Origin of the sequence: Streptomyces sp. NPDC058637, from assembly GCF_042717325.1 — a bacterium.
Taxonomy (GTDB): Bacteria; Actinomycetota; Actinomycetes; order Streptomycetales; family Streptomycetaceae; genus Streptomyces.
In genome coordinates this window covers 1-47,636 of sequence record NZ_JBHXRD010000048.1, presented here as the reverse complement: position 1 = coordinate 47,636, position 47,636 = coordinate 1, and the positions used below count along the sequence as shown (strand labels likewise).

General features: G+C 71.2%; 31 protein-coding genes and 1 pseudogene. 16 read left to right on the top strand and 16 right to left on the bottom strand.

The window, feature by feature from the left end; all coding sequences use genetic code 11:
- Nucleotides 1–119: 119 nt before the first annotated feature.
- Nucleotides 120–1,106, bottom strand: a complete 987-nt coding sequence (locus ACFWVP_RS32540) for a DUF5937 family protein (RefSeq protein WP_384501585.1) — start codon at nucleotides 1,104–1,106, stop codon at nucleotides 120–122.
- 68 nt (nucleotides 1,107–1,174) lie between these two features.
- On the opposite strand from ACFWVP_RS32540, the pseudogene ACFWVP_RS32535 reads away from it, so the two are divergent.
- The 4 genes and pseudogenes from ACFWVP_RS32535 to ACFWVP_RS32520 all read left to right on the top strand — a co-directional run bounded on the left by ACFWVP_RS32535 (nucleotide 1,175) and on the right by ACFWVP_RS32520 (nucleotide 5,249).
- Nucleotides 1,175–2,546 (top strand): annotated as a pseudogene (locus ACFWVP_RS32535) (MFS transporter).
- Nucleotides 2,547–2,555: 9 nt separating this feature from the next.
- On the top strand, nucleotides 2,556–3,065 hold the full coding sequence (locus ACFWVP_RS32530) for a MarR family winged helix-turn-helix transcriptional regulator (RefSeq protein WP_384501584.1): 510 nt from the start codon (nucleotides 2,556–2,558) through the stop codon (nucleotides 3,063–3,065).
- 55 nt (nucleotides 3,066–3,120) lie between these two features.
- A complete protein-coding gene (locus tag ACFWVP_RS32525; protein ID WP_384501583.1) occupies nucleotides 3,121–3,453 on the top strand; it encodes a DUF3817 domain-containing protein in 333 nt (110 codons plus the stop codon).
- A 95-nt stretch (nucleotides 3,454–3,548) separates the two neighbouring features.
- On the top strand, nucleotides 3,549–5,249 hold the full coding sequence (locus tag ACFWVP_RS32520) for a methylmalonyl-CoA mutase (protein ID WP_384501582.1): 1,701 nt from the start codon (nucleotides 3,549–3,551) through the stop codon (nucleotides 5,247–5,249).
- Here ACFWVP_RS32520 and ACFWVP_RS32515 read toward each other — a convergent pair.
- On the bottom strand, nucleotides 5,225–5,890 hold the full coding sequence (locus ACFWVP_RS32515; RefSeq protein ID WP_384501581.1) for a TetR/AcrR family transcriptional regulator: 666 nt from the start codon (nucleotides 5,888–5,890) through the stop codon (nucleotides 5,225–5,227). The genes ACFWVP_RS32520 and ACFWVP_RS32515 overlap by 25 nt on opposite strands.
- Before the next feature lie 315 nt (nucleotides 5,891–6,205).
- Between ACFWVP_RS32515 and ACFWVP_RS32510 the strand changes: the two genes are divergently transcribed.
- The 4 genes from ACFWVP_RS32510 to ACFWVP_RS32495 all read left to right on the top strand — a co-directional run bounded on the left by ACFWVP_RS32510 (nucleotide 6,206) and on the right by ACFWVP_RS32495 (nucleotide 10,358).
- Entirely contained in the window at nucleotides 6,206–7,183 is a 978-nt protein-coding gene (locus tag ACFWVP_RS32510) for a tetratricopeptide repeat protein (RefSeq protein WP_384501580.1), read from the top strand.
- Between the two features lie 599 nt (nucleotides 7,184–7,782).
- On the top strand, nucleotides 7,783–8,427 hold the full coding sequence (locus tag ACFWVP_RS32505; RefSeq protein ID WP_384501579.1) for a DUF6230 family protein: 645 nt from the start codon (nucleotides 7,783–7,785) through the stop codon (nucleotides 8,425–8,427).
- A gap of 94 nt (nucleotides 8,428–8,521) precedes the next feature.
- A complete protein-coding gene (locus tag ACFWVP_RS32500) occupies nucleotides 8,522–9,085 on the top strand; it encodes a DUF6114 domain-containing protein (RefSeq protein WP_384501578.1) in 564 nt (187 codons plus the stop codon).
- Nucleotides 9,075–10,358: a hypothetical protein gene (locus tag ACFWVP_RS32495; protein ID WP_384501577.1), complete on the top strand. Its 1,284-nt coding sequence runs from the start codon at nucleotides 9,075–9,077 to the stop codon at nucleotides 10,356–10,358. Before ACFWVP_RS32500 ends, ACFWVP_RS32495 begins: the two co-directional genes overlap by 11 nt.
- A gap of 88 nt (nucleotides 10,359–10,446) precedes the next feature.
- On the opposite strand, the gene pyk is transcribed toward ACFWVP_RS32495, so the two are convergent.
- From pyk to pta, 3 genes are all read right to left on the bottom strand, one after another.
- Nucleotides 10,447–11,877 (bottom strand): pyruvate kinase, encoded by a 1,431-nt coding sequence (gene pyk / locus ACFWVP_RS32490; protein WP_384501576.1) that lies wholly within the window; start codon nucleotides 11,875–11,877, stop codon nucleotides 10,447–10,449.
- 74 nt (nucleotides 11,878–11,951) lie between these two features.
- Entirely contained in the window at nucleotides 11,952–13,172 is a 1,221-nt protein-coding gene (locus ACFWVP_RS32485; RefSeq protein WP_384501575.1) for an acetate kinase, read from the bottom strand.
- On the bottom strand, nucleotides 13,169–15,250 hold the full coding sequence (gene pta, locus ACFWVP_RS32480) for a phosphate acetyltransferase (RefSeq protein WP_384501574.1): 2,082 nt from the start codon (nucleotides 15,248–15,250) through the stop codon (nucleotides 13,169–13,171). The genes ACFWVP_RS32485 and pta overlap by 4 nt, the downstream gene beginning before the upstream one ends.
- A 231-nt stretch (nucleotides 15,251–15,481) precedes the next feature.
- Here pta and ACFWVP_RS32475 point away from each other — a divergent pair, with 231 nt between their 5' ends.
- Entirely contained in the window at nucleotides 15,482–16,507 is a 1,026-nt protein-coding gene (locus ACFWVP_RS32475; protein WP_384501573.1) for an ATP-dependent 6-phosphofructokinase, read from the top strand.
- A 131-nt stretch (nucleotides 16,508–16,638) separates the two neighbouring features.
- Here ACFWVP_RS32475 and ACFWVP_RS32470 read toward each other — a convergent pair whose 3' ends face one another.
- The 3 genes from ACFWVP_RS32470 to ACFWVP_RS32460 form a co-directional block, all read right to left on the bottom strand.
- On the bottom strand, nucleotides 16,639–17,259 hold the full coding sequence (locus ACFWVP_RS32470) for a helix-turn-helix domain-containing protein (protein WP_384501586.1): 621 nt from the start codon (nucleotides 17,257–17,259) through the stop codon (nucleotides 16,639–16,641).
- A gap of 162 nt (nucleotides 17,260–17,421) precedes the next feature.
- Nucleotides 17,422–18,099 (bottom strand): response regulator, encoded by a 678-nt coding sequence (locus ACFWVP_RS32465; RefSeq protein ID WP_384501572.1) that lies wholly within the window; start codon nucleotides 18,097–18,099, stop codon nucleotides 17,422–17,424.
- A 101-nt stretch (nucleotides 18,100–18,200) separates the two neighbouring features.
- Entirely contained in the window at nucleotides 18,201–19,853 is a 1,653-nt protein-coding gene (locus ACFWVP_RS32460) for an ATP-binding protein (RefSeq protein ID WP_384501571.1), read from the bottom strand.
- A gap of 155 nt (nucleotides 19,854–20,008) precedes the next feature.
- On the opposite strand from ACFWVP_RS32460, the gene ACFWVP_RS32455 reads away from it, so the two are divergent.
- The 3 genes from ACFWVP_RS32455 (at nucleotide 20,009) to trxA (ending at nucleotide 22,265) form a co-directional block, all read left to right on the top strand.
- Nucleotides 20,009–21,388, top strand: coding sequence for a cation:dicarboxylate symporter family transporter (locus tag ACFWVP_RS32455; RefSeq protein WP_384501570.1), 1,380 nt, complete (start codon nucleotides 20,009–20,011; stop codon nucleotides 21,386–21,388).
- 127 nt (nucleotides 21,389–21,515) lie between these two features.
- Nucleotides 21,516–21,920, top strand: a complete 405-nt coding sequence (locus ACFWVP_RS32450) for a MerR family transcriptional regulator (protein ID WP_384501569.1) — start codon at nucleotides 21,516–21,518, stop codon at nucleotides 21,918–21,920.
- A 3-nt stretch (nucleotides 21,921–21,923) separates the two neighbouring features.
- Nucleotides 21,924–22,265 (top strand): thioredoxin, encoded by a 342-nt coding sequence (gene trxA, locus ACFWVP_RS32445; protein WP_384501568.1) that lies wholly within the window; start codon nucleotides 21,924–21,926, stop codon nucleotides 22,263–22,265.
- 151 nt (nucleotides 22,266–22,416) lie between these two features.
- On the opposite strand, the gene glgB is transcribed toward trxA, so the two are convergent.
- From glgB to ACFWVP_RS32425, 4 genes are all read right to left on the bottom strand, one after another.
- Nucleotides 22,417–24,783 (bottom strand): 1,4-alpha-glucan branching enzyme, encoded by a 2,367-nt coding sequence (gene glgB / locus ACFWVP_RS32440; RefSeq protein WP_384501567.1) that lies wholly within the window; start codon nucleotides 24,781–24,783, stop codon nucleotides 22,417–22,419.
- A gap of 71 nt (nucleotides 24,784–24,854) precedes the next feature.
- Nucleotides 24,855–26,291, bottom strand: a complete 1,437-nt coding sequence (locus ACFWVP_RS32435) for a maltokinase (protein WP_384501566.1) — start codon at nucleotides 26,289–26,291, stop codon at nucleotides 24,855–24,857.
- Between the two features lie 283 nt (nucleotides 26,292–26,574).
- Nucleotides 26,575–28,293 (bottom strand): maltose alpha-D-glucosyltransferase, encoded by a 1,719-nt coding sequence (gene treS, locus ACFWVP_RS32430; RefSeq protein ID WP_384501565.1) that lies wholly within the window; start codon nucleotides 28,291–28,293, stop codon nucleotides 26,575–26,577.
- A complete protein-coding gene (locus tag ACFWVP_RS32425; protein WP_384501564.1) occupies nucleotides 28,290–30,419 on the bottom strand; it encodes an alpha-1,4-glucan--maltose-1-phosphate maltosyltransferase in 2,130 nt (709 codons plus the stop codon). Before ACFWVP_RS32425 ends, treS begins: the two co-directional genes overlap by 4 nt.
- Nucleotides 30,420–31,132: 713 nt before the next feature.
- Here ACFWVP_RS32425 and glgP point away from each other — a divergent pair.
- Both glgP and ACFWVP_RS32415 read left to right on the top strand, forming a co-directional pair.
- Nucleotides 31,133–33,820, top strand: coding sequence for an alpha-glucan family phosphorylase (gene glgP / locus ACFWVP_RS32420; RefSeq protein WP_384501563.1), 2,688 nt, complete (start codon nucleotides 31,133–31,135; stop codon nucleotides 33,818–33,820).
- 200 nt (nucleotides 33,821–34,020) lie between these two features.
- The gene (locus ACFWVP_RS32415) at nucleotides 34,021–35,811 is read left to right on the top strand and encodes a SpoIIE family protein phosphatase (RefSeq protein WP_384501562.1); all 1,791 of its coding nucleotides are present in this window, start codon (nucleotides 34,021–34,023) and stop codon (nucleotides 35,809–35,811) included.
- Nucleotides 35,812–36,061: 250 nt separating this feature from the next.
- On the opposite strand, the gene ACFWVP_RS32410 is transcribed toward ACFWVP_RS32415, so the two are convergent.
- The 4 genes from ACFWVP_RS32410 to glgX all read right to left on the bottom strand — a co-directional run bounded on the left by ACFWVP_RS32410 (nucleotide 36,062) and on the right by glgX (nucleotide 44,667).
- A complete protein-coding gene (locus ACFWVP_RS32410; RefSeq protein ID WP_384501561.1) occupies nucleotides 36,062–38,095 on the bottom strand; it encodes a M4 family metallopeptidase in 2,034 nt (677 codons plus the stop codon).
- Nucleotides 38,096–38,650: 555 nt separating this feature from the next.
- Entirely contained in the window at nucleotides 38,651–40,519 is a 1,869-nt protein-coding gene (locus ACFWVP_RS32405; RefSeq protein WP_384501560.1) for an ABC transporter ATP-binding protein, read from the bottom strand.
- Nucleotides 40,516–42,330 carry an ABC transporter ATP-binding protein gene (locus ACFWVP_RS32400; protein ID WP_384501559.1) on the bottom strand — a complete coding sequence of 605 codons (1,815 nt, stop codon included), beginning with the start codon at nucleotides 42,328–42,330 and terminating at the stop codon, nucleotides 40,516–40,518. The genes ACFWVP_RS32405 and ACFWVP_RS32400 overlap by 4 nt, the downstream gene beginning before the upstream one ends.
- A 102-nt stretch (nucleotides 42,331–42,432) precedes the next feature.
- Nucleotides 42,433–44,667, bottom strand: a complete 2,235-nt coding sequence (gene glgX, locus ACFWVP_RS32395; RefSeq protein ID WP_384501558.1) for a glycogen debranching protein GlgX — start codon at nucleotides 44,665–44,667, stop codon at nucleotides 42,433–42,435.
- A 154-nt stretch (nucleotides 44,668–44,821) separates the two neighbouring features.
- On the opposite strand from glgX, the gene ACFWVP_RS32390 reads away from it, so the two are divergent.
- Together ACFWVP_RS32390 and ACFWVP_RS32385 are read left to right on the top strand one after the other, a co-directional pair.
- Nucleotides 44,822–46,045, top strand: a complete 1,224-nt coding sequence (locus ACFWVP_RS32390) for an Ig-like domain-containing protein (RefSeq protein ID WP_384501557.1) — start codon at nucleotides 44,822–44,824, stop codon at nucleotides 46,043–46,045.
- A gap of 239 nt (nucleotides 46,046–46,284) precedes the next feature.
- A complete protein-coding gene (locus tag ACFWVP_RS32385) occupies nucleotides 46,285–47,538 on the top strand; it encodes an Ig-like domain-containing protein (protein WP_384501556.1) in 1,254 nt (417 codons plus the stop codon).
- The last annotated feature ends 98 nt before the right edge of the window (nucleotides 47,539–47,636 follow it).

Sequence of the window (47,636 nt, the reverse complement as noted above, 5' to 3'; positions counted from 1 at the left end):
GAGCCGATCGGCTCCGGGGGCCCGGTACGTACGGGGGAGGCCGGCACACGCTTCCTCTCCTCATGGAGACGGCGGGGACGCCGTCCGTGGCGGAGTGGGTCGAGGCCGGTCGAGGCCGCTCACGGGTCCTGCGCCGAGAGGGCGATGCCGAGCGGTGTGCGCTCGTACAGCACCTGATGGCCGTAGCGCCGCGAGGTGAGCAGGCCCGCGGCGCGCAGCACCGACAGATGCGCGGACACGGAGGACGGGGCGAGCGCGAGGCGGTGGGCCAGCGCGCTCGTCCCCGCCGGTTCGCCGAGGGCGCACAGCACGTCGGCGCGGGCCCTGCCGAGCAGCCGGGCGAGCGTGTCCGGGGTGCGTTCGGAGGCCTCCGTCCACAGCCCGCCGATGCCACGCGCGGGGTAGACCACGGCGGGCAGCCAGGGCGGCTCGTAGCCGCCGACCACATCCGGCCACACGAAGACACTGGGCATCAGGACGAGCCCCTGGCCGCCCAGGACCCGGCTGTGGTTCCCCCGGGTGCCGACCACCGTCAGGGTCGAGTCCGTCCAGCGCAGCTGCGGGCTGACCTCGCCGAGCAGCCGCTCGAACCCGACCTCGGCGAGGCGCCGCGAGTGGAAGGCGATGTCCGCCTCCAGCAGGGCGCGCAGCCGGGGCCAGTGCGGCTCGATCATCACCTGCCACGCGCGCTCCAGCAGGTCCGCGAGCTCCTGGACCGTTCGGGCCGGATCGGCCAGCATCCGTCGCGCGGCCGGGGAGTGCGGGCCGTGCGGGGTGTCGGCGAGCGCCAGTGCCATGTCGTCGCGGGCGGTGCGCGGATCCGTCGCGCGTACCGCGGCCACCTCCTCGGCGAAGGTGGCGAGCGGTCCGAGCGGCGGCGGGCAGATGAAGTCCGGGTTGTGGCCGTGCTCCGGCATCAGCAGCCACAGCGGCGTGAGGTCCAGCCCCGCGGCACCCTCCTCGATCCGCCGGAGCCACGGCAGGTGGTAGCCGTGCCGGGCGGGGCGGCGCAGCGTGCGCACGGCCTCCTGCGTCTCCCAGAGCGGTGAGAGCGCGAAGCGGCAGCGGAGCAGATCGCTCTCGTCGAAGTACAGATGGAACGGCATGGCCCACTCAAGTTTCGGTGTGAGCCGAAAGTCTACGGAGGGCCGGATCGTTCCTCCAGGCTGCGTCCATGCCGAGTGACACCACCACCCCGGCGGGTACACCCCGCGAAGAGCCCGTCGTGAAGGCGCTGTCCCCGGCCCTGCCTCCGGAGCGCGCCGCCTCACCCGACCCGGGCCCCGCCCCGGAGGCAGGCCCCGACACCGGGGGTTACCGCGCCGTGTTCGCCGTGCGGGAGTTCCGGGCCGTGTTCGCCGCCCATCTGCTCTCCCTCCTCGGGGTCGTCGTCAGCGAGCTCGCCCTCACCGTGCTCGTCTACGACCTCACCGGCTCGCCCCTGCTCTCCGCCCTCGCCTTCGCGCTCGGCTTCCTCCCGTACATCGTCGGCGGAACCCTGTTCGCCGGGGTCGCCGACCGCTACCCGGCCCGCCGGGTCCTCGTCACCTGCGACCTGATCTGCGCCGGCTGCGTCGCCGTGATGGTGCTGCCCGGCACCCCCGTCGGCGGACTCCTCGCCCTGCGCTGCCTCGTGGCCGCCGTGGCGCCCGTCTTCACCGGGACCCGGATGGCGGCCCTCACCGACATCCTCGGCGAGGGCGACCTCTACGTCCTGGGGCGTTCGCTGCTGCGGCTCGTCTCGCAGAGCGCCCTGCTCGCCGGCTTCGGTGCCGGCGGTGTGCTGCTCGCCGTGCTGTCCCCGCGCGGGGCGATCACCGTCACCGTCGTCACGTTCCTCTGCTCGGCCGCGCTGCTGCGCCTGGGCACCCGCGCCCGGCCCGCCCGCATGTCCGGGGACGGCGGCGGCGCGCTGCTCAAGGATTCGCTCGCCGGGGCCCGCACGGTCCTCGCCGACCGCCGGATCCGGGCCCTGATGCTGCTCTTCTGGGTGCCCGCCCTCTTCGTGGTCGCCCCGGAGGCCCTCGCCGCTCCTTACGCGGACGCCATCGGCGTCGGCCCGGCGGCGCTGGGCCTGCTGATGTGCGCGATGGCCGTCGGCCACATCGGCGCCGAGCTGTACGCGGGTTCCGTCCTGCGCCCCCGTACCCGCTCGCGGATCGTGCTGCCGGTCGCCGCGCTCGGGCTGCTGCCCCTGGTGCTGTACGCGTTCCGGCCGGGCCTGGCCCTGACCGTGGCCGCACTCGTCCTGGCCGGGGCGGGGGCCGCGTACATCATCGGGCTCGACCAGTGGTTCGTCGACGCGGTGCCCGAGCATCTGCGGGGCCGGGCCATGACGCTGCTCACCGCGGGTCTGATGACGGTCCAGGGCATCGGCATGGCCCTCGCCGGACTGGCCGCGGAGTTCTTCCCGGTGCACCAGGTGGTCGCCGCCTCCGGCGCCGTGGGCACCGTGTGCACGCTCCTGCTCGTCGTCGAGGTCCGTAGAACAGACGTCCGGTACCGAAGTGCGAGACACGGCTGACCAGTATGTGACCAGTGGGTAAGGTCGTCCCGTGCCGAAGCCGCTCAGCCTTCCCTTCGATCCCATCGCCCGCGCCGAGGAACTCTGGCACCGGCGCTGGGGACCGGTGCCCTCCATGGGCGCGATCACCTCGATCATGCGGGCGCAGCAGATCCTGCTCGCCGAGGTGGACGCGGTGGTCAAACCGTACGGGCTGACCTTCGCCCGCTACGAGGCACTGGTCCTGCTCACCTTCTCGCAGGCCGGTGAGCTGCCGATGTCCAAGATCGGCGAGCGCCTCATGGTGCACCCCACCTCCGTCACCAACACCGTCGACCGGCTGGTGCGGTCCGGGCTGGTCGCCAAGCGGCCCAACCCCAACGACGGGCGCGGGACCCTCGCCTCCATCACCCCCAAGGGCCGTGAGGTCGTCGAGGCGGCCACCCGGGACCTGATGGCGATGGACTTCGGGCTCGGGGTCTACGACGCCGAGGAGTGCGCCGAGATCTTCGCGATGCTGCGCCCGCTGCGGGTGGCCGCCCAGGACTTCGAGGGCGAGTAGCGCGGTGGGCAGGGCGCCGAAAGATCGCCCTGAGCCTCCGGCTACGCTCGATGTCATGAAACGCAGCGTGCTGACCCGCTATCGGGTGATGGCCTACGTCACCGCCGTCATGTTGATGATCCTGTGCGTGTGCATGGTCTTCAAGTACGGCTTCGACACCGGCGAGAGCCTGACCTTCGCGGTCTCGCAGCTCCACGGCGTCCTGTTCATCATCTACCTGGTCTTCGCCTTCGACCTGGGCTCCAAGGCGAAGTGGCCGGTCGGCAAGCTGCTGTGGGTGCTGGTCTCCGGAACCATCCCGACGGCCGCCTTCTTCGTGGAGCGCAAGGTCGTCCGCGAGGTCGAGCCGCTGATCACGGACGGTGCCGCGCAGCCCGTCAAGGCCTGACCGCCCGGCGTACCGGCCGGACCGAACCGCCCCGCGTGAAAGCGCCGGGCGGTTTGCCATCGACATTTACTAGGACGTCCTAGTAAATTCGTCCCATGGACGCTCACGCGATCGAGGAAGGCCGCCGCCGCTGGCAGGCCCGTTACGACAAGGCCCGCAAGCGCGACGCGGACTTCACCACGCTCTCCGGGGACCCGGTGGAGCCCGCGTACGGGCCCCGCCCCGGTGACACCTACGAGGGCTTCGAGCGGATCGGCTGGCCCGGCGAGTACCCCTTCACCCGCGGGCTCCACCCGACCGGCTACCGCGGCCGGACCTGGACCATCCGCCAGTTCGCCGGCTTCGGCAACGCCGAGCAGACCAACGAGCGCTACAAGATGATCCTGGCCGCGGGCGGCGGCGGGCTCAGTGTCGCCTTCGACATGCCGACCCTGATGGGCCGCGACTCCGACGACCCCCGCGCCCTCGGCGAGGTCGGGCACTGCGGGGTCGCCATCGACTCCGCCGCCGACATGGAGACGCTCTTCAAGGACATCCCGCTCGGCGACGTCACCACCTCGATGACCATCAGCGGGCCCGCCGTCCCCGTCTTCTGCATGTACCTGGTCGCCGCCGAGCGCCAGGGCGTCGACCCGGGCGTGCTCAACGGCACGCTGCAGACCGACATCTTCAAGGAGTACATCGCGCAGAAGGAGTGGCTCTTCCAGCCCGAGCCGCACCTGCGCCTCATCGGCGACCTGATGGAGCACTGCGCGCGGGACATCCCCGCCTACAAGCCGCTCTCGGTCTCCGGCTACCACATCCGCGAGGCCGGGGCGACGGCCGCGCAGGAGCTGGCGTACACCCTGGCCGACGGCTTCGGCTACGTGGAGCTCGGCCTCTCCCGCGGCCTGGAGGTCGACACCTTCGCCCCGGGGCTCTCCTTCTTCTTCGACGCGCACCTCGACTTCTTCGAGGAGATCGCCAAGTTCCGCGCCGCCCGCCGCATCTGGGCCCGCTGGATGAAGGAGACGTACGGCGCACGGACCGACAAGGCGCAGTGGCTCCGCTTCCACACCCAGACCGCCGGTGTCTCGCTGACCGCCCAGCAGCCGTACAACAACGTCGTCCGCACCGCGGTCGAGGCGCTCTCCGCCGTCCTCGGCGGCACCAACTCGCTGCACACCAACGCCCTGGACGAGACGCTCGCCCTCCCCTCCGCGCAGGCGGCCGAGATCGCGCTGCGCACCCAGCAGGTGCTCATGGAGGAGACCGGCGTCGCCAACGTCGCCGACCCGCTGGGCGGTTCCTGGTACGTCGAGCAGCTCACCGACCGTATCGAGGCCGAGGCCGAGAAGATCTTCGACCAGATCAAGGAGCGCGGCACCCGGGCCCACCCGGACGGCAAGCACCCGATCGGCCCGATGACCTCCGGCATCCTGCGCGGCATCGAGGACGGCTGGTTCACCGGTGAGATCGCCGAATCGGCCTTCCAGTACCAGCAGTCGCTGGAGAAGGGCGACAAGCGGGTCGTCGGCGTCAACGTCCACCACGGCTCCGTCACCGGCGACCTGGAGATCCTCCGCGTCAGCCACGAGGTCGAGCGCGACCAGGTGCGCGATCTCGCCGGACGCAAGGAGGGCCGCGACGGCGCCCGGGTGAGCGCCGCACTCGACGCGATGCTGGCCTCCGCGCGCGACGGCTCGAACATGATCGGGCCGATGCTGGAGGCCGTACGGGCCGAGGCGACCCTCGGTGAGATCTGCGGCGTCCTGCGCGACGAGTGGGGCATCTACACGGAGCCGCCCGGCTTCTGACCCGCCGCCCCCGCCGGCCGGGCCGCGGCTCCCAGCCCCGAGAGCAGCAGGAGGGTGAAGCGCCGGGCCCAGTCGGTGTCGACGGGTTCGGCGCTCACCAGTGCCCGGTGCACCACCGCGCCGGCGATCACGTCGAAGACCAGATCGGCGGTCCGGGCGGCCATCGCGGGATCCGGCTCGGAGGGCAGCTCGCCGCGGTCCTGCGCGCGCTCGCGCCCCCGCAGGACCAGCCGCTTCTGCCGGGTCACGATCGAATCCCTGATCCGGCCCCGCAGCGCCTCGTCACGCGTCGACTCCGCGACCACCGCCATCAGTGAGGTCTTGGTCTCCGGCCGCTCCAGCAGCGCCGCGAACTGCAGCACCACGGCCTCCACATCGGCCGCGAGGCTGCCGAGGTCGGGCAGCTCCAGCTCGTCGAAGAGGACCGCGACCGCGTCCACGACCAGCTCGTTCTTGCCGGCCCAGCGGCGGTAGAGAGTCGTCTTGGCGACCCCCGCCCGTGTCGCCACGTCACCCATCGTCAGCTTCGACCAGCCGAGGTCGACCAGCGACGCGCGGGTCGCCTCCAGGATCGCGGCGTCGGCCGCGGCGCTGCGGGGACGTCCGGATCGGGTGGGTTCGGCAGGGGGGCGGCTCGGCATGCGGCGACCATACCGGCCGGTAAGTACCGCTGACCGGCCCCGGGGCCCGTGAGACAGATCACCGGACGCTCTTGCCCTGGAGGGGGTCCGGCCAGTTACGCTACGGGTCGTAGCGTAAGGAGGACGGTTCGCCCGTCGCCTCGCTGCGACCGATCGACAGCCATGTGCCGGGTGGGGACCCGGTGTCGAGTACGGGGTTTTTCAGGGCCCTGTGACCGTGTCCGTCCGTCCGCCCCGCACACCGGCGTGGCTGTGGACGGAGGCGGTTCGCGGATCGCTTTCCGGAACAGTGGGCCCAGGGGGGAGGATGTACGTATGCAGCCTAGGAACATGTCCATGAGCGGCGTCGTCGACCTCGCCGCTGTCAAGGCGGCCGGCGAGGCCAAGACGAAGGCGGAGCAGGCACGCGCGGAGTCCGCCCGGCAGGGTGGCGGCGGTGCCGTCGCCCCCTCCTCCCTGGTGATCGACGTCGACGAGGCCGGCTTCGAGCACGACGTCCTCCAGCGCTCCACCGAAGTCCCCGTAGTCATCGACTTCTGGGCCGAGTGGTGTGAGCCGTGCAAACAGCTCGGCCCGCTCCTGGAGCGTCTCGCCGCCGAGTACAACGGCCGCTTCGTGCTGGCCAAGGTCGATGTCGACGCCAACCAGATGCTGATGCAGCAGTTCGGGATCCAGGGCATCCCCGCGGTCTTCGCCGTGGTGGCCGGGCAGGCCCTGCCGCTCTTCCAGGGGGCCGCCCCCGAGAGCCAGATCCGTCAGACGCTGGACCAGCTGATCCAGGTCGGCGAGGAGCGCTTCGGTCTCACCGGGATCGTGGTCGACCAGGACGCCGCCGGGGGAGCCGAGGACGCGGCCCCGGCCGAGGTGCCCGCGGGGCCGTACGACGCGCTTCTGGAGACGGCCGTGACGGCCCTGGACGCCAACGACTTCGACGGTGCCGTGCGGGCGTACAAGAGCGTCCTCGCCGACGATCCGGTCAACACCGAGGCCAAGCTGGGCCTGGCCCAGGCCGAACTGCTGGGCAGGGTCGCGGCCCTGGACCCGCAGCAGGTCCGCAAGGACGCCGCGGAGAGTCCGGCCGATCCGGCGGCGCAGATGGCCGCCGCGGACCTGGATCTCGTGGGCGGTCACGTGGAGGACGCCTTCGGCCGGCTCGTCGAGACGGTCCGCCGCAATTTCGGTGACGAGCGGGACGCGGTGCGGCTGCGGCTGCTGGAGCTCTTCGAGGTGATCGGCCCCGAGGACCCCCGGGTCACCGCCGCCCGGACGGCCCTCGCGCGGGTCTTGTTCTGAAGTGACAACACGGCCGTGGTGCCCCCCGGGGCGCCCCGGCCGTTTTCGCGGGCGAACGACAACGTACGCCTTCGCTTTACCAAATCTTGACAGAAGTACGTGCTGTTACTGGCAGTAAATCATCCCCAGGAATCTGTCCGATTTCGGGCGTCAATCTCCGCATTCGAGCGTCCCTCCGGTGCCACCCTGTGTGGCCGGGCGGTATCCCCCTGTCGTGCCCCGGTTATCGGGTCGTTACTAGCGAGTAACGACACCCCTTGTGCCGCGCCCCGGAATGCACCACGATCGGCCACGCCCGCTCCAATGCCCGCCATCCCGACAGCCAGTCGGCACCGGCGGCCTGTTGGGTCCCCACCGGGTGGTCGGCGGCAGTGGCGCCGATCGCGGACAGGGGGGTTCCTGCCCTCGGCAGGGCCTGTCCGAACCGGTCGCGCAGACGCGCGGCCAGTGGTTGTCGCTCGGGGGTGATCGCCGGTGATTCGGATGCGGTACGCGCCTCCGGTCCGGGCGCTCTCCTTCCCGAGGACGTAGCACTTCTCCCATCCCAGGACGGGCACGATGCCCGTACCGGAGATGTACGTCCGAGAAGGAGGAAATTTATGAGTTCCCAGGTTCGCGGTGGTACCAGATGGAAGCGTTTCGCTCTGGTCATGGTGCCGAGCGTCGTCGCGACCGCCGCGGTCGGCGTCGGCCTCGCGCAGGGTGCGCTGGCAGCGTCGTTCAGCGTCTCCGGACAGAGCTTCAAGGTCAGCACCGACAAGCTCGTCGGTGAGGACTTCGTCCAGTACGGCAGCGTCGCTGTCGGAACGGACATCGAGGGCGAGAAGGCCCAGGCGCACCCGGTGGCGGTGTCGGGCTTCAGCAAGGCCACGATCACCAACATGTGCCAGTCGGTCGTGACGCCGAACCTGCCCTTCGGTCTCGGCAGCGTCAGCCTCAACCTGACGGCCGGCACCGACCCGAAGAAGCCGGTCGAGGCGACCAACCTCTACCTCGACATCGCTCAGCTCGACGCGGACGCGTACTTCGAGCAGATCGACATCGGCGTCGGAGCCGGTTCCGTCGGTGCACCTGGCATCCAGCCGGGTACGGAGAAGGCCGTCAAGGCGGGCGGCTTCGCCCAGCGTGCCAAGAGGGCCACGCTCACCGACGTGGAGCAGACGGCGTGGGCAACCACCGCCGGCACCTTCAAGCTCAGCAACCTGAGCCTGAAGCTGCACAAGGGCGTCAAGGAGTGCTTCTAGCACTCGCCCGGGTGGCCGGAACGCTCCCTGAGGGCCTCCGGCCGCCCACCCTTTCTCTTCTCACGGCAGTACCGGTTCCAGGGAGCTGTTTTCCATGAGCCCCGAGTCCACAGGGCAGAACGAGCACTACCTCACCGTCTTCCGGCGGGGATTCCGCACCTGGCGGGGTAACCGGCCGTTCTGGGCGGGCCTGTTCACCATCCTGGGTGGTGTACCCATCGCGTACTTCCCGTACGCGAACATGCACCTCGGCAACATGACGATCGCGATGTCCACGACCGCCGGCGCGGGTTCGCTGATCATCGGGATCCTGCTCATCACGCTGGGCCTGACCATGTGGTTCCACCACATCGTGAGGGTCTTCGCCGGTGTCGCGGCGATCCTGCTGGCACTGATCTCGATACCTGTCGCCAACATCGGCGGATTCCTGATCGGTTTCGTCTTCTCCCTTCTCGGCGGAGCTCTCTCCGTCTCCTGGGCCCCCGCCGATCCGGAGGCCGGCACCACGGCTCCCGAGCCGAAGGCGCGGGCCTTCGAGGACGCACCGGAGGCGGAGAGGACCGCACCGCAGTACTACGACCCCACCGCGGCCCCGCAGCAGCCGTCGCCGTACGAGAAGTCGGCCGAGGTCGAAAGCGGGGGACATCGTGCGGGGTGACGAGACGCGGACGGGCGACGCCGGTCCGGAGGGTCTCCGCGAGCGCACAGGACCCCGGCACGCGGCGCCCAGGAAGTCGCTGCTGACGAAGCTGAACATGCCTTCGGGCAAGAAGGCGTTCGCGCTCGCCGCGATGCCCACGGCCGTCTTCGTCGGCATGGGACTCACCCCCAGGCTCGCGCTGGCCGACGACAACGACATCCCGTTCGCCCCCGGCCCCTGTGTGACGCGCTCCGACGAACCGGGCGAATCCGAGGAACCGAAGGCGACGCCGACCCCGAGCGCCACGTCCACCGGTGAGGCCGAGGGCGGCACGGACACGGACGAGAAGCCGGACACGGGCGAGAAGCCGGACACGGGCGAGACCGAGGCCCCGGAGCCCTCCGCGAGCGCGAGTGCTCCCGCGGAGACCGCACCGTCCGAGAACAAGGCCCCGACGGCGCCCGGCGCGACGCCCACGCCCACCAAGCCGGTGAACCCGCTCGACCCGCTGGGTGTCGGTGACGCCATCAAGGACCTCCTCGACGGCGACAAGGAGACGGCGAGCCCGTCCCCGAGCGCCACCACACCGGCCCCGGAGCCGGAGCCGACGAGGAGCGCGACCACCGATCCGGTCGAGGAAGCCACCGAGGAGGCGAAGGACGAGGCCGACGGCACCGCCGACGCCATCCGGGAGGCGGCCGACGAGGCCGGCCAGGACGTCGAGGAGCTCGACGAGGACCTCAAGGGCCTCGACCCCGTCAAGGACGAGGACGTGCCGGACGGCGCCAAGGAGCGCTTCCCGTGCCCGACCGCCGACCCCGAGGCGCTCGCCGCGGCCGACCTGGAGCAGGGCCTGCCGCTGCTCCCGGACGACCCGTGGATCCTGGAGTCGTCGCTGCTCACCCTCACCGGGCTGGACTACGCGGGCATCGTCGAGGTGAAGACGTACAACGGCACGGTCAAGAAGGTGCTGAAGTTCACCGCGAGCACCGTCGACATCAAGGACCTGCACCAGCTGACGACGGGTCCGACGGCCGGCACCACCGGCCACGTCAAGGCGGCGTCGGGTTCCACGTCGACCATCCGCAACGGCACGGTGACGATGTACACGGAGGAGCTGAAGGGCAACCTCTTCGGCCTCATCCCGATCACCTTCAGCCCTGGGACCCCGCCGCCGCTGAACGTTCCGTTCGCCTTCTTCACCGACGTGAAGGTGACCCAGGCCGGCCAGTTCGGCGGCTCGCTCAAGGTCCCCGGCCTGCAGAACTACTTCACCGGCGGCAACAGCTGACCCGGAGACCCGTTCGGGAGCCGCACAAGAACTGTGGCCCGCACCCCTGTTGTCCAGGGGCGCGGGCCACAGTCACGGGCACGGCGCGTCAGTCGCGCTTCTCCCCGCCCAGGTGGTGGACCCGGACCATGTTCGTGGTGCCGGCGACACCGGGGGGCGAGCCGGCGGTCATCACCATGATGTCGCCGGTGGTGTAGCGGTTCAGCTTCAGAAGCTCCTCGTCGACCAGGTCGACCATGGCGTCCGTGTTGTTCACGTGCGGGACCACGTGGGACTCGACGCCCCAGCTCAGCGCGAGCTGGTTGCGGGTGGACTCGTCCGTCGTGAAGGCCAGGATCGGCTGGGCGGCACGGTAGCGGGAGAGGCGGCGGGCGGTGTCACCGGACGAGGTGAACGCGACCAGCGCCTTGCCGTCGAGGAAGTCCGCGATCTCGGCGGCGGCGCGGGCGACCGAACCGCCCTGCGTACGGGGCTTCTTGCCCGGGACCAGGGGCTGGAGGCCCTTGGAGAGGAGCTCCTCCTCGGCGGCGACGACGATCTTCGCCATCGTCTTGACCGTCTCGATCGGGTACGCGCCCACCGAGGACTCCGCGGACAGCATGACCGCGTCCGCGCCGTCCAGGATCGCGTTCGCGACGTCGGACGCCTCGGCGCGGGTCGGCCGCGAGTTGGTGATCATCGACTCCATCATCTGGGTCGCCACGATCACCGGCTTGGCGTTGCGGCGGCACAGCTCGATGAGGCGCTTCTGCACCATCGGGACCTTCTCGAGCGGATACTCGACGGCCAGGTCACCGCGGGCCACCATCACGCCGTCGAAGGCGGCGACGACGCCCTCCATGTGCTCGACGGCCTGGGGCTTCTCGACCTTGGCGATGACGGGGACCCGGCGGCCCTCCTCGTCCATCACCTTGTGCACGTCCTTGACGTCCTCGGCGTCCCGCACGAAGGACAGCGCGACCAGGTCGCAGCCCATCCGCAGGGCGAACCGCAGGTCCTCGACGTCCTTGGCGGACAGCGCGGGAACGTTCACCGCCGCACCGGGCAGGTTGATGCCCTTGTGGTCGGAGATGACACCGCCCTCGATGACGATGGTGGTGACGCGCGGGCCGTCGACCGAGATGACCTTGAGCTCGACGTTGCCGTCGTTGATCAGGATCGGGTCGCCCTTGGTGACGTCCCTGGGGAGCCCCTTGTAGGTCGTACCGCAGATCGACTTGTCGCCCGGGACGTCCTCGGAGGTGATGACGAACTCGTCCCCGCGGACCAGCTCGACGGGACCCTCGGCGAACTTGGCCAGGCGGATCTTCGGGCCCTGGAGGTCGGCGAGCACACCGACCGCGCGGCCGGTCTCGGCTGCGGCCTTGCGGACCCGGTCGTAACGGCCTTGGTGCTCCTCGTGGGAGCCGTGACTGAAGTTGAAACGGGCCACGCTCATGCCGGCCTCGATCAGAGCGACGAGCTGCTCATGGGAGTCGACGGCGGGACCGAGGGTGCAGACGATTTTGGAACGGCGCATGAGGCGGATCCTATCGGTTTGTTTCGTTGCGGAATATTCCGTCTGGTGGAAGATACAAAGGGGCGCGGGCCCGCTCAGTTGTGGACCAGTGCGAAGGTCTGGCCGGCGATCTCCAGCTCCTCGTCCGTGGGCACGACGGCGACGGCGACCCGTGCGCCGTCGGGGGAGATCAGCCGCGGCTCGCCGGACCGCACGGCGTTACGGTCCGGGTCCACCGCGAGGCCGAATACCTCCAGCCCCGCGATCGCAGCCTCCCGCACCGGAGCCGAGTTCTCCCCGACCCCCGCCGTGAACACCACGGCGTCCACCCGGCCGAGGACCGCCGAATAGGCACCGATGTACTTCTTCAGCCGGTGGACGTAGATGTCGAAGGCCAGCGTGGCACGCTCGTCGCCCTCCTCCACCCGGCGCCGGATCTCCCGCATGTCGTTGTCGCCGCACAGGCCGACCAGGCCGCTCCGCTTGTTCAGCAGGTCGTCGATCTCGTCCGCCGACATGCCGGCAACGCGCCTGAGGTGGAAGGTGACGGCCGGATCGATGTCCCCGGAACGCGTACCCATGACCAGCCCCTCCAAGGGGGTCAGTCCCATGGACGTCTCCACGCACCGGCCGCCCGCCACCGCGGAGGCCGAGGCGCCGTTGCCCAGGTGCAGCACGATCACGTTCACGTCCGCCACCGGCCGGCCCAGCAGCTCGGCCGCCCGCCGCGAGACGTACGCGTGGGAGGTGCCGTGGAAGCCGTACCGGCGGATGCGGTGCGCGTCGGCGGTCTCCACGTCGATCGCGTACCGTGCCGCGTGCTCCGGCATCGTCGTGTGGAACGCCGTGTCGAAGACCGCCACCTGCGGAAGGTCCGGGCGCAGTGCCCGTGCCGTGCGGATCCCGGTGATGTTCGCCGGGTTGTGCAGCGGGGCCACCGGGACCAGCCGCTCGATCTCCTCCAGCACCTCGTCGGTGACCACGGTGGGCTCGCTGAACCTGAGCCCGCCGTGCACCACCCGGTGGCCGATCGCCGCGAGCCCGGGGGAGTCCAGGCCGAGCCCGTCGGCCGCCAGCTCCTCGGCCGCCGCCTTCAGCGCCTGCTCGTGGTCGGCGATCCGGCCGGTGCGCTCACGGGCGGCGCCGGCCGACGGCGTGTGCACCAGCCGGGAGGTCTCCTCGCCGATCCGCTCGACCAGCCCCGTCGCCAGCCGGGCGCGGTCGCGCATGTCCAGGAGCTGGTACTTCACCGAGGAGGACCCCGAGTTCAGGACGAGCACCCTGCTCGCCTCGACGGTGCTGTGCGTGGGGGTCATCCGGTCCGCTCCTCGTCCTGTGCCTGGATCGCCGTGATGGCCACGGTGTTCACGATGTCCTGTACGAGAGCGCCGCGCGAGAGGTCGTTGACCGGCTTGCGCAGCCCCTGCAGTACCGGGCCGACCGCGACGGCGCCCGCCGAGCGCTGGACGGCCTTGTAGGTGTTGTTGCCCGTGTTGAGGTCCGGGAAGATCAGCACGGTCGCCCGTCCCGCCACCTCCGACGTCGGCAGCTTGGTCGCGGCGACGGACGGTTCGACTGCCGCGTCGTACTGGATGGGGCCCTCGATCCTCAGGTCCGGCCGGGAGGCGCGTACCCGCTCGGTCGCCTTCCGCACCTTGTCGACGTCCGCACCCGTGCCCGAGGTTCCCGTCGAGTACGACAGCATCGCGATCCGGGGGTCCACACCGAAGCGTGCCGCGGTGACCGCCGACTGCACCGCGATGTCCGCGAGCTGCTCGGCGTCCGGGTCGGGGTTGACCGCGCAGTCGCCGTACACCAGGACCTTGTCGGCGAGGCACATGAAGAAGACCGAGGAGACGATCGACACGTCCGGCTTCGTCTTGATGATCTCGAAGGCGGGACGGATGGTCGCCGCCGTGGAGTGCACCGACCCGGAGACCATGCCGTCGGCCAGGCCGTCCTGGACCATCAGTGTGCCGAAGTAGTTGACGTCCGAGACGACGTCGTACGCGAGCTCCACCGTCACGCCGCGGTGCGCGCGGAGCAGGGCGTACTGCTCGGCGAAGGTCTGGCGCAGCTCGGAGGTCTGCGGGTCGATGAGCTGTGTGTCCGCGAGGTCGATGCCCAGGTCGGCGGCCTTCTTGCGGATGACGTCCACGTCACCCAGGAGCGTCAGGTCGCAGACGTCGCGGCGCAGCAGCACGTCGGCGGCGCGCAGGACGCGTTCCTCGGTGCCTTCGGGCAGGACGACCCGGCGCCGCTTCGAGCGGGCCTGTTCCAGCAGTTCGTGCTCGAACATCATGGGGGTGACCCGGCCGCTGCGGGCCACCGAGATCCGCTCCAGCAGCGCGCCCGTGTCCACGTGGCGCTCGAAGAGGCCGAGGGCGGTCTCCGCCTTGCGGGGCGTGGAAGCGTTCAACTTGCCTTCCAGTGCGAAGAGTTCCCCCGCCGTGGGGAACGATCCGCCGGCCACCGCGACGACCGGGGTGCCGGGGGCGAGGCGGGCGGCCAGCCTGAGGATCTCCTCGCCGGGGCGCTCGTCCAGCGTCAGCAGGACGCCGGCGATGGGCGGGGTGCCCGCACTGTGCGCGGCGAGCGAGCCGACGACCAGGTCCGCCCGGTCGCCGGGGGTGACGACCAGGCAGCCCGGGGTCAGGGCCTTGAGGAGGTTCGGCAGCATCGCGCCGCCGAAGACGAAGTTCAGCGCGTCCCGGGCCAGGCCCGATTCGTCGCCGAGGAGAACCGTTCCACCCAGTGCCGTGGTGATCTGCGCGACGGTCGGCGCGGAGAGCGCCGGATCGTCCGGCAGCACCGAGCAGGGCACCGGCAGCCGGGCCGCCAGCCGCTCGGCGATCTCCGTGCGGTCCTCGGACGCCACCCGGTTCACGATCATCGCGAGGACGTCGCAGCCCAGGCCCGCGTACGCCCGGTAGGCGTTGCGCGTCTCGGCCCGTACGGACTCCGCGTCCTGGCCCTTGCCGCCGACCACCGCGATCACCGAGGCGCCGAACTCGTTGGCGAGCCGGGCGTTCAGCGCCAGCTCGTCGGGGAGCTGGGTGGCGGCGAAGTCGCTGCCGAGGACCAGGACGACCTCGTAGTCGCGGGCCACCCGGTGGAACCGCTCGACGAGCCGGGAGACCAGTTCGTCGGTACCCTGCTCCGCCTGGATCGCCGACGCCTCGTGGTAGTCGAGGCCGAAGACCGTCTCCGGGCTCTGCGAGAGCCGGTAACGGGCCCGCAGCAACTCGAACAGCCGGTCGGGCCCGTCATGGACCAGCGGCCGGAAGACACCGACCCGGTCCACCTGGCGCGTCAGTAGCTCCATGACTCCCAGATCGACGACCTGGCGGCCGTCTCCCCGGTCGATTCCGGTCACGTACACGCTGCGCGCCACGCGTGCTCTCCCGTCCTGTTCGGCTGGTCATGCCCTCTTGACGATACCTACGTGGGCAGGTATGCCGCCCGCCGGGAGGAGGCCGCTCCGCGCGCCGCTCCGACAGGGGCCGGAGCAGCAGGGAGCGCGGTGGCCGGACCCGGCGTGGGACAATCGTGATGGCTCACGGTACGGGGGTTCTCGAATGGCTCCCGGCATGGACCGGCCCTAGCGAGCAGGAGACAGAGCACGATGCGCATCGGAATTCTCACCGCAGGCGGCGACTGCCCCGGCCTGAACGCCGTGATCCGGTCGGTCGTCCACCGTGCCGTGGTGGGGCACGGCGATGAAGTCATCGGGTTCGAGGACGGCTTCAAGGGGCTGCTCGACGGCCACTTCCGCCCCCTCGACCTCAACGCCGTCAGCGGCATCCTGGCCCGCGGCGGCACGATCCTCGGCTCCGCCCGGCTGGAGCGCGACCGGCTGCGCGAGGCCGCCGAGAACTGCGAGGAACTGTCCCGCCGTTACGGCATCGACGCCCTCATCCCGATCGGCGGCGAGGGCACACTGACCGCCGCCCGGATGCTCTCGGACGCGGGAATGCCCGTCGTCGGCGTCCCGAAGACGATCGACAACGACATCTCCGCCACCGACCGCACCTTCGGCTTCGACACCGCCGTGGGTGTCGCGACCGAGGCCATAGACCGTCTCAAGACCACCGCCGAGTCGCACCAGCGGGTCATGGTCGTCGAGGTCATGGGCCGCCACGCGGGCTGGATCGCGCTGGAGTCCGGCATGGCCGGCGGCGCCCACGGCATCTGTCTCCCCGAGCGGCCCTTCCAGATCGACGACCTGGTGAAGATGGTCGAGGAACGCTTCGCGCGCGGCAAGAAGTTCGCCGTCATTTGCGTCGCCGAGGGCGCGCACCCGGCGGAGGGCTCCATGACGTACGCCAAGGGCGAGATCGACCAGTTCGGCCACGAGCGCTTCCAGGGCATCGGCAACCGGCTGGCCACCGAGCTGGAACGGCGGCTCGGCAAGGAGGCCCGGCCGGTCATCCTCGGCCATGTGCAGCGCGGCGGCACGCCGACCGCGTACGACCGGGTGCTCGCGACCCGCTTCGGCTGGAACGCGGTGGAGGCCGTGCACCGGGGCGACTTCGGCCGGATGACGGCCCTGCGCGGCACCGAGATCGCCATGGTCCCGCTGGCGGACGCGGTGACCCGGCTGAAGACCGTGCCCAGCGACCGGGTGTACGAGGCCGAGTCGGTCTTCTGACCGGGGCGGCGGCCCCTGGGTCCCCCGTGTCCCCTCCGGCCCGGCCGGAAGGGGGCACGAACAGCCCCCGGCCGTCCTCACGGGCGGTCGAGGTGGCTCGGCCACGGGTCGCAGCCGACAGGCCGGCCGGGTCAGATCCCCGCGGTCCGCCAGAACTGCTCGACCACCCGCACCAGGAACTTCCGTGCGTCGCTCTCCGCCTCCGTGCGCTCCCGGCCGGCGCTGTTCCATGCCTGCGTCGACACGATCAGGGCCTGGTAGTCGGTGTGAAGCTGCTCCAGCACGTTCTGGACCAGGACCTTGTCCAGCGGCAGCATCTTCGCCACCGGCTTGACGTACGCCTGCCAGCGCGTCGCCACCGCCTTGTTCAGGAGCTCCGCCAGCTCCTCGTTGCGGCCGGTCGCGGTGAGGAACTGCGCGGCCGACATGTCCAGCGCCTGGCAGAGGGACAGTGCCTGACGCTCGTTGCCCCGCCAGCGTCCCGAGTCCTCGATCCGCTGGTACGCGGCAGCCGTCATCCCCAGCGACCGCGCCAGGTCCTCCACCTCGACGTCCCGCGACTGCCGGTGCTCGCGCAACGTGCTGGCCGCGGCCAGCAGTTCCTCCGGCGCGCACCACAGCACACCGGCGAGGGCCATCAGTTCGCGTTCGCCCGGCAGGGCCACACCACGCTCCCAGGCCATCACGGTCTCGGCGGTTATCTGAAGTCCGTACTGGGCGCCGAGGCCGTACGCAACATGTCCGGGAGCCATTCCCAGCGCTTCGCGAAGTCGGCGAGCGGCAGGGGCGTTGAAGGGCGGAGTCGTGTGCACGGCTTCACCGTATGAGCACAAGAACCCCCTGGCTACAGGCTGTTCCTAACAGTTCACCCTTCGTACGATCCTCCTAGAAGTGTTTCGCCCGGGTGTCTTCCTCTAGGGGCGTGTTTCAGCCACCCAGGTGTAGTGCAGCTCAGGGCGGCCGACCTGACCGTAGCTCGGCCTCCGGACAGCGCGGCCCGCCGTCACCAGGTGCTCCAGATAGCGGCGGGCGGTGATCCGGGACATCCCCAGCTCCTCGCCGGCGGCCGACGCCGTGACCCCGCCCGGGGACTCCCGCAGCGTCCGCGTCACCACTTCCAGCGTCGGACCGCTCAGCCCCTTGGGCAGGCTGGCCGGGTCCGCGACCCGCAGCGCCCCCAGCGCCCGGTCCACCTCCTCCTGGCCGCTCGCCTCACCGGCCGCCGCCCGGAACGCGGCGTAGCGCAGGAGCCGGTCCCGCAGGGTGGGGTACGTGAACGGCTTCAGCACGTACTGGACGACGCCGAGCGACACGCCTTCCCGCACCACCGCCAGATCGCGCGCCGACGTCACGGCGATGACGTCGGCCCCGTGTCCGGCGGCCCGCAGCGAACGGAGCAGCTGGAGGCCGTGCCCGTCGGGCAGGTACAGGTCGAGCAGCAGCAGGTCGACCGGCATCCGGTCCAGGGCCCGCACGGCCGCCGCCCTGGTGTGGGCGACGGCGGCCACCTCGAAACCCGGCACCCGGCCCACGTACAGCTGATGGGCGTCGGCGGCCACCGGATCGTCCTCCACGACCAGCACGCGGATCACCCCACCCGCCCCACCTGTCCCGGTGCCACCCCCACCACCTGGGCCACCTCTGCCCGCCGTGTCACCCGCGCCGCCCGCGCCACCCACCCCGTCCGTTCCGCTCATGCCGTGGCCACCTCCGCCGTACGGCCCACGAGCGGCAGCCGCACCGTGAACTCCGCGCCGCCGTCCGGCCCCCGGTCGAGGGTGACCGTCCCGCCGTTGCGGTGCACCGCCTGCCGTACGAGGGCCAGGCCCAGCCCGCGCCCCGTGCCGTGCGTCGTCCAGCCGCGCCGGAACACCTCGTCCGCGTCGTCCGGGCCGATCCCGCCCCCGGTGTCGGCGACCCGCAGCAGCAGCTCACCCCCCTCGGTGAGCGCGGTCACGGTCACCAGGGCCCGCGTCGCCGTGCGCTGCGCGGGCAGCGGCGCCTCACCGCCGCCCGTCACCGACTCCGACGCGGCGTCCACCGCGTTGTCGATCAGATTGCCGAGGATCGTCACCAGATCACGCGGCGCCAGTGAACGCGGCAGCGCCCCGTCGTCGATCAGGCTGTCCTGCGCGAGCACCAGCTCCACACCGCGCTCGTTCGCCTGCGCCGCCTTGCCGAGCAGCAGCGCGGCCAGCACCGGCTCCGCCACCGCCCCGACGACCCGGTCGGTGAGGACCTGCGCCAGCTCCAGCTCCGCCGTCGCGAACTCCACCGCCTCCTCGACCCGGTCCAGCTCGATCAGCGAGACCACGGTGTGCAGCCGGTTCGCCGCCTCGTGGGCCTGCGAGCGCAGCGCCAGCGTGAAACCCCGCTCCGAGTCGAGTTCGCCCGACAGCGCCTGCAGCTCCGTGTGGTCCCGGAGGGTCACCACCGTGCCGCGCTGCTCGCCGCCGACCACGGGACTGGTGTTGACGACGATCACCCGGTCCGCCGTCAGGTACACCTCGTCCACCCGCGGCTCGGACGCCAGCAACGCCCCGGTGAGCGGCGCGGGCAGGTCGAGCTCGTCGACCCCGCGCCCGACCGACCCGGGCGTCAGACCGAGCAGCTCCCGGCCCGCGTCGTTGACCAGAGCGATCCGGCGCTGCCCGTCCAGCATCAGCAGCCCCTCGCGCACCGCGTGCAGGGTGGCCTCGTGGTAGTCGTGCATCCGGCCCAGCTCACGGGCGTTCATCCCGTGCGTGTGCCGCCGCAGCCTGGCGTTGATCACGTACGTCCCGAGCCCGCCGAGCGCCAGCGCCGCGCCCGCCGCCATGGCCAGGGCGCCGAGCTGCTCGCGTACCTGGGTGGAGACCCGCTCGACCGTGATGCCGGCGCTGACCAGGCCGACGATCCTGCCCCCGTCACGGATCGGTGTGACCACCCGTATCGAAGGGCCCAGGGTGCCGGTGTACGTCTCCGTGAACGTCTCCCCGCGCAGCGCGGGAGCGGTGTTCCCGATGAAGGTCCGGCCGATCTCCGCGGGATGCGGATGGGTCCAGCGGACCCGGTCCCGATCCATGATCGTGACGAAGGCGATCCCGGTGTCCGCGCGGACCCGCTCCGCGTACGGCTGGAGTACGGCGGACGGATCCGGGGTACGGATCGCCTCCCGCACGGACGGGGAATCGGCCATGGCGAGTGCGGCGGCCCGCACCTGCCGGTCAGCGGTCTCCTCGGCCTGGGCCCGGCCGGAGGCGTACGCGAAGAAGGCGCATCCGGCCACGACCGCGGCCACGAGCAGGGCCTGCATCGCGAAGAGCTGGCCGGCCAGGCTGCGGGGGAACGTACGGGACAGGCGCATGGCCCTCAGTCTGCCTGGCGGGGCCCATCGGCCCAAGGTGGCTCGAAAACGTCCGTGAACGATATGAACGCAAGGGTGACCGCCGTCACAGGGAAGTGAATAGTCACCGGGGCCCCCAGGGACGGGGGAGCGACCGCATACCCGAGGAGGCCCCCGTGGCAGAGAAATCCGCACGACGGGACCGCACGCACTATCTCTACCTGGCCGTGATCGCCGCTGTGGTGCTGGGCATCACGGTGGGCTTCGTCGCTCCCGGCGTGGCCGTGGAGCTCAAGCCCATCGGCGCCGGCTTCGTCAACCTCATCAAGATGATGATCTCGCCGATCATCTTCTGCACGATCGTGCTGGGAGTCGGCTCCGTACGCAAGGCCGCCAAGGTCGGCGCCGTCGGCGGTCTCGCCCTCGGATACTTCCTGGTGATGTCGACCGTGGCCCTGGCCATCGGCCTCGTCGTCGGCAACATCCTGGAGCCCGGCTCCAGCCTCCACCTCACCGACGCGGCACGTGCCGCCGGTGAGCAGCAGGCGTCGGGGGCCAGCGAGTCCACCGTGGACTTCCTGCTCGGCGTCATCCCGACGACCATGGTCTCGGCCTTCACCGAGGGCGAGGTCCTGCAGACCCTGCTCATCGCCCTGCTCGCGGGCTTCGCCCTGCAGGCCATGGGCTCGGCCGGTGAGCCGGTCCTGCGCGGCATCGGCCACATCCAGCGCCTCGTCTTCCGCATCCTCGCCATGATCATGTGGGCGGCCCCGGTCGGCGCGTTCGGAGCGATGGCGGCGGTCGTCGGCGAGACGGGTGTGGACGCGCTGAAGTCCCTCGCGATCATCATGGTCGGCTTCTACGTCACCTGCGCGCTCTTCGTGTTCGTGATCCTGGGAGCGATCCTGCGGCTGGTGGCCGGGGTCAACATCCTCTCCCTGCTGAAGTACCTGGGCCGTGAGTTCCTGCTGATCCTCTCCACCTCCTCCTCCGAGTCGGCCCTTCCGCGGCTGATCGCGAAGATGGAGCACATGGGCATCAGCAAGCCCGTCGTCGGCATCACGGTGCCCACCGGCTACTCCTTCAACCTCGACGGCACCGCGATCTACCTCACGATGGCGTCGCTCTTCATCGCCAACGCGACGGGCGACCCGCTGAGCATCAGCGAGCAGATCTCGCTGCTGATCTTCATGGTGATCGCCTCGAAGGGCGCAGCCGGCGTCACCGGTGCCGGACTGGCCACCCTCGCGGGCGGCCTGCAGTCCCACCGCCCCGAACTGGTCGACGGTGTCGGCCTGATCGTCGGCATCGACCGCTTCATGAGCGAGGCCCGCGCCCTGACGAACTTCGCGGGCAACGCGGTCGCCACGGTCCTGGTCGGCACCTGGACCAAGGAGATCGACCGGTCACGCGTGGACCAGGTCCTCTCCGGCGCTCTGCCGTTCGACGAGAAGACGATGACGGACGACCACCACCCCGCCGACGCGGACGCCGACGTGGACGTCCCGGAGGCCAGGGACGGCGGCGGGGACAAGCCGTCGCTCGCGAAGGTCTGAGCCCCTCGATCCTTTTGACCGCGAGGCTCCCCGGTCGTCGGACTCCCCCCGGACCGCGACCGCCTCGCCCCGGCCCGCCCTCCCCTCCTCTTGCCTTGACGTCGGCGTCAAGGATTACGGTCGCGGTATGCGAATCGGGGAACTGGCCGAGCGCGCCGGAACGACGACACGGACGCTGCGCTACTACGAGTCGCGCGGCCTGCTGCCCGCACGCCGCGCGGAGAACGGCTACCGCACGTACGACGAGGGCGACCTGCGGCTCATCCAGCAGATCCGGACCCTGCAGGACTTCGGGTTCGACCTGGAGGAGACCCGCCCCTTCGTCGACTGCCTGCGCGCCGGCCATCCGGCGGGCGACGCCTGCCCCGCCTCGCTCGCCGTCTACCGGCGCAAGCTCGGCGAGCTGGACGCGCTCATCGGTCAGCTGCAGTCGGTGCGTACGGAGGTGGGTGCCCAGCTGGCCCGCGCCGAACTGGAGGCGTCGGCCGAGCTGCCGGGCGGCCCCGAACCACGATGTGAACTCGGAGGATGACAGATGATCCACGCAGAAGGTGTCGCAGAGGTCACCGACACGACGTTCGACGCGGAGGTACTGGGAGCCGGTCTCCCCGTCCTGGTCGAATTCACCGCCGACTGGTGCGGCCCCTGCCGTCAGCTCGCCCCCGTGCTCAGCGCGGTCGCGGCGGAGGAGGCCGACCGCATCAAGGTCGTACAGATCGACGTGGACCACAACCCGGCCGTCGCCGGCCGCTACGCGGTGCTGTCGATGCCGACGCTGATGGTCTTCCGGGACGGCGAACCGGTGAAGTCGATGGTCGGCGCCCGCCCCAAGCGCCGCCTGCTCCAGGAGATCGAGGACGTCTTCACTGCACCATAGGGGCGACGTGCCTTATGCCCCATTGTGGCCGTCCGTGGCTTCCCGTCGACCTGTCGCTTGGGCCGGCTGTCGCACACGGCACCCCCGGGCGGAACCGTCGCCCCGGGGTGCCGTGTGCGTGGAGGGGCGGACGCCCCGGTCCCCGCGCCGGTCAGGCGGGGCGGAACCACACCGTCGCCAGGGGCGGCAGTGTCAGCGTCACGCTCGTCTCCCTGCCGTGCGCCGGTACCGCCTCCGGCTTCAGCGGCCCCTCGTTGCGCACGTCACCGCCGCCGTACCGCGCCGCGTCCGTGTTCAGGACCTCCACCCACGCCTCGGGACCGTCCGGTACGCCGATGCGGTAGTCGTGCCGCACCACCGGGGAGAAGTGGGAGACCGCCAGCAGCGGCGAGCCGTCCGCGTCGTAGCGGACGAACGCGAACGCGTTGTCCTCCGCCGCGCCGCCGTCGATCCAGGCGAAGCCCTCCGGAGAGGTGTCCCGCTGCCACAGCGCGGGCAGCGCCCCGTACACCGCGTTCAGGTCCGTGACCAGGGTGCGTACGCCCCGGTGGTCGGCGGAGGCCTCGTACGCCGGGTCGAGCAGCCACCAGTCCGGGCCGTGGCCCTCGGACCACTCCGCCCCCTGGGCGAACTCCTGACCCATGAAGAGGAGTTGCTTGCCCGGATGGGCCCACATGAAGCCGAGGTAGGCCCGGTGGTTGGCGCGCTGCTGCCACCAGTCACCGGGCATCTTGCTGACCAGAGCCTGCTTGCCGTGCACCACCTCGTCGTGAGAGATCGGCAGGACGTAGTTCTCGCTGTACGCGTACACCATCGAGAACGTCATCTCGTCGTGGTGGTACTTGCGGTGCACCGGCTCCTTGCCGACGTACACCAGCGAGTCGTGCATCCAGCCCATGTTCCACTTCAGGCCGAAGCCGAGACCGCCCTGGTCGGTGGCGCGCGTGACGCCGTCCCAGGCGGTGGACTCCTCGGCGATGGTGACGACTCCGGGGTTGCGCCGGTAGACCGTCGCGTTCATCTCCTGGAGGAAGGCCACCGCGTCCAGGTTCTCCCGGCCACCGTGTTCGTTCGGTGACCACTGCCCGTCCTCACGGGAGTAGTCGAGGTAGAGCATCGAGGCCACCGCGTCGACCCGCAGGCCGTCGATGTGGAACTCCTCGCACCAGTAAGTGGCGTTGGCCACCAGGAAGTTGCGGACCTCCGTACGGCCGTAGTCGAACTCCAGGGTGCCCCAGTCCGGGTGCGCGGCCCGGTTCGGGTCGGAGTGTTCGTACAGGGGGCGGCCGTCGAACTCCGCGAGCGCCCAGTCGTCGCGCGGGAAGTGCGCGGGCACCCAGTCCATGAGGACGCCGATGCCCGCCGCGTGCAGCGCGTCGACCAGGAAGCGGAAGTCGTCCGGGGTGCCCATCCGGGACGTCGGCGCGTAGAAGCCGGTGACCTGATAGCCCCAGGAACCGCCGAAGGGGTGCTCCGAGACGGGCATCAGCTCCACGTGTGTGAAGCCGAGCTCCCGCACGTAGGACGGCAGTTGGGAGGCGAGCTGGCGGTAGGTGAGGCCGGGGCGCCAGGACGGGAGGTGGACCTCGTACACCGAGAACGGGGCCTCGTGCACCGGGCGGTCGCCCCGGTGCGCCATCCAGTCGTCGTCCTGCCACGTGTGGTGCGAGGCGGTCACCACCGAGGCGGTGGCGGGCGGCACCTCCGCGTGGCGGGCCATCGGGTCGGCGCGCTGGGTGTGCGAACCGTCGGGACGGCAGATGTCGAACTTGTAGACGGCGCCCTCGCCGACGCCGGGGAGGAACAGTTCCCAGACGCCGGTGGAGCCGAGGGACCGCATGGGGAAGGCCGTGCCGTCCCAGTAGTTGAAGTCACCCGCGACGCGGACCCCCCGCGCGTTCGGCGCCCAGAGGGTGAAGCGGGTGCCCGTCACGCCCTGGTGCTCCATCGGCTGCGCGCCGAGTGCCTTCCAGAGCTCCTCGTGCCGGCCCTCGCCGATCAGGTGCAGATCGAGCTCGCCGAGCGCGGGGAGGAAGCGGTACGGGTCCTCCACCTCGATCGTGTCGTCGTCGTAGGCGACCTGGAGCCGGTACGCGGAGGGTACGGCGGGCAGCGGCAGGACCCCGGAGAAGAAGCCGTCGCCGTCGCTCTGCAGTTCGGCCCGCAGCTCCTCGGCGAGCACGGTCACCGTGCGGGCGAACGGGCGCAGCACCCGGAATTCCACCCCGCCCCCGGCCGGATGGGCACCCAGGACGTCGTGCGGGGCGTGGTGCTCACCGGCGAGCAGCCGGCCCCGGTCCCCGTCGTCCAGGACCGTGGCGGGCAGGGCCCCCTTGCCGCCCCCGCCGCGCCGTGGCCGGGGCGGGGTGGTGGCCGTCTTCCTGGCCCTGGCGCGCTTGACGGGGGGAGGGGTGACGGGTTCGGCGGCCGGTGCGCTGACCTCGGTGGTCACCGGCTGCGGGGCGGACGGGACCTCGATGGGCTCGGGCGACTTGCGGGACGGCTTGCGGGCGGTCACAGGGAAGGCCTCCTCGGAGGGGGAGAGGTGGGAGGAAGGGAGGGAGCGGGAGGAAGGGAGGGAGCGGGAGGTCACTCGGTCGTCGTGGCCAGGCGGTGGATGGCGGCCATCGGGACGGGCAGCCAGTCGGGGCGGTGCCGGGCCTCGTACAGCACCTCGTACACCGCCTTGTCGGTCTCATGGGCGCGCAGCAGCTCCGGTTCGCCGCGCGGGTCGGCGCCCGACACACCGGCGTAGCCCTCGCAGAACGCGGTGCGGCAGCGGGCCGCCCACTCCGGGCTCCACGGGCGGTGCGACCGGGCCGCGTAGTCGAAGGAGCGGAGCATCCCCGCGACGTCGCGCACCGGAGGCTGCGGGCTGCGGCGCTCGGGCAGGGGCTTGGCGGGCTCGCCCTCGAAGTCGATCAGTGACCAGAAGCCGTCGTCCCCGCGCAGCGTCTGGCCCAGGTGCAGATCGCCGTGGACCCGCTGCGCGGCCCAGCCGCCGCCCGTGTGCCCCAGTGCGGTAACGGCGTCGAAGGCGGCACGCAGCCCCGGTACGTAGGGGACGAGGGCCGGGACCGCCTGCGCGGCGGCCTCCAGCCGCTCGACCATCCCGGCCACCAGGCTCCGGGTCTGGGCGTGGGCGAGGGCGGGTGTCGGCAGCGCGGCGGCGAGTGCGGTGTGCACCTCGGCCGTGGCCCTGCCGAGCGCCCGTGCCTCGGGGACGAAGTCCCGCCCGGCGCGGAGCGCGGCGAGGGCGAGCTGCCAGCCGTCCTGCGCACCGCGCAGGAAGGGCTGCAGCACACCGAGCGTGAGCGGTTCCGGGGCCGTCGCCTCGAACCAGGCGACCGGGGAGGGCACCCGGCCGCAGCCCTCGCGGCTCAGTGCGAGCGGCAGCTCCAGATCGGGGTTGGTGCCCGGGAACACCCGGCGGAAGATCTTGAGGATGTACGCGTCCCCGTAGACGAGCGAGGAGTTGGACTGCTCGGTGTCCAGGAGGCGAGGGATGAGCCCCGCGGGGACCGGCGCCGTGCGGTCGAAGCGGAGGGGTCCGAGTGACCCGGGGTTACGGAATCGTTCCAGCAGGAGACCGGCGACGCGCGGGTCGTGCAGCCCTTCGTACAGGGTGCGGCCGGCCAGCGGACCGTCCGTCACCTGGCCGATCAGGGCCGGGGCCAGGCGCGGGGGCAACGTGGTGCGTACGCCGAGCAGCAGTTGGTAGCAGTCGCCGAGCGACCGCTCGGGGCCGCCGGGCTGGTGGGCCCGGACGAGCAGGTGCAGCAGCCCGGGGCCCGCGGCGGAGGCGTCCAGGGGCAGTATCTCGGTCGCCGAGACGAGGGAGAAGCCGGTGACCGGCTGCCCCTTGCCGGCGAACCAGCGCTGCCGCGGCAGCCACTCATGGAGCAGCGGGGCGAGCGACGGCAGCAGGGCCGTCGTGCCCGTGGTGCTCGTCGTGCCTCGTCTTGTCGTCTTTCGTTTGGTCGTGCTCTTCGCCAGGGCGACTCGAGTGGATGCAGCCTCCGACATGGCATCGCGTCCTTTCCCCGGGCACACCACAGGATGCGAAGAGTGTCCCGGATTGCGGCAATGGCTGTCCGGCTGTGCGGGACGTGTCGGGTGAGGAAAGTCCGTACGGACTCGATCAAACGGGCCCCGAAGAGCCTGAAGGGCCCGGAAGCGCTCGATATGGGGTCAGGGTGCCCCCTGCGGGGCGGCGGAAACCGCCCCGCAGCCGGTGCCGGAAACCGCCCCGGAGCCGGTGCCGGAAACCGCCCCGGAGTGCCGGGGCCGGGGCACCGTCAGCTGTCCGTCACCCGGCCTCCCCGGCGGCCGGAGCGCCCTTCCGCAGCCGGAACCAGTAGAAGCCGTGGCCCGCGAGCGTCAGCAGATAGGGCCACTGGCCGACAGCAGGGAAGCGCACCCCGCCGATCAGCTCCACCGGATGGCGTCCGTTGAACGCCCGCAGGTCGAGCTCCGTCGGCTGTGCGAACCGCGAGAAGTTGTGGACGCACAGCACGAGGTCGTCCTTGTACTCCCGGGTGAACGCGAGCACCGCGGGGTTCGACGAGGGCAGTTCGTTGTACGTGCCCAGACCGAAGGCCGGATTCTGCTTGCGGATCTCGATCATCCGCCGTGTCCAGTGCAGCAGCGACGACGGCGAGGCCATCGACGCCTCCACGTTGGTGACCTGGTAGCCGTAGACCGGGTCCATGATCGTGGGGAGGTAGAGCCGCCCCGGATCGCTGGAGGAGAAGCCCGCGTTGCGGTCGGACGTCCACTGCATCGGGGTGCGTACGGCGTCGCGGTCGCCCAGCCAGATGTTGTCACCCATCCCGATCTCGTCCCCGTAGTAGAGGATCGGGGAGCCGGGCAGGGACAGGAGCAGGGCCGTGAACAGCTCGATCTGGTTGCGGTCGTTGTCCAGCAGCGGCGCCAGGCGGCGGCGGATGCCGATGTTGGCCCGCATCCGCGGGTCCTTGGCGTACTCCGCGTACATGTAGTCGCGCTCTTCGTCCGTGACCATCTCGAGTGTGAGCTCGTCGTGGTTGCGCAGGAAGATGCCCCACTGGCAGCCGGACGGGATCTCGGGCGTCTTCGCCAGGACTTCCGAGACCGGGTAGCGGCTCTCGCGCCGTACGGCCATGAAGATCCGCGGCATCACGGGGAAGTGGAACGCCATGTGGCACTCGTCGCCGCCGGCCGGGAAGTCGCCGAAGTAGTCGACGACGTCCTCCGGCCACTGGTTGGCCTCGGCCAGCAGCACGGTGTCCGGATAGTTGGCGTCGATCTCCTTGCGGACCCGCTTGAGGAAGTGGTGGGTCTCGGGGAGGTTCTCGCAGTTGGTGCCCTCGCGCTGGTAGAGGTACGGCACGGCGTCGACCCGGAAGCCGTCGATGCCGAGGTCCAGCCAGAAGCGCAGGGCCGAGATGATCTCCTCCCGCACCGCCGGGTTCTCGTAGTTGAGATCGGGCTGGTGCGAGAAGAAGCGGTGCCAGTAGTACTGCTTGCGTACCGGATCGAAGGTCCAGTTGGACGTCTCCGTGTCGACGAAGATGATCCGCGCGTCCGGGAACTGCTTGTCGTCGTCGGCCCAGACGTAGTAGTCGCCGTAGGGCCCGTCCGGGTCGGTGCGGGACTGCTGGAACCAGTCGTGCTGGTCGCTCGTGTGGTTCATGACGAAGTCGATGATCACGCGCATGCCGCGCTGGTGCGCGGCGTCGACGAACTCCACGAAGTCGGCGAGGTCGCCGAATTCGGGCAGCACGGCGGTGTAGTCGGAGACGTCGTAACCGCCGTCGCGCAGCGGTGACTTGAAGAACGGCGGCAGCCAGAGACAGTCGACGCCGAGCCATTGCAGGTAGTCCAGTTTGGCGGTGAGACCTTTGAGGTCGCCGACGCCGTCGCCGTTGGAGTCCTGGAAGGACCGGACGAGTACCTCGTAGAAGACGGCGCGCTTGAACCAGTCGGGATCGCGGTCCTTGGCGGGAGTGTCCTCGAACAGGTCGTGGACAGGCTCGTTGACGGTCATGGTGTGGGTGACCCTCCGGTCGGCGGGGACGGTCGCAGAACGACGATGTGCGCGGGTGTCACACCCGGTTCGAGGCGCACGTAGAAGGTTCTGCCCCAGTGATAGGTGGCGCCGGTGAGCTCGTCGCGCACCGGCACGCTCTCGTGCCGGTCGAGGCCGAGGCGCTGCATGTCCAACGAGACCGTGGCCTCGTGGGTGTGGTGGGGGTCGAGGTTGACGACCACCAGAACGGTGTTCGAACCCGAGCGCTTGCTGTACGCGATCAGCGCCTCGTCGTCGACGGAGTGGAAGTGGACGTCGCGCAGCTGCTGGAGCGCCGGATGGCGTCGCCGGATCCGGTTGAGGGAGGTGATCAGGGGTGCCAGCGAGCGGCCCTCGCGTTCCGCCGACTCCCAGTCCCTGACCTTGAGCTGGTACTTCTCGGAGTTCTCGTACTCCTCGCTCCCGGGATGCACCGGGGTGTTCTCGCACAGCTCGAAGCCCGCGTACACACCCCAGGAGGGGGACAGGGTCGCGGCGAGCACGGCCCTCGCCTCGAAGGCCGGACGGCCGCCGTCCTGGAGGTAACCGGGAAGGATGTCGGGCGTGTTCACGAAGAAGTTGGGCCGCATGTACGAGGAACTGTCGCCCGAAAGCTCGGTGACGTACTCGGTGAGCTCCTGCTTCGTGTTACGCCAGGTGAAGTAGGTGTACGACTGCTGGAAGCCGACCGCGGCCAGCGTCCGCATCATCGCGGGGCGGGTGAAGGCCTCCGCCAGGAAGATCACGTCCGGATCGGTGCGGTTGATGTCGGCGATCACCTTCTCCCAGAAGACCACCGGCTTCGTGTGCGGATTGTCGACCCGGAAGATCCGCACGCCGTGGTCCATCCAGAACCGCAGGATGCGGGTGGTCTCCGCGACGATCCCGGGCAGATCCTGGTCGAAGGCGATCGGATAGATGTCCTGGTACTTCTTCGGCGGGTTCTCCGCGTAGGCGATGGACCCGTCGGCGCGGTGGTGGAACCACTCGGGGTGCTCCTTCACCCAGGGGTGGTCCGGGGAGCACTGGAGTGCGAAGTCCAGCGCGATCTCCATCCGCAGTGTGCGGGCCGTCTCCACGAAGTGGTCGAAGTCGTCGAGCGTGCCGAGGTCCGGATGGACGGCGTCGTGGCCGCCCTCCGCAGAACCGATCGCCCAGGGCACCCCCGGGTCCCCGGCGCCGGGGGAGAGGCTGTTGTTGGGGCCCTTGCGGTGGGTGGTGCCGATGGGGTGGACCGGGGGGAGGTAGACGACGTCGAACCCCATCGCGGCGACGGCCGGAAGACGCTCCGCGGCGGTACGGAAGGTACCGCTGACGATCCCGCTCGACACCGGGGGCAGCTGCGCCGTCACCGCGGCGCCCTTCTTCTTCGCGGCGACGGCAGCGGAGGCGGCAGAGGTCTTCGCGGTCTTGGCGGTCTTGGCGGCCTTCGTCGTCCGGGGCGCGCGGGCCGGCTTCGCGGGAGCGGCCGGCTCCGTCCGCGCGCCCTCGGAGCGCGGGAACAGTTCGTACCAGGACCCGTACAGGGCGCGCCTGCGCTCGACGACCAGCGGCAGCGGGCGGGAGGCCGTGACCAGTTCGCGCAGGGGGTGCCGGGCGAGCGCCTCGTCCACCTCGGGCGTGAGCGCGGCGGCGAGCCGGGAGGCCGCCGGGCGGTTCGTGTCGCGCAGCGCGTCGACGGCGGCCAGCACCGCCTCGCGCCCGTCCCGCTTCGGTACGCCGTCGGCGGCGCGTTCGTACAGCTCGGCGCCCTCCCGCAGGACCAGCGCGGTGTCGATCCCGGCGGGAATCTTGATCCGCGCGTGCCCACGCCAGGTGCTGACCGGATCGCTCCACGCTTCGACGGTGTACGTCCAGTGGCCCTCGGCGCCGGGGGTGACATCCGCGCCCCAGCGGTCCGTCCCGGGGGCGAGCTCGCGCATCGGCGTCCACGGGCCGGGCCGTCCGCTCGGATCGCACAGGACGACATTGGCGGCCACCGCGTCGTGGCCTTCACGGAAGACGGTGGCGCTGACCTGGAAGGTCTCGCCCGCGACGGCTTTGGCCGGCCGCCTGCCGCAGTCGACGAGGGGGTGGACGTCCAGGACGGGAATACGACCGATCACGAAATCACCTGGGGGCAGTAGCTCGGCATGCACGGGGCGCGGCGTGGGCGTGAGGGGCTGACCGCGCGCGCCGCGATGGTGGGGTTGCGTCCTTTGTAGCTGCTCGGTTGTCGGCTGGCGGGCTGTGTGCATGGCCGCTCCTGTCCGCGTTCACTCGAATGGCACTCGAATGGCAGGTGCGCGGGGGGTTCGTGCTCGGATCGGGGGCACCTGGGGTGTGCTGCGCGGGCCGTGGTCGGGCTGAGTACCGGGGAAGCCTTCCCACCGTTTCCGGGCGGCCAACCCGGCGGCGTGTTAACTCCTGGGTGCTCTCCCGTGCACGCGCTGTGCGCCGCGCGCCGGTCCCCCGGCCGCCGTAGGGCGCACCACGCAGCTTTGCCTGTGGTGCGAAGCACCACAAGGTCGCGTGAGGAGGGGAAATCAGCCATATCGCCCGTGACGGATGTGTGCGCATCTGGCCCATGCGGTCACCGGGGCGGCCGGGACCCGTGCGACAGGGGGTGCGGGAGCCGGCGCGGGCGGGGCCGGGGGAGGGCGCGCCCGGTGCGAGGGCCGGGCCGGAGGCGGTCGCGCCGGTCCTGGCGGTGCCCAGCGAGCCGGTCGTGCGCCGTGGTCGCGTACGGCGGCACGCCGCTACCGTCGAGGGTGACGGAGAGGGCGTACACCGTGGTGCGTCCCCTCGGATCCGTACGTCCCCTGTAAAGGTGGGATACGTGAAGGCCATTCGTCGATTCACCGTGCGCCCCGTCCTCCCCGAACCCCTGCGACCGCTCAGCGACCTCGCCCGCAACCTGCGCTGGTCCTGGCACACCGAGACCCAACAGCTCTTCCAGGCGGCCGACCCGGAGGGCTGGCGGCCGGCGGACGCCGATCCCGTGCGCCTGCTCGGCGCCGTGTCCGCCGGACGCCTCGCCGAGCTTTCCTTCGACCAGCACTTCCTGCGCCGGCTCACCGAGGTCTCCGAGGACCTCCAGGAGTACCTCGACGGCCCGAGGTGGTATCAGAACCAGCTCTCCCAGGGCGCGGAACTCCCCGCGGCCGTCGCCTACTTCTCACCCGAGTTCGGGGTCACCGCGGCCCTGCCCCAGTACTCCGGGGGGCTCGGAATCCTGGCCGGGGACCATCTGAAGGCCGCCAGTGACCTGGGCGTGCCACTCATCGGGGTCGGCCTGCTCTACCGCCACGGCTACTTCCGCCAGAGCCTGTCCCGGGACGGCTGGCAGCAGGAGCACTACCCCGTCCTCGACCCCAACGAGCTGCCGCTCACCCTGGTGAGGGAGGTGGACGGCACCCCCAGCCGAGTGGTGCTGGCACTGCCCGGCGGCCGTTCGCTGTACGCCTCGATCTGGCAGGCCCAGGTGGGCCGCGTCCCCCTGCTGCTGCTCGACTCCGACGTCGAGGAGAACGCCCCGGGCGAACGCGACGTCACCGACCGGCTGTACGGCGGCGGCGGCGACCACCGCCTCCTCCAGGAGATGCTGCTCGGCATCGGCGGGGTGCGCGCCGTGCGGACCTACTGCCGGCTGACCGGACACGCGGCCCCCGAGGTGTTCCACACCAACGAGGGACACGCCGGATTCCTCGGCCTCGAACGGATCCGGGAACTCTCCGAAACCGGTCTGGACTTCGACGCCGCCCTCGAAGTGGTGCGGGCCGGGACGGTCTTCACCACGCACACCCCGGTGCCCGCCGGGATAGACCGATTCGAACGCCAGCTCGTGGCCCGTCACTTCGGTGACGACGGAGAGCTGCCCGGCGTCGGCGTGGAGCGGATCCTGCGCCTCGGCATGGAGACCTACCCCGGCGGTGAGCCGGGACTCTTCAACATGGCGGTGATGGGCCTGCGGCTCGCCCAGCGAGCCAACGGCGTCTCCACCCTGCACGGGGCCGTCAGCCGGGAGATGTTCTCCGGGCTGTGGCCGGGATTCGACCCCTCGGAGGTGCCGATCACCTCCGTGACCAACGGGGTGCACGCGCCGACCTGGGTCGCGCCCGAGGTCCTGCGGCTCGGCGCCAGGAAATTCGGCACCGAGCGGGCTTCGAGCGCGCTGGCCGGCGCCGAGGTCGGCGAGACGTCCGGCACGGGCACCGCCGACGGCGGCCGGCCCGGCACCCCCCGGCGCTGGGACGTCGTGGCAGCCGTCCCCGACCGGGAGATCTGGGACCTCCGCAGGGGGCTGCGCGAACAGCTCGTGACCGAGGTCCGCAAACGGCTCTACGCCTCCTGGCGCCGGCGTGGCGCGGGCACCGCCGAACTCGGCTGGATCGACGGCGTGCTCGATCCGGACGTGCTGACCATCGGCTTCGCCCGCCGGGTGCCCTCGTACAAGCGGCTGACGCTGATGCTGCACGACCGCGACCGGCTGCGGGCGCTGCTGCTGCACCCCACGCACCCGATCCAGATCGTCGTCGCCGGCAAGGCCCACCCCGCCGACGACGGCGGGAAACGGCTGGTCCAGGAGCTGGTGCGGTTCTCGGACGACCCGCGGGTCCGCCATCGCATCGTCTTCCTGCCGGACTACGGCATGGGCATGGCGCAGAAGCTCTACCCGGGCTGCGACGTCTGGCTGAACAACCCGCTGCGCCCGCTGGAGGCCTGTGGCACGAGCGGGATGAAGGCGGCCCTCAACGGCTGCCTCAACCTCTCCGTGCGCGACGGCTGGTGGGACGAGTGGTTCGAGCCGGACTTCGGCTGGGCGATCCCCACCGCCGACGGTTCCGCCACGGACGAGGAACGGCGTGACGAGCTGGAGGCCAACGCCCTCTACGCGCTGATCGAGGACCGGGTCGCCCCGCGCTTCTACGACCGCAACGCCGACGACCTGCCCGAGCGGTGGATCGAGATGGTCCGCCGCACCCTGGTCACCCTGGGGCCCAAGGTCCTCGCCGGCCGCATGGTCCGCGAGTACGTGGAGCGGCTCTACGCGCCCGCGGCGCTCGCCCGCCGGGCCCTGCGGCCGACCGCCGCCCGGGAGCTCGCCGAGTGGAAGGCCCGGGTCCACGCGGCGTGGCCGGATGTGGCCGTCGACCATGTGGAGGCCGCGGCCGACACGGTCGTCGGCGGCTCCGCGGAGCTGGGGTCCACCCTGGCGCTCCGGGTCCGGATCGCGCTGGGCGGCCTCGATCCGGACGACGTGGAGGTGCAGGTGGTCGCCGGGCGCGTCGACTCCGGTGACGCGATCGCCGAGGCCCAGACGTTCCCGCTGAAGCCGGCCGGCGGCCACGACCTGGAGGGCCGCTGGCTGTACGAGGGCCCGCTCGCCCTCGACCGCACGGGCCCGTACGGCTACACCGTGCGCGTCCTGCCCTCGCATCCGCTGCTCGCGTCGGCGGCGGAGCTGGGCCTGGTCGCGGTGCCGAACGAGTCGACGGGCGACGGCGGGGGCGTGCTGCTGCGCTGACGCCCGCGCCCGTCGGGCGGGCCCGGCGTCCCACGGGGCGCCGCGCCCGCTGCCGCGCGGGTCCGGTTCCCGGGATCGGCGGGGCCCGGCAGGGGTGTTTTCACCGTGATCTGGCTAACATGACAGCCGGTGCCGGTGTGGCTCTCGGGCCACCCAGGTGACAGCGAGGCGTCCCACGGGCGCGAGTGGAGGTCGGCACGGTGAACGGCGGCGGAGGCCCTGCGAGACGCCTGACCCGTCGGCTGGCCGCGCAGGGCGGCACCTCCCGGCAGCTGCAGCCACGCCGTGCGGAGACCGTCGGCGCACGACGGGCCGACCGCTTCACGACCGCCGCCCGGCTGCGCTGGCTCCACGCGGCGAGCACCCGCATCGGCACGAGCCTCGACCTGGAACGCACGGCGCAGGAGCTCGCCGACTACAGCGTCCCGCGCCTGGCGGACGCCGCGGCCGTCGACCTGCTGGAGTCCGTCATGCTCGGCGAGGAGGGCGAGCGCGTCACCGGCGCGGCGGTCCCCGTGACCCGGGCCATGGCCGTCACCTCCATCGACGCGCTGACCGAGCTCGAGCCCTCCCCGGTCGGCGAAGTGGTGGACCGCAGCAAACGCCGCGAGACCCTGCTGATCACCGAGTGCCTGCGCAACGGACGGCCGGTCCTGGTCAGCCGGATGACGGACGAGGACTACTCCCGTGTCGCGCCGACGGACAGTGCCGCCGCGGCGATGCGCCGCCAGGGCGTCCACAGCTACATGGCCGTGCCGCTGATCGCCCGCGGTGTCCTGCTGGGCTCCGCCGACTTCGTGCGCGCCGGGGCCAGCCCGCCCTTCAACCGGTCCGACGTGGAACTCGCGGGGCAGCTCGGCGCCATGGCCGCGGTCTTCATGGACAACGCGCGCCTCTACGGGCGCGAGCGCGAACACGTCGTCTCGCTGCAGCGCAGCCTCCTCCCACGGGCGACGCCGTACACCCCCGGTCTCCAGGTGCACGCCCACTACGTGCCCGCCTTCGACGCCCACGGGGTGGGCGGCGACTGGTACGACGTGGTGGCGCTGCCCGGCGGGCGTACGGCCCTGGTCGTCGGTGACGTCACCGGACACGGTCTGCCCGCCGCCGCCACGATGGGCCGGCTGCGTACCGTCGCCCGTACGCTCATGACGCTGGACATCGCGCCCGACCGGGTGCTCGCCCGGCTGGACCTGGCCACCCGTGACCTGGAGGACGACCAGGTCGCCACCTGTCTGTGCGCGGTCTACGACCCGGCCGACTCCAGCTACACCATCGCGAGCGCGGGCCACCCGCCGCCGCTGCTGGTGGACGGCGACGGGCAGGCACGCTTCCTCGACGTGCCGGTCGGGGCCCCGCTGGGCGCCGGGGTCATCCCGTACGACCCGCTGAGGCTGCGCGGTCCGGTGGGCAGCCGGCTGGTGCTCTACACCGACGGTCTGATCAAGACGCGCGTCGAGGACGTGGACGTCCAGCTGGAGGGGCTGCGCTCGGCGGTCTCGGCGATGACGCCCGAACAGCTCGACGACGGCGGTCTGCTCACCTCGCCGAAGCCGGACGACGGCCGCTTCGACGAGGCGGTGCTGCTGGTCGCCGGTGGCCATGAACTGCCCCCGGAGGTAAGGCTGCAGGTGTGGGACCTGCCGACGGAGGGCAACTCCGCGTCCACCGCCCGGAAGCTGGTCACCGAGCAGCTCGCCCGGTGGAACCTCGCCGAACTCGCCGACGTCACCGAGCTGGTCGTCAGCGAACTGGTCGGCAACGCCCTGCGCTACGGCGGCGGACCGGGCCGGCTCCGGCTGCTGTGCGACGAGCGGCTCCGGGTGGAGGTCGCGGACACCGGGCCCGACCTGCCGCAGATCCAGCACGCGGACGTGAGCGACGAGGGCGGTCGCGGCCTTCAGCTCATCAACCTGCTCTGCCGCAGGTGGGGTTCGTGCCGCACGGCGATCGGCAAGGTCGTCTGGGCCGAGCAGGACATCCCGGGCTGACCGGTCCCGTTCCCGCCGGTCGCCTCCGGAACGCGCTCGCCCGAAGGGGCGTACGACCGGATGCCGGCGAGCGGGTGCGCCTTCCCGCCTGCTCGGACAGTCTGTTCGTGACCCGGGAGACCCTGACCCACGCGGACAGCCCGCCCGACGGCGCACGGGAACGGCCCGGGAGGGAGCTCCCGGACCGTTCCCGTGCGATGCGTCAGTGCCTGTTCTGCGGCACTGCCTGCTCAGTGCCCTCGGCGGGCGCTCAGAAGGTGAGCTTGACGCTGTTGAAGGTGCCGGTGTCGCCCGAGTAGGCGTCCTGGACCTTCAGGTTCCACGTGCCGTTGGCCACCTCGGACGAGGCGTTGACCGTGTAGGTCGCCACCACGTTGTCCGCGGAGTCGCTCGACGAGGAGTTCTTCAGCCGGTAGGCCGTGCCGTCCGGGGCGACCAGGTCGAGCACGAGGTCACCACGGTAGGTGTGGGTGATGTTCACCGCGACCGAGAGGTCGCTCGGCGCGTTGCCGGTGACGCCGGTGACGGCGACCGGGATGTTGGTGGTGCTCCGGTCGGCGAGTGCCTTGACGGTCGTGTTCTGGAAGACCGCGCCGCCCGGGTCCGGGTCGGTGCCACCGGGGCGGGTGCCCACGTTGATGCCGGCCCAGGCGTGGGCGACCGCGGTGTACTCGGCGCTCGTGGTGCCGTACAGCTCACCGGCCACGGCGAGGGTGCCGGTGCGGGCCGCGGCGTAGTTCGTCGTCGAGGTGAACTTGGTGGTGAGTGCCTTGAACCAGATCTGCGCGGCCTTGTCGCGGCCGATGCCCGTCACCGGAAGGCCGTCCGAGGTCGGGGAGTTGTACGCGACACCGTTGACGGTCTTGGCTCCGCTGCCCTCGGAGAGCAGGTAGAACCAGTGGTTCGCCGGGCCCGAGGAGTAGTGGACGTCGACCGAGCCGATGCCCGAGTACCACGAGTCCTTGGACGCGCCGTCCTTGCTCGGCTTGTCCATGTAGCGCAGCGGGGTGCCGTCGCCGTTGATGTCGATCTTCTCGCCGATGAGGTAGTCGCCGGGGTCCTCCGCGGTGTCGGAGTGGAACTCGACGGCCGCGGCGAAGATGTCGCTGGTCGCCTCGTTGAGGCCGCCGGACTCACCGCTGTAGACCAGACCGGCGGTGTTGGAGGTGACGCCGTGCGTCATCTCGTGGGCCGCCACGTCGAGGGAGGTCAGCGGCGAGGCGTTGCCACTGCCGTCCCCGTACGTCATGCAGAAGCAGCTGTCGGACCAGAAGGCGTTGACGTAGTTGTTGCCGTAGTGCACGCGGGAGTACGCGCCGACACCGTCACCCCGGATGCCGGTGCGGCCGTGGATGTTCTTGAAGTAGTCCCAGGTCTCGGCCGCGCCGTAGTGCGCGTCGGCGCCCGCGGTCTCCAGGTTGGACGCGGTGCCGTCACCCCAGATGTCGTCCGTGCCGGAGAACAGCGTCCCGGTGCCCGACGTGCCGCGGTTCAGGTTGTACGTCTTGGTGTTGCCGCGCGCCGTGTCGGTCAGGTTGTACGAGCCCGAAGTGCCCAGCGTGACCTGGCCGTTGTACATCGTGTTGCCGGTGCCGGTCTCGATGGCCTGCCACTCGTAGAGCTTCGCGCCCGACGAGGCGTCGGTGACGACGTGCAGCTCGTTCGGCGTGCCGTCGTGCTGGAGGCCGCCGACCACGGTCTCGTACGCGAGCTGCGGGGTGCCGCTCGCCGTCCAGACGACCTTGCGCGGGGCCTTGCTGGCCTCCGTCTTCCGCGACCCCTCGGCCTTCGCCGCGCTCAGGGCCTGCTTCTCGGCGGTGGCGGCCGCGATGTCGGCGGTGGTGCCGACGGCCTTCAGCTGCGCGCCGGTCGCCCTGGACGCCTTGGTGACGCTCTCGGTCTTCCCGGCCTTGGTCTCGGCCACGACCAGGTCGCCGCCGAGGACGGGGAGGCCGCCGAGCGTGCGCTCGTAACGGGTGTGCGTGGTGCCGTCGACGTCCTGGACGACATCGCGGACGACCAGCTTCTCCGTGGCGCCGAGGCCGAGTTTTTCGGCGGTGGCGGCCTTGGTGGCGTCGGCCTCGCGGATCAGTTCGGCGCGCTGGGCGGGGGAGAGCGTCGCGGGGAGGGAGCCGCGGTCGGCGCCCTCGGCGACGGCGGCCGGGGCCGCGCCGGTGTTGTCGGCGGCGGTCGCGCCGCCGGTCTGTACGCCGACGGCGAGGAGGGCTGCGGTGGCTATCAGAGCGCCGGTCGCGGTGGCACGACGGCTGGGCGTGGATCTCACGCGGACTCCTTCTGCGAGGGGGGTGACGGGCCGGCCTGGGTGAGCCGTCCGGGCAGAGCAAGCGGTGCGCAGAACGGGGGAAGAGTGCCAGCCGAAGCGTGGGTATGTCAGGACCGCGTCAACACATTGGCCGGAATTCGTCCGTTGCCGGAATGGTCATGTTCGTTAAGCGGACGTTTCGCCATGTGTCATCCCCGTGTGGCAAGGGGGGTTCCAGGGCGGTCCGTCGCCAGAATTCGCAGGGTGGGTTGAGATTTCGTTCGAATTCAGGGTGTTCGAACAACGGATCGGGAAGCGGATGATGACCACGGGCTGAGACGCTGCGGAACTGTGGCCAGTTCTGCGCCGTCGCGTACGGACGTGGTCGTCGGGGCCGCCCGCAGCCGGTGCGCCGGGCCCGTCCCCGGGGCAGGCGGCGTGGAGCCGGCCGACGGGGCGGAGACCGGGAGGAGGCCGCGAACGGCGGCTCGGGTGGGGCCGTTCGGCCGCGCCGCGGACCATGACCGGAGGGCCCCCCGCAGCGTGCGGGGAGCCCTCCTCGTGCCGCCGCGGCCCTCAGGCCAGGCTCTCCCGCCACGCGCGGTGCAGCCCGGCGAACCGGCCGGTCCCGCCGATGAGTTCGGCCGGGGTGCCGTCCTCCACGATCCTGCCGTGCTCCATCACGAGCACCCGGTCCGCGATCTCCACCGTCGACAGACGGTGTGCGATCACCACCGCCGTACGGCCGTGCAGCACGGTGTCCATGGCCCGTTGCACCGCCCGCTCACCGGGGACGTCGAGCGAGCTCGTCGCCTCGTCCAGGATCAGCACCGCCGGATCCGCGAGCAACGCGCGGGCGAACGCCACCAGTTGGCGCTGGCCCGCGGAGATCCTGCCGCCCCGCTTGCGTACGTCCGTGGCGTACCCGTCGGGCAGGGCGCTGATGAAGTCGTGCGCCCCGATGGCCTTCGCCGCCTGCTCGATCTCCTCGGGCGTCGCGTCCGGCCGGCCGATCGCGATGTTCTCGGAGATCGTCCCGGAGAACAGGAAAGCCTCCTGGGTCACCATCACCACACCCCGCCGCAGCTCCGCGGTCGCCAGATCGCGCAGGTCGGTGCCGTCGAGCAGAACCCGGCCCTCGGTCGGATCGTAGAACCGCGCCAGCAGCTTGGCCAGCGTCGACTTCCCCGCACCCGTCGAGCCGACCACGGCCACGGTCCGGCCCGCCGGGATCGTCAGATCGAAACGCGGCAGGACCTCGCCGCCCGTCCGGTACGCGAACCGCACCCCGTCGAACGTCACCTCGCGGCCCGGGTGGTCACCGGCCAGGGCCGGCAGCTCCTTCGGCGCCACGGGCTCCGGGACGGCGGGCGTCTGCGCGAGGAGACCCGCGATCTTCTCCAGCGAGGCGGCGGCCGACTGGTAGGAGTTGAGGAACATCGCGAGCCGGTCGATCGGGTCGTACAGCCGGCGCAGATACAGCACCGCGGCGGCCAGCACACCGAGCGCCAGCGTCCCCGAAGCCACCCGGTACGCGCCCCACAGCACCATCGCGGCCACCGCCGTGTTCGCGACCAGCCGGGATCCGACGACATAGCGGGCCATCTCCAGCAGCGCGTCGCCGTTCCGCCGCTCGTGACGGCGGTTGAGCACCGCGAAGTCCGCGTCGTTGGCCCGCTCCCGGCGGAAGGCCTGCACGGGACGGATCCCGTTCATCGTCTCCGCGAACTTCACGATGACTCCGGCGATGGCCGAGGAACGGGCCGAGTAGGCCTCGGACGCCCGGCGCCGGTACAGCCGCACCAGCAGATACAGGGGCCCGAACGACGCCACCGCGATCGCACCGATGCCGAGGTCCAGCCACAGCAGCACGAGGGAGATCGACACGAAGGACAGGACCACCCCGAGGAGCTCCTGCAGCCCCTCGCTCAGCAGCTCGCGCAGCGACTCCACGTCCGTCGTCGAACGGGAGATCAGCCGGCCCGAGGTGTAGCGCTCGTGGAAGTCCACACTGAGCGCCTGCGCGTGACGGAAGATCCGGCCGCGCAGATCGAGCAGCACGTCCTGGTTGATCCGCGCCGCCGCCCGGACGAACACGTACTGCAGCAGCCCCGCACCGACCGAGCACACCGCGTACCCGATCCCCACGGCGGCCAGCGGCCCGTAGTCGTGGTCCCGGAACGCGGGCACACCGCTGTCGATGGCGTACGCGACCAGCAGCGGCCCCGCCTGCACGGCGGCCTGCTGGACCAGCAGCACGAGGGACGCCACGACCACCCGGGCCCGCAGCGGGCCGAGCAGTGAGAGGAGCAGCGCCCAGGTCGCACCGCGCGGGGCGGGCAGGTCGTCCCGGTCGAACGGATCCCCGGGGCCCGGCTGCGGCGGCCCCCCACCCTTCGGTTCCTCGTCGGCGAGGGCGGGGCCGTCGGTGGTGGTAGTGGTCATCGGGAGCTGCCCTCCTCGGCAGTGAGCACCCGGGCGCCGTCCTCGGCCCCGGACATCAGCCAGGCGTACTCGGCATCGGTGCGCAGCAGCTCCTGATGGGTGCCCACCGCGCTGATCCGGCCACCGGACAGCAGTGCCACCCGGTCGGCCAGCATCACCGTCGACGGCCGGTGCGCCACGACCACGGCCGTCGTCCTCTCCAGTACCCGCCGCAACGCCGCCTCCACCAGGGCCTCCGTGTGCACGTCCAGGGCGGAGAGCGGGTCGTCCAGCACCAGGAAGCGTGGCTCGCCGACCACGGCACGTGCCAGCGCGAGACGCTGGCGCTGGCCGCCGGAGAGGCTCAGGCCCTGCTCGCCGACCTGGGTGGCGATGCCCTCGGGCAGATCGTGCACGAAGTCGGCCTGCGCGACGGACAGGGCCCGGCGCAACTGCTCCTCGTCCGCGCCCTCCGCACCCATCAGGACGTTCTCCCCGACGGTCGCCGAGAAGAGCGTCGGCTCCTCGAAGGCCACCGACACCAGCTCGCGCAGCCGGGGCCGCTCCATGGCCGCGATGTCCTCGCCGTCCAGCAGGATCCGGCCCCCGGTGACCTCGTGCAGCCGGGGGACGAGCGCCGTGAGCGTCGTCTTCCCGGAACCGGTGGCCCCCACCAGCGCCATCGTCTCGCCGGGACGGATCCGCAGATCGATCCGGGCCAGCACCGGCTCGGAGCCCGGCGCGGCGTCCGGGTAGCGGAACTCGACGCCGTCGAAGACGATGCCCGACTCCTTTCCGGCCGCCTTTCCGGCCGCCCCCGAAGGGGTGTCCGAGGCGGGTTCCTCCGGCACGTCCATGACCTCGAAGTACCGGTCGGCGGCCGTCGCCGACTCCTGGCTCATCGCCAGCAGGAAGCCGATCGACTCGACCGGCCAGCGCAGCGCGAGGGCCGTCGAGAGGAACGCGACGAGCGTGCCCGCCGACAGGTCGCCGTCCGCGACCTGGATCGTGCCGAGCACCAGCGCGGCACCGATCGCCAGCTCGGGGATGGCTGTGATGAGGGCCCAGATCCCGGCGAGGAGCCGGGCCTTGCCCAGCTCCGTACCGCGTAGCCGCTGGGCGAGCGCGCGGAAGGCCTGCGCCTGGCTGCGGTGCCGGCCGAAACCCTTGACGATGCGGATGCCCAGCACGCTCTCCTCGACGACCGTCGTCAGATCGCCGACCTGGTCCTGCGCCGTGCGCGCCACCACCGAGTACTTCGTCTCGAAGAGCGAGCACAAAACCATCAGGGGCACCGCGGGAACCAGGAGCACCAGGCCGAGCGACCACTCCTGCGCGAACAGGACGAAGAAGCCGACCAGGATCGTCGTGCCGTTGACCAGCAGGAACGTCAGCGGGAAGGCCAGGAACATCCGCATCAGCATCAGATCGGTGGTCCCGCGCGACAGCAGCTGCCCCGAGGGCCAGCGGTCGTGGAAGGCCACCGGGAGCCGTTGCAGATGCCGGTAGAGGTCCGCGCGCATCGACGCCTCCACCCCGGCCAGCGGCCGTGCCACGAGCCACCGCCGCAGCCCGAACAGTCCGGCCTCCACGATGCCCAGCAGCAGCAGGTACAGCGCGCCCAGCCACACCCCGCCCGGATCCCGGTCGGCGACGGGACCGTCCACCATCCACTTCAGGACGAGGGGGATCACCAGGCCGAGACAGGACGCCAGGACCGCCACGAAGGCGGCGCAGAACCAGCGCGTCCGAACGGGGCGGACATAGGGCCACAGACGCATGAGGGAGCGCACGGCGGACCGGTCCGTGGGCTCTGCAGGTTTTTCGGGCATCAGGAGCGAGCTTATGGTTCACCACTGACATCGCTCATCTGGTTTTCCGGTCACGTGCCACGGGTCCGCGCGGCGACCGTGGCTGCCCGCCGGTCCCGCCCCTCACCCCGCCACCCGCAGCAGCAGCACCGACCTCCCCGGCACCGTCAGCGTCGTGCCGCCCCGGTGGACCGTGCCCGGAACCGTGGTCTGGTCCTCCAGCGAGGTGTCCAGCACCAGTTCGTACGACGCGGCCCAGGGCGGGCCCGGCAGATGGAAGTCGCAGGGCAGGTGCCCCGCGTGCAGGACCGCCAGGAAACTGTCGTCGGTGATCTGACCGCCCCGTGCGTCCCGGCCCGGGATGTCGCGCCCGGAGAGGTACAGGCCGAGCGTCGCCGCCGGCGCGTACCAGTCGCCCTCCGTCATCTCCGCGCCCTGGGGCGTGAACCACGCCAGGTCCCGCAGCCCGTCCGGGGCCTGTGGCGTCCCGGAGAAGAACGCCCGGCGCCGCAGCACCGGGTGGCTGTGGCGCAGGGCCAGCACCCGGGAGGTCAGCTCGGTGAGCTGTCGCCATTCGGGCCGCTCCAGCAGTGACCAGTCCAGCCAGCTGACCTCGTTGTCCTGGCAGTAGGCGTTGTTGTTGCCGCCCTGCGTACGGCCCATCTCGTCGCCCGCCACCAGCATCGGCACGCCCGTGGACAGCAGCAGGGTGGTGAGCAGGTTGCGCAGCTGGCGGCGGCGCAGCGCGTTGACGTCCGGGTCCTCGCTCCCGCCCTCGGCGCCGCAGTTCCAGGCGCGGTTGTCGTTCGTGCCGTCGCGGTTGCCCTCGCCGTTGGCCTCGTTGTGCTTGCGCTCGTAGCTGACCAGGTCGCGCAGGGTGAAGCCGTCGTGCGCGGTGACGAAGTTGACCGAGGCGTACGGCCGCCTGCCGCCCCAGGCGTACAGGTCGCTCGACCCGGTGAGCCGGTAGCCGATGTCCCGTACGTCGGGCAGCGCGCCGCGCCAGAAGTCACGTACGGCGTCCCGGTAGCGGTCGTTCCACTCCGTCCACAGCGGCGGGAAGGCGCCCACCTGGTAGCCGCCGTTGCCGACGTCCCACGGCTCGGCGATCAGCTTGACCCGGCGCAGCACCGGGTCCTGGGCGATCACCGCGAGGAACGGGGAGAGCATGTCGACGTCGTGCATCGAGCGGGCCAGCGCCGCCGCCAGGTCGAAGCGGAAGCCGTCGACGCCCATCTCCGTCACCCAGTAGCGCAGCGAGTCCGTGATCAGCCGCAGGACCTGCGGCTGCACCACGTGCAGGGTGTTGCCGCAGCCGGTGTAGTCGGCGTAGCGGCGGGCGTCCGGCTGGAGGCGGTAGTAGCCGCGGTTGTCGATGCCGCGCAGGGACAGCATCGGGCCGAGCTCGCCCGCCTCCGCGGTGTGGTTGTAGACCACGTCGAGGATCACCTCGATCCCGGCGTCGTGCAGGGCGCGCACCATCTTCTTGAACTCGCCGACCTGCCCGCCCGCCGTGCCGCTCGCCGCGTAGCCGGCGTGCGGGGCGAAGTAGCCGATCGAGTTGTAACCCCAGTAGTTGTGCAGACCGCGCCGCAGCAGGTGGTCCTCGTGGGCGAACTGGTGGACGGGGAGCAGTTCCACGGCCGTCACGCCGAGCCGCCGGAGGTGGCCGATCGCGGCGGGGTGGGCGAGACCGGCGTAGGTGCCACGCAGCTCCGGCGGGATGTCGGGGTGGAGCTTGGTGAAGCCGCGCACGTGCAGTTCGTAGATGACCGAGTCCGCCCACGGTGTCTTCGGCCTGCGGTCCTCCACCCAGTCGTCGTCGTCGTGGACGACGACGCCCTTGGGCACGTGCGGCGCCGAGTCCCGGTCGTCGCGCACGGTGTCGGCGACGTGCTGCTGCGGCCAGTCCCTCACATGGCCGTACACCTCGGGCGGCAGGGTGAACGAACCGTCCACCGCGCGGGCGTACGGGTCCAGGAGCAGCTTCGCCGCGTTCCAGCGGGCGCCCGTCCAGGGGTCCCAGCGGCCGTGCACCCGGTAGCCGTACCGCTGTCCGGGGCGGACACCGGGGACGAAGCCGTGCCAGATCTCATGGGTGAGCTCGGTCAGCGGGAGACGGGTCTCGGTGCCCCGCTCGTCGAAGAGGGAGAGCTCGACGGCCTCCGCCCCACCGGCCCAGAGGGCGAAGTTGGTGCCCGCCACACCGTCCGGTCCGACCCGGAAGCGTGCTCCCAGCGGCATGGGAGTACCCGGCCATACGAGTGGTTCGTCCGGTCGGTCCTTCCGGTCCGGCCGGGGCGCTGCCACCCGGCCCGTCGTGCGCGGTGCTTCCTCCTGCTCGGCTGTGCTCGACACCTCTCAGCCTCCCGCGGCTCGTCGGACCGGCCACCCGGGAGGAGGGCGCACGGCGTCCCGGCCGTGGCCTTCCCGGTGTGGTCCTCCCTCTGTTCTGCCCACGGCGGGGCCCGCACTCACGTTTCCCCCGGGCGGCCCCTGTCGTTGGGGGAGCGTGAACCACGTAGCGAAGAGAGCACGGGCGGGTTCGGCCGCCATGCTGACATGGGCAGGACTGTTCACCGTGCTGGCCGTACTGACGGGCTGCACCGGGTCGACGCCGTTCTTCGGGGACAGCCGTTCGCCCGGGGACGCCATCAGGATCGTCCCGAAGGACGGGGCCGAGAACGTCGGTGCCGACAGCCGGATCGAGGTAACCGTCCCCGACGGACGGCTCGAACGGGTGAAGGTGACACGGATGGAGGACGCGGAGCAGGAGGAGGTGCCGGGCCGGATCGCCGAGGACGGCCGTTCGTGGGCCCCCGAGAAGGGCGCACGGCGACTGGGGCTCGCCGGGAAGTACGGCGTCGAGGCGGTCGCCGTGGACGGTGACGGCCGCCGCTCGGCCCGGAACACGAGCTTCACCACCCTGGTCCCCGAGGACCGCTTCATCGGCTACTTCAAGCCGGAGAACCGCTCCACCGTGGGGACCGGAATGATCGTCTCCTTCGACTTCAACCGGCCGGTCACGAACCGGGCGGCCGTGGAGAAGGCCATCAGGATCACCACGGAGCCCGCGGTCGAGGTGGCCGGCCACTGGTTCGGCAAGGAGCGCCTCGACTTCCGTCCCGCCTCGTACTGGGAACCGGGCACCGAGGTCACCGTCGACGTGGGACTGCGCGATGTCGAGGGCTCGCCCGGGGTGTACGGGAGCCAGCGGAAGAAGGTCACCTTCCGGGTGGGCCGTTCCCAGACGTCCTTGGTGGACGCGCGGGCGCACACCATGGAGGTACGCCGTGACGGCGAGCTCGTCAGCACGGTGCCGATCACGGCGGGCGCCGCGAAGACCACCACGTACAACGGGAAGATGGTGGTCTCCGAACTGCACGAGGTGACGCGGATGGACGGCCGCACGGTCGGCTTCGGCGGCGAGTACGACATCAAGGACGTCCCGCACGCCATCCGGCTGACCAAGTCCGGCACCTTCCTGCACGGCAACTACTGGGAGTCGCCCGACATCTTCGGCACCGACAACACCAGCCACGGCTGCATCGGTCTGCGTGACGTGAAGGGCGGCAGTTCGGACAGCCCGGCCGGCTGGTTCTTCGAGCGGACGCTCGTGGGCGACGTGGTCGAGGTGGTCAACTCCACCGACAGGACCGTCGCCCCGGACAACGGCCTCGGGGGCTGGAACCTCGGGTGGGCCCAGTGGAAGGCGGGCTCCGCGCTGAGCCGATAGGCCCTGGCGCACGGGGAGTTCGGGCATCGCGCCCGATCCCCGGTCCGACCTGCGGGGGGTCCCGGGAGAAGGCCCGCGGGACCCCCGGCGGCGGTGCGGGACGTCTTGGGACGGAACGGTGACATTCCGGGGGAGTTCTCCCCACGCGCGGTGTGATTATCTTGCGCCGAGCGTGCATGTACAGCGCGCGGGGGTGCGGGCCATGGCGGGGCCAGGCCGTGCGAGGGGAGACGACCACATTGAACGGGCAGCCGATATCGGGGGCATCGGCCGGGGCGAGCAGAGGACGGCGCGGGCGCGGAGCCCCCGGACTTCTCGCACTGGTACTGGGTGCGCTGCTGTTGCTGGTGACGGCATGCGGCGGCAACGGCAACGCCGGCGGGACGAAGGACGGCAAGGGGGCGGGCGTGCGGGTCGACGACACCAGCGCCTCGCAGGCGGTGGTGACCGTCGCACCGAAGGACGGCGCCGATGACGTGGCGACGAGCGGGGCACTGAAGGTCTCGGCCGCCCAGGGCAAGCTGAGCACGGTCAAGGTCGCCGATCCCAAGGGCAACGAGGTCGACGGCAAGATCGCCGCCGACGGGCTGAGCTGGGTGCCCGACCGGCACCTGGCCGCCGCGACCAAGTACACCGTGCACGCGGTCGCCAAGGACGACGAGGGACGCCAGTCCGCGAAGGACACCACCTTCACGACACTGGTGCCGGAGAACACCTTCATCGGGCAGTACACACCGGAGGACGGCTCGACCGTCGGCGTCGGCATGCCGGTGTCGATCCACTTCACCCGGGGCATCACCGACCCGGAGGCCGTCGAGAAGGCCGTCGAGGTGACGGCGGTTCCCGACGTCCCGATCGAGCCCCACTGGTTCGGCAACGACCGCCTCGACTTCCGCCCCGAGGAGTACTGGGCCGCGGGCACCAAGGTGACGCTGCGCCTGGACCTCGACGGTGTCGAGGGGCGGCCGGGGGTCTACGGCAAGCAGGCCAAGACGGTGAAGTTCACCATCGGCCGCAGCCAGGTCTCCACCGTCGACGCGAGCTCCCACCGGATGAAGGTCGTCCGTGACGGCGAGCAGATCAAGGACATCCCGATCTCCGCGGGCGCCCCGTCGACGACCACGTACAACGGTCAGATGGTCATCAGCGAGAAGCTCAAGGTGACGCGGATGAACGGCGACACGGTCGGTTTCGGCGGTGAGTACGACATCAAGGACGTGCCGCACGCCATGCGCCTGTCCACGTCGGGCACCTTCATCCACGGCAACTACTGGGGGGCGTCGAGCATCTTCGGTACGACCAACACCAGCCACGGCTGTGTCGGTCTGCGGGACGTGCGCGGGGCCTGGGACGGCAAGACCCCGGCCGCGTGGTTCTTCGACAACTCCCTCATCGGTGACGTGGTGGTCGTGAAGAACTCCGAGGACAAGGTGATCCAGCCGGACAACGGCCTCAACGGCTGGAACATGGACTGGTCGGAGTGGACCGCGTAGGTCCCGGACCGATCGCGTGGGTCCTTGGCGGACCACGTGGGTCCTTGGCGGACCGCTCAGGTCCCCCTCCCGGCGGCGGGCCCGGTGCTGTGACCAAC

Excerpts from the sequence above, each read along its gene's own strand:
- ACFWVP_RS32540 (WP_384501585.1), bottom strand. The coding sequence starts at position 1,106 with ATGCCGTTCCATCTGTACTTCGACGAGAGCGATCTGCTCCGCTGCCGC.
- ACFWVP_RS32525 (WP_384501583.1), top strand. The coding sequence starts at position 3,121 with ATGAAACGCAGCGTGCTGACCCGCTATCGGGTGATGGCCTACGTCACC.
- ACFWVP_RS32520 (WP_384501582.1), top strand. The coding sequence starts at position 3,549 with ATGGACGCTCACGCGATCGAGGAAGGCCGCCGCCGCTGGCAGGCCCGT.
- ACFWVP_RS32515 (WP_384501581.1), bottom strand. The coding sequence starts at position 5,890 with ATGCCGAGCCGCCCCCCTGCCGAACCCACCCGATCCGGACGTCCCCGC.
- ACFWVP_RS32510 (WP_384501580.1), top strand. The coding sequence starts at position 6,206 with ATGCAGCCTAGGAACATGTCCATGAGCGGCGTCGTCGACCTCGCCGCT.
- ACFWVP_RS32505 (WP_384501579.1), top strand. The coding sequence starts at position 7,783 with ATGAGTTCCCAGGTTCGCGGTGGTACCAGATGGAAGCGTTTCGCTCTG.
- ACFWVP_RS32500 (WP_384501578.1), top strand. The coding sequence starts at position 8,522 with ATGAGCCCCGAGTCCACAGGGCAGAACGAGCACTACCTCACCGTCTTC.
- pyk (WP_384501576.1), bottom strand. The coding sequence starts at position 11,877 with ATGCGCCGTTCCAAAATCGTCTGCACCCTCGGTCCCGCCGTCGACTCC.
- ACFWVP_RS32485 (WP_384501575.1), bottom strand. The coding sequence starts at position 13,172 with ATGACCCCCACGCACAGCACCGTCGAGGCGAGCAGGGTGCTCGTCCTG.
- ACFWVP_RS32475 (WP_384501573.1), top strand. The coding sequence starts at position 15,482 with ATGCGCATCGGAATTCTCACCGCAGGCGGCGACTGCCCCGGCCTGAAC.
- ACFWVP_RS32470 (WP_384501586.1), bottom strand. The coding sequence starts at position 17,259 with ATGGCTCCCGGACATGTTGCGTACGGCCTCGGCGCCCAGTACGGACTT.
- ACFWVP_RS32460 (WP_384501571.1), bottom strand. The coding sequence starts at position 19,853 with ATGCGCCTGTCCCGTACGTTCCCCCGCAGCCTGGCCGGCCAGCTCTTC.
- ACFWVP_RS32450 (WP_384501569.1), top strand. The coding sequence starts at position 21,516 with ATGCGAATCGGGGAACTGGCCGAGCGCGCCGGAACGACGACACGGACG.
- trxA (WP_384501568.1), top strand. The coding sequence starts at position 21,924 with ATGATCCACGCAGAAGGTGTCGCAGAGGTCACCGACACGACGTTCGAC.
- ACFWVP_RS32435 (WP_384501566.1), bottom strand. The coding sequence starts at position 26,291 with ATGTCGGAGGCTGCATCCACTCGAGTCGCCCTGGCGAAGAGCACGACC.
- treS (WP_384501565.1), bottom strand. The coding sequence starts at position 28,293 with ATGACCGTCAACGAGCCTGTCCACGACCTGTTCGAGGACACTCCCGCC.
- ACFWVP_RS32405 (WP_384501560.1), bottom strand. The coding sequence starts at position 40,519 with ATGACCACTACCACCACCGACGGCCCCGCCCTCGCCGACGAGGAACCG.
- ACFWVP_RS32400 (WP_384501559.1), bottom strand. The coding sequence starts at position 42,330 with ATGCCCGAAAAACCTGCAGAGCCCACGGACCGGTCCGCCGTGCGCTCC.